The organism is Neorhizobium sp. PAMB6630, from assembly GCF_058242775.1.
Map to the genome: position 1 here is coordinate 57,672 of NZ_JBZAYV010000003.1, position 42,329 is coordinate 100,000.

Consider the following 42,329-nt stretch of genomic DNA (forward strand, 5'->3'; position numbering starts at 1 on the left):
TGCCTTCATCGAATTTGCCGTTGGCGATAACGAAGGACAGCAGCTGGAGGCGCTTCTGGCAACGCTTGGTTTTCGCCAGGTCGCGCAGCATCGCAGCAAAGCCGTGAGCCTCTTTCGCCAGGGCGGCGTCAATCTGATCCTGAACCGGGAAGAGCGCGGCTTTGCCAGCGCCTCCTATCTGGTGCACGGTGCCAATGCCTATGCGATGGCGTTGATGGTGGATGATGCAAGGCAAGCGCGCGCGCGTGCCGTGGCACTGGGTGCAGAACCCTTCGATCAAGCGGTCGAAACGGGCGAAGTAGCTATTCCCGCAATCCGCGGGGTCGGCGGCGGGCTTGTCTATTTCCTCGATCGAAAGACGGACCTTGGCCGTATCTTCGAGATCGATTTCAGTTCCGTCGGCGATCCGACAGCTGGTGATGCCGGCATTGGTCTCACCCGGATCGACCACATCGCCCAGACGGTTCGCTACGATGAAATGCCGACCTGGCTGCTGTTCTACACGTCGCTGCTCAACGTCCACAAGACGCCGATGGTCGACATCGTCGACCCCGCAGGCCTGGTGCGCAGCCAGGTGGTGGAGAATGACACGGGCCACCTTCGCATCACGCTGAACGGGGCGGAAAACCGCAACACCCTCGCCGGCCATTTCCTGTCGGAAAATTTCGGCTCCGGTATCCAGCATCTGGCCTTCAAGACACAGGATATCCTCAAGACCGCACAGATGCTGTCCGACCGCGGTTTCGTCTCTTTATCCATCTCGCCGAACTATTACGACGATCTGGAAGCGCGTTTCGGGCTGGACCCTGAACTTGTCGACAGACTTCGCGCGTTCAACATTCTCTATGATCGCGACGAAACGGGCGAATATTTCCAGCTCTACAGCCCGACCTATGGCGAAGGCTTTTTCTTCGAGATTGTCGAGCGGCGCGGCTATCGAGGTTATGGCGCGGCCAATGCCATCTTCCGCATTGCAGCCCTTCGCAAGTTCCTGCGTCCGGCAGGCATGCCGACGGGGATCTAGAGCGTTTCCGCGCGTTACAGAATCGGTTTGATTCACAAAATCCGCCCGACGCTTTAACGAGCGACCGACTGGCGCGCAACGCTGTGAATGTCAGCACGATCGATACCCAGGTCCTGCAGTTCGCGCGAGTTCATGCGGCCGAGTTCGGTAACGGTCTGACGGTACTTGCGCCAGTTGTTGAAAGAGCGTGTTACGTTCATGATGATCCCCTTGCGTGAGGTCCTTTGGCGCCAGCAACCTTTGCCTTGGTTCCAACGTCGTTTCGATGATTGGAACATAGGCTCTCAGTGGAAATCAACACCCGCACCTCTGCGGGTCGTGGCGGTCAATGTTGCGGCGCCTAACGGTTGCGCAGGGCCGCCGTGCGAAAACCGACGGGAGAGTTGCCGGAAAAAGTCCTGAAGGCGCGTGAAAAGTGGCTGGCGCTGGAAAAGCCGGTAGCGAAGGCGATCTCTGCGATCGACAGAGGACTCTGTTCCAGCAGACGGCGGGCATGGTCGAGGCGGATCTTGCGGTAGGTTTCGAGGAAACCCGTGCGGAGATTTTCCGTAAACAGCCGGTCGAGATGGCGGCTGCTGATGCCGGCAAGCTTTGCCATCTCGCCGCGGCTGAGCGGCTGCTCGATGGTCGTCTCCATTTTTTCGAGAACGGTGAGCAGCGCCGGATGGTGGGTGCCGAAGCGTTCGGCCGCAGAACCACGCTGCGGCGCGCCGGGCTCGGCCACCGCCGCATGCAGATACCAGTCACTGACGCGGCGGGCGAAATGCGACCCCATGCGCTCCGATATCATCGCGTGCATCAGGTCGAGCGGAGCGACGCCCCCGGCGCAAGTCACCCGGTCGCCGTCGATCACGTAACGCGCCTGACGCGGCGAAAGATGCGCAAACGCCTCCTGCAGCACCGCCGCATGTTCCCAGTGGATGGTGAAATCCCTGTTGTCGAGCAGGCCGGCAGCCGCAAGAACATAGGCCCCGCTTGATATGCCGCCGATGCGCACGCCCTGGCGCGCAAGCCGTCGCAACGTGCCATGAACCTCCCCCATCGCAGCCCAATCCTTCGGGCCGCCACCGGCGCAGACGAAGATTGTGTGGCAATCGCCACCCGCCACGGACAGTTCTGCGCAATCGACAGCAACGCCCGACGAACTGCGAACCGCCTCGCCTCGACCGGAGAGCGCGACGATATCGTATAGATCGACGCCGGCAATCAGGTTTGCAGCGCGCAGCGGCTCCACGGCCGAGGCGTAAGACATCAGCGCGAAATTCGGAGCCAGCAGAAAACCGATCCTTCGCGTATTTTTCGTATCAAAAGACTTCATGTCCTCTTTCTATCGTAAAAGGTCCTATTTGTGCAATTTTCTGCTTTGCAAAAGCGGTAGCATCCGGCCAGATATTTTCGAGGCTTTGCGATGCGCTATTCTGCTCTTTCGATCTTCCTGAAAGGCCTGACGGGCAACAAGAGCTGGGCGCCCGCATGGCGCGATCCTCAGCCGAAGCAGCACTATGACGTGATCATCGTGGGTGGCGGCGGGCATGGGCTGGCGACGGCCTATTATCTTGCCAAGGAATTCGGCATCACCAATGTCGCGGTTCTCGAAAAGAACTATATCGGCTCCGGCAATGTCGGGCGCAACACGACAATCATCCGCTCCAACTATCTGCTGGAAGGCAATAATCCGTTCTACGAGCTTTCGATGAAGCTCTGGGAAGGGCTGGAACAGGACTTCAACTTCAATGCCATGGTTTCCCAGCGTGGCGTGCTCAATCTCTACCACTCCGACGCCCAGCGTGACGCCTACACCCGGCGCGGCAATGCGATGCGGCTGCACGGCGTTGATGCCGAGCTTCTGGATCGCGGGGCGGTGATGGCCAGGCTGCCCTTCCTCGATTACGACAATGCCCGCTTTCCGATCCAAGGCGGGCTTCTCCAGCAGCGCGGCGGCACCGTGCGCCATGACGGCGTGGCCTGGGGCTATGCCCGCGGCGCAGACAGCCGCGGCGTCGATATCATCCAGAATTGCGAAGTCACTGGCATTCGCCGCCAAAATGGTCGCGTGGTCGGCGTGGAGACATCGAGAGGTTTCATCGGCTGCGGCAAGCTCGGCCTTGCAGCCGCAGGCAACTCCTCGCGCGTTGCCGAGATGGCCGGCATGAAGCTGCCGATCGAAAGCCACGTGCTGCAGGCCTTCGTCTCGGAAGGTCTCAAACCCTTTATCGATTGCGTCGTCACCTTTGGCGCCGGGCATTTTTACGTGTCCCAATCCGACAAGGGCGGCCTTGTGTTCGGTGGCGATATCGACGGCTACAATTCCTATGCCCAGCGCGGCAATCTCGCGACCGTCGAGCATGTCGCGGAGGCCGGCAAGGCGATGATCCCGGCGCTGTCGCGCGTGCGCGTGCTGCGCTCTTGGGGCGGCATCATGGATATGTCGATGGACGGCTCGCCGATCATCGACAAGACCGCCGTGGAAAACCTCTATCTCAATGCTGGCTGGTGTTACGGCGGCTTCAAGGCGACACCAGCCTCGGGCTTCTGTTTTGCGCACCTGATCGCCAGGGACATGCCGCACGACACGACGCGGCAGATGCGGCTCGATCGCTTCGAGCGCGGTTATCTGCTCGACGAAAAGGGCCAGGGCGCCCAACCCAACCTGCACTGATCCGCCGGACCAAGGAACAAGACATGGCCAGCCTCGTCACCTGCCCGCATTGCGGCGCAAGACCCAAGGAAGAATTCACCGTCAAGGGTGCCGCCCTGCCCCGCCCGGCGACAGAAGCACTGCAGGCGACATGGTTCGACTACGTGTATCTGCGAGACAACCCGCGCGGCGCGTACCAGGAATACTGGCATCACACCTCCGGCTGCCGGCGCTGGCTGGTTGTGAGCCGCGATACGGCAACACATGAAATTTTCGATAGCAGAGACGCCGCCGACCGGCGCGAGGTAACTGCATGACCCCCTATCGCCTTTCCTCCGGCGGCCTTGTCGATCGCAGCAAGTCCCTCTCCTTCTCCTTCGATGGCAAGGCCATGCAGGGTCTGGAGGGTGACAGCCTTGCCTCCGCGCTTTTGGCCAATGGCCGGCTGCTTGTCGGCCGCAGCTTCAAATACCATCGCCCGCGCGGCGTACTGACATCCGGCGCTGCCGAGCCCAACGCACTCGTGACCATCGGAGACGGCGGCCGCACCGAGCCGAACACCCGCGCCACCATGCAGGAACTTTATCAGGGCCTGACGGCGACAAGCCAGAACCGCTGGCCGTCGCTCGAACTCGACATCGGCGCGTTGAACAGCCTCCTCTCGCCCTTCCTTGGAGCGGGCTTCTACTACAAGACCTTCATGTGGCCGGCAGCGCTCTGGGAAAAGCTTTACGAACCCTTCATTCGCCGCGCCGCGGGCCTCGGCCGCGCCACCTACGAGACAGATCCGGACACTTACGAAAAGAGCTGGGCGCATTGCGACCTGCTGGTCGTCGGGGCCGGCGCTGCCGGCCTTGCTGCGGCCCTTGCCGCGGCTCGCGCCGGGGCGCGTGTCATTCTGGCCGACGAACAATCCCGGGGCGGCGGCGGTCTCCTGTCCGAGACGGCGACAATCGGCGCAACGGCGGCGCAGACCTTCGCAGCCGAAACGCTGGCGGAACTGGCCTCCCTGCCGAATGTCACGGTAATGCCGCGCACCACCGTCTTCGGCTGGTATGACGGCAATGTCTTCGGCGCTGTCGAGCGCGTGCAAAAGCACGTCTGCGTGCCGGCGGCCAATCTCCCTGTCGAACGCCTGTGGCGCATCGTCGCCAGACACGCGCTGCTGGCCACCGGCGCCGAGGAGCGTCCGCTGGTCTTCGGCGGCAACGACATTCCGGGCATCATGATGGCGGGCGCGATGCGCACCTATCTCAACCGCTACAGCGTGGCGCCCGGCAGGCAGGTGGCGATCTTCACCACAAATGACAGCGGCTATGCGCTGGCCGCCGATCTCGAGGCTGCCGGCATTCCCGCGGCTGTGATCGTCGACAGCCGTCCGGGGCCTGCACACTCTTACACGGGTAAAACCCGGATCATCTGCGAGGCCGTCGTCAGCGACGCTACCGGCGGCAAGACGCTGTCCGGCATCACCGTGCGCACGCGAAACGGCAGTGAAACGATCAGGGTTGACGCGCTTGCCATGTCGGGCGGCTTCAACCCGGTGATCAACCTCGCCTGCCATCGCGGCGGCAGGCCGCAATGGTCGGATGCGAAGGCGACGTTCCTTGCACCCTCGGGCCTGAAGGGATTGTCGCTTGCCGGTGCTGCCGATGCGATAGACGGTCTCGGTGCCTGCCTCGAAGACGGTGCTGCAAAGGGTGCGGCCATTGCCGAATCCCTCGGTTATGGCAGTTCCAGATCATCTTTCGGCGCAATCGAAGGAGAAATCGTTCCGGTCCCGGCAAAGCCGCTCTGGACCATCAAGGGCGTGCGTGGAAAGGCTTTCGTCGATTACCAGAACGACGTGCATCGCAAGGACCTGGGGCTTGCCGTTCAGGAAGGCTACGGCCATGTGGAGCTTGCAAAGCGCTACACCACCAATGGCATGGCGACCGACCAGGGCAAGCTTTCCAACGTCAACGCCATCGCGTTACTGGCAGAAGCCCGCGGCGTCTCGCCGGCCGACGTGGGCACGACGACCTTCCGGCCGTTCTACACGCCCGTTTCGTTCGGCGCGCTGGCAGGCACCTCCCATGGCCACGATTTCCAGCCGGTGCGCAAATCGCCGCTCCATGCCTGGGCCAAGAAGAACGGTGCGGTCTTTGTCGAAACGGGCCTCTGGTACCGCTCGTCATGGTTTCCGCGCACCGGCGAAACCGGCTGGCGCGAGAGCGTCGATCGCGAGGTCTTGAACGCCCGCAATAATGCCGGGCTCTGCGATGTCTCCATGCTCGGCAAGATCGAGATCACCGGCGCGGATGCCGCCGAGTTCCTGAACCGCGTCTATTGCAACGCCTTTCTCAAGCTGCCGGTCGGCAAGGCTCGCTACGGCCTGATGCTGCGCGAAGACGGCCATATCTACGACGACGGCACCACCAGCCGCCTTGCCGACGACCGCTATTTCATGACGACGACCACCGCCTATGCCGCGGGCGTCATGAACCATCTGGAATTTTGCTCGCAGGCGCTTTGGCCGGACCTTGATGTCCGCCTGGCATCCGTCACCGACCAATGGGCGCAGATGGCGATCGTTGGCCCTAAATCACGCGCCATCCTCGAACGCGTCGTCGATGCGGACCTGTCGAACGAATCCTTCCCATTCCTTGGCGCGGCCGAGGTCTCGCTGTTCGAAGGCGCTGTTCACGGCCGCCTGTTCCGCATCTCGTTTTCAGGCGAACTTGCCTATGAACTGGCGGTACCCGCCGGCTACGGCGAGGCTGTCGCCGATGCGATCATGGAGGCAGGCAAAGAAGACGGCATTCAGCCCTACGGCGTCGAGGCGCTCGCCGTGCTGCGCATCGAGAAGGGCCACGTGACCCACAACGAGATCAACGGAACGGTGGTGCCTGGCGATCTCGGCTTCGGCCGTATGGTTTCCGCCACCAAGCCGGATTTCATCGGTAAGCATATGCTGGCCCGCGAGGGCCTGAACGCGCCAGAGCGGCCGCAGCTGGTCGGCGTCGTACCGCTCGATCCGGCGACGAGCTTCAGGACCGGCGCGCATATTCTCGAAAAGGGCGCGGCGGCTACGTTGGAGAACGATCAGGGCTATGTGTCGTCGAGCTGCTACTCACCGCATATCGGCTCGACCATCGGTCTGGCTCTGGTGCGCCGTGGCTCCAGCCGTCATGGTGAGGAAGTGATGATCTGGAACGGCCTGCGCGGCGAATATACCCCGGGACGGCTTTGCGCGCCCGTCTTCTTCGATCCTGCCAATGAAAAGCTGCATGTCTGATCAAGGGAGATCCATGATGTCGAAATACCGCGTCACCCTTCGCCCCGCGCTTGAGGATAAGCAGCCGGTCCAGCGCAACGGCATCAGGCTGGAGCCACGCCCGGAAGGCACACTTCTGCATCTGCTCGCCCGCGCATCTGCAAGCGAACTGCCCGGGTTTTCCGGCCACGCCACCGGACTGTCGCTGCGCCCGGTTTCGCCCGGCCAATGGTTTGCCGTGGGCGACACGGCCTTGACCCATGCCAGTCTTCAGGCGCTTGCATCTTTGTTGAAGCCGGAGGTCGATGTCGTCGACCAGAGCCATGGACGCATTCGCATTCTGGTGCAGGGCGCCATGGCGATGCGTGTGCTCGCCAAGGGCACGGCCGTCGATCTGACAGCCCTTCCCGTCGGCCGGTCAGTGACGACGCTGATCGGGCACATCACGGCCCATGTGACGCGGGTCGATTATGACGCATTTGAACTCATCGTCTTGCGCGGCTTTGCCGAAAGCCTGTGGGACGAACTGGTGCAGATGAGCCTGGAATTCAGCTGAGACTGACCGGGGAGATCCCGATGCCTGCCGCAACTTATCGCCCTCCCGACCGATTTCTCGACTGATCTCATTCTTGGCGCAACCGGGTGAAACCTCTGCACTCCGGGCATACGAAAAAGGCGCGGGCCGAAACCCGCGCCTTTTCTGTCCGTCAAGCCCTCAAGCAGGGAGCTGGAACACGTAATTGGCAATCAGGACGATGGCCAATCCGACAAGAAGTGCCACATAAGGCAACACGCCAGCCTTCTTCACGCCGAGATCCTGGCCGGTGAGACCAAGATCCTCCATGGCGCCCGCCGGAAACTTGCCGCCGTCACGCACATAATGGCGATAGGCAAAGACGGGCAAGATGAGCGCGGCAAAGATGAAGCCGACCCAGAGTGCGTTGGAAAAACCCCAGACCTTGGCGCCGGCGCCGAGGAACAGGGCATTGACGAAGGCAAGCACGGTGTTGACGCCGATCAGCCAGGTCGGGGCCTTCCAGGGCCGCGGGATGTGGCCGGAATCCATCCGGTGGATCCAGCCGGAGTTGAGGTTCAGGAAGTTGAAGATGATGTAGCCGACGTTGGACACGGCGAGAACGAAGAAGTATCCGCTCGCATCGGAGGCGATCGCCAGAAGGATCAGGTTGAAGGCGAAATCGGTCCACATGGCGCGGGTCGGTGCGCCGTTCTCGTTGACGTGATCGAGGTACTTCGGCAGCCAACCATCCTTGGAGCCCTGATAGAGCGTGCGGGAAGAGCCGGCCATCGCGGTCATGATCGCCAGCATCAGTGCCAGGATCATCAGGATGACCAGCAGCTGCGTGACAATGCGCCCCGCCCCGATCAGCCCGCCGAGCGCTTCGCCAACGCCGGTGCCATCGACGATGCCCGGTGCCAGCATGCCGGCATGACCGAGAACGCCCTGGAACGCGAAAGGCACGAGGAAGAAGAACAGGCAGCAGACAAGGCCCGAATAGAAGATTGCCTTGAAGGTGTCCGTCTTCGGGTTCTTCAGTTCGCGGGTGTAGCAGACGGCCGTCTCGAAACCGTAGGTCGACCACGCCGCGATGTAGAGCCCCCCGAGGAAGAGCGTCCATCCGCCGATGCTCCAGGTGCCGTCGACACCGGAATAGGCAGCCACCGGCGGCACGAGACCGGTGACGTTCGACCAGACGATCTGGCCGCTGAGGATCGGGTAGACACCGATCAGCAACAACGGCACCAGCACGATGATCGCCAGCCACTTCTGGACGCTGGCGGTCTCGGAGATGCCGCGATGCTGGATCGAAAAGATGATCAGCATCAGCGCGGCGCCGATGAAGAAGGTCGCGTTGATGTTGGCCGTCGCCAGGAAGGGGATTTTGAAGCTGACAAGCGACCAGCTGCGGATGGCAGGGGTCAGGGCAGCGACACCATCGGAGGTAAGCAGAGCCGTGATGGCATCAGCAGGAGCCGTGCCGGCATGGGCGGCGATGTATTCGGCCACGCGCGGGCTCTCGGCTGTCAGCGATGCGGCGTTGGCGGCGATCCAGTCGAGTACGGGTTGCGCATCGCCCGCGGGTATAGGGAATAAGGCGTTGAGAATGTAACCGGCGGCGATGGCGCAGCCCAGCGACAGAACCGGCGACCATGCGAACCAGTTGCACCACACCGAAAGCGGCGCGATGAATTTTGAATAACGCAGCCACGCCGTCGCGCCATAGATCGACGCGCCGCCGGATTTGTTGCCGAACATGCCGGCGATCTCGGCATAGGTGAAGGACTGCAGGAAGCCCATCACCATGGAGATGATCCACACCAGGAAGGCCAGCTTGCCGGTCACGCCGGAAATGCCGCCGATCGAGAAAAGAACGAGTGGCGGCACGCCCGCAGCCACCCAAAAAGCGCCCTTCCAGTCGAGCGCGCGTATCAGTTTGCTTTCTACACCGGGCGTTGTCAGCCCGGTCTCCAATGCATCGGTCATGCTGGTTCCCCATTTATTGTGTTCGGATGTGTCTTCCGTCCAATCCAAAGCGCGACGCGATTTTCCCTTTCGCTCCGCCCTTCAGGGTTTTGTTCCCCGGATGCCCTTGCCGCCAAACGTCTCGAATGCTCTTGCGCGACATGCCGTTTTAAACGCGCCTCCCAATCTGTTCCGCCCGCATTTTTCTATTTTTTACGCGGTTCTCGGAAAGACAGATTGTTTATGGATAGTGAAGATATTTTCTTTTTAGTCAACGGACCTTTACTTTTTTTTGGTATTTCGTAGGTTGTTCCCGCACGCTGATCGCGTGTCGGCCCTTGCGAGAATTGTGATGCACGAACTTCATTCGACGGCAGGCGCGGTTCGGAACGCGTCACCCAGCCTCATCCGCTATCCCGGCCTTTCCGGCATGCCCCCCGGCACCGAAAGATACCGCGTCAAAGGCAGCGGCTCGGTCGTGCTCAGGGTCGCGCCGGGCGACCATCTCACCGTGACGGATATGGAAGGCGGGCAGGCTTGCGAGCTTTCCTTCGTCGATGAGACCGGCCATTTCGTCTCTGCCGGACTGGGCGCAACCTTTACGAATGGGGCGGAAGGCCTGAAGGCCATTCTGGCTTGCGACGACGAAAGCGTTCGCCGCACGCGGGCGGCTTTTGCACGCCGAAACGTCGATCTTGCGAAGGCGGGCGCTGTGCGTTTTTTCGGTGAGGCATCGATGCCTGGAAGCCGGGCGGAATTCACCATCGCGGCGAAGGGTCTGCTGATTGCCGCCGCCCCCGCATCCGCCATGTCGCCGGAGGCGCAGGATACGGCAACGCCGATCGAACTCCTCGTCCGCCGCAGCACGCTGATCCGCGATTATTCCTCGGCTCTTCCCGAGCCGATGGCAGATCCGATCGAGGATATCCGGATCAAGGCGGCAACGGCGTCCGCCTATTTCGTGCGCGCCGGCGAGTTCATCCAGATCATCGACGTCTACGGGCGGCAATGCACGGATTTCCAGGCGTTTTCCGCCCGCAAGGTCGACAAGGGCCTCGATCTCGCTCTCGACGCGACCGTAACCCGCACCCTGCTTGGCCGCAGCTATCCGGCACCCGGCCTACCATCAAAAGCCTTCGACCGCGATTTCGAACCGCTGGTCGAGATCGTGCAGGATACGGTCGGCCGGCACGATGCCTTCGCCACAGCCTGCAACGCCCGCTACTATGACGACATGGGTTATCCCGGCCACGTCAACTGTACGGACAATTTCAACGCGGCGCTATCGCCCTATGGCATTGCCCCGCGCAAGGGCTGGGAAGCGCTCAACTATTTCTACAACACCAATGTCGATCACAATAATCAGCTCTATCTCGACGAACCATGGTCACGGCCGGGCGATTACGTGCTGATGCGGGCGCTGACCGATCTGGTCTGCGTCTCGTCGTCCTGCCCCGACGACATTGATGCGGCGAACGGCTGGGATCCGACGGATATCCACGTTCGCACCTTTTCCGGAAAAGAGAAATTCTCACGAGCGGTTGCCTATCGTATGACCCCTGATGCCGACGTAGAACTGACGCGGGAAACCGCCTTCCACCCTCGCCTTTCGCAGATGACGCGGGATTTCACAGAATATCGTGGCTATTGGCTGCCAAACCGCTTCGCGTCAGCAGGTCCGGTCGAGGAATACTGGGCCTGCCGCGAAAACGCTGCCGTGATCGACCTGTCACCGCTCAGAAAATTCGAGGTGACAGGCCCGGACGCCGAAGCGCTCCTGCAGTATTGCCTGACCCGGGACGTGCGCAAATTGTCGAATGGCCAGGTGGTCTATTCGGCCATGTGCTACGAAAACGGCGGCATGATCGACGACGGCACGCTTTTTCGCCTCGGCGACATGAATTTCCGCTGGATCGGCGGCGACGACTACAGCGGCATCTGGCTGCGCGAGCAGGCGCAGAAGAAGGGCTTCAAGGCCTGGGTACGATCCTCCACGGACCAGATGCACAACATCGCCGTTCAGGGGCCGAAGAGCCGCGACATCCTCAAGGACATCGTCTGGACCGGCCCGCGCCAGCAGACCGTCGCCGAGCTTGAATGGTTCCGGTTCACCGTCGGCCGGATCGGCGGCTTCGAGGGCGCGCCGGTCGTCGTCTCGCGCACGGGGTATACCGGCGAACTTGGCTACGAGATCTTCTGTCACCCCAAGGATGCGCTCACCGTCTTCGACGCCGTCTGGGAGGCAGGCCAGCCCCAGGGCATGAAGCCGATGGGGCTCGAAGCGCTGGACATGGTGCGCATCGAGGCGGGGCTTATCTTCGCCCACCACGAGTTCACCGACCAGACCGATCCCTTTGAGGCCGGCATCGGCTTTACCGTGCCGCTGAAATCCAAGCCGGACGACTTCATCGGCCGCGACGCGCTGATCCGCCGCAAGGAACATCCGCGCCATCTGCTCGTGGGCCTCGATATCCAGGCAAACGATACGATCGGCCACGGCGATGGCATCCATGTCGGTCGCGCCCAAGTCGGCCTCATCACCAGCGCCACCCGCTCGCCGATCCTCGGCAAGACCATCGCACTCGCGCGCATTGATGTGGCCCATGCGGCGGTTGGCACAGAGGTGGAAATCGGCAAGCTCGACGGCCACCAGAAGCGCGTTCCGGCCGTGATCGTGCCGCTGTCGCACTACGATCCGCAGAAGACACGGCCGCGGTCTTAAGCGCGCCGTCTGATCTCTTAAGTAGTGTTGCCGTCTTCCTCGATGCCGGGAAAATCTATCGTCCCATCACACCGCCTGCGGGGGGAAAGGGTGAGGGTGATGGGCAAATCTTCATCCTCAACGTGTGGACGCTTTTGCCCCATCCGCCTTTCGGGCCCCTTCTTGCCGCCTATGGGGAAGGACGAGGCCCCAGCCTCTCCTTCGTTTCGCCCGATGAAAAGGCCGCTCGGCGCGACCCTTTCCCTTTCATGACGACCGCACCAGCCATCAGTTCCGCAGATACGTCTCCATCGTATCGTCCAGAGCCTCCAGCCACGGTGTGTGGTGCTTGGGCGCCATCGTGCCTGTCATCAGCGAGCGGTAGCCGTTGTCGCGAAAGCCCATGATGCTTTCGGCCTTGTGGTGTTCCCACTCCATAAAGGTCTTGTTGGTTCCCTCGATGTCGAACTTCGGATAATCCGTCTCTGCCAGCAGCTCCAGCACGTAATCGCCCTGAAACCAGATCATCTGCTCGGCATTCACAAGGTTTTCCTCGCGGGTGCGCCATCTGTCGAAATGCGCCTTGCGCTCCACCGCATCCGGTATCGAGATCCGGCCGAGCATGATATCGCGGGCGTACCATGCCTGCGCATCGAACATGTTGAACGTATAGAACTGGTCCTGCATGCCGATGTAGAACAGCTGCGGATTGTCCTCGTAGACGATCCCCTTGTAGAGATTATCGGTCCAGAGGCGGTTTGCCGTCTTCAGGCGAAGATCGTCGGGCAGGAACGGAAAGTGGTGCTGATAGCCGGTGCAGAGGATCAGCGCATCGACGTCCTTCGTTGAACCATCGGCAAAATGAGCCGTCTTGTTAACGAGCTTCTGCAGCAGCGGCCGCTCCTCGAAACGCTCCGGCCATCTAAAGCCCATTGGCTTAGAGCGGTAGCTGGTGGTGACCGAGCGCGCACCGTATTTCCAGCACTGCGAGCCAATATCCTCAGCTGAATAGCTGCGGCCGACGATCAGCACGTCCTTGTCCTTGAACTCCAGCGCATCGCGGAAATCATGAGCGTGGAGAACGCGGCCGCCGAAGGTCGGAACGCCTTCGAAGAACGGCACGTTCGGCGTGGAGAAATGCCCGGAGGCGACAACGACGTAATCGAAGATTTCGTCATACATGCGGTCCTCGACGCGATCATGCGCCGTCACCGTGAATTTTTTCGTCGCCTCATCGAAGGTCACCATGCGGACTGGCGTGTTGAACCGCACCCAGCTGCGCACATCGGCCTTCTCGACACGACCCTTGATGTAATCCCAAAGCACGGCGCGTGGCGGATAGGAGGCGATCGGCTTGCCGAAGTGCTCCTCGAAGGAGTAATCGGCGAATTCTAGGCATTCCTTCGGCCCGTTCGACCAGAGATAACGATACATGCTGCCGTGAACGGGCTCACCATGTTCGTCAAGCCCCGTGCGCCAGGTGTAGTTCCACAGGCCGCCCCAGTCGGCCTGTTTTTCAAAGCAGACGACTTCCGGGATTTCGGCACCGTTTTTCGCAGCGGACTGGAAGGCTCTCAATTGTGCAAGACCGGATGGCCCCGCGCCGATGACGGCTACTCTGGTCATGTCTGTTCCCTTTTATATCGTTGTCAGTTTTTTCGGTCGTTGCCGATTCTTGTTTCAAAGGTTGCTCATCACCTAACCTTCTTCCCCGCACGCGGTGAGAAGGTGGCCGACAGGCCGGACGAGGAGCCGCTACTCAATCTCAATCCGGAAAAATCCCGGCACTCGTCGGCGCCCCGTCGTCGTATTTCGCCAACCAGTCGATCATGATCGGACGGTTGCGTGTCAGGCCCTTGTAATCGACGATCTCCGGCGGCAGGCTGTTGAGCACACGCGGCAGGCGGCGGGCCCATTTGGGCACGGTCACCAGTTCGTTGAGGCTGATCAGGTAGCAGCGGATGACGAAGAGGATGGCGTTGGAGCGCGGCAGGCGCCAGAGGCTCTGCAACTCGACGCGCAGATGCATCTTTTCGCCGACATTCTCCGGTGTCACCGTCATACGGTCAGGTCCCCATTTAGGGTAGTTTTCGGGTGAGGTGTCGAGCCGCGGATTGACGGTCATCGTCCAGTTCAGGCGGCGGGTCGGCTTGCCCTGCTGCAGGTTGAGCAGGAATTTAAGCGCCCGCTCGAACACACCGATCTGGTGGGCGAGCGGCACGGGACCGTGCCATTCCATGAAGTTCATGCCGATGTCGAAATCGAGCGACCAGTCGGCCTGGGTGGTGACCATGCCGGCATCCATCCAGAGACTGTTGTCGCGCTGGTCGACGATGCAGAAATCGCCCTGCGCCTGCCGGGTGATGTATTCCATCGGCGGGTAGGGAAGCGTGGATGGATCGCCGAAGGTGAAAGTGTCGTCGATACCCATCGGCCGGTTGATCCAGCGCCAGCGGTCGCCCTTCTTTTCCAGGGTGAAGTGTTCGGGATAGTCCTGCGCCTGATGCTCCATCAGGAGTTCGAGCACATCCCATTGCGCTGCCATCATATGCGGCAGGGCCTGGCAGCGCAGCGGGTCTTCCTTGAGCACCATCGCCCGGTCCTGCATCTCCGCGACATAGTGCTCGTCGACATCGATCAGGTTTTCGAAAACGCTGTCCGCCTTGCCGCGCACATGCGGCTCCATGTTGACCGAATACATGTACTCGTCGCGATCGAACGGGAACGGGAAGCGCCGGATGTTATAGAGGCTGTTGCGGAAGCTGAAGTCGTCACGGAACGTTTCGGTCCTGAACGTGATGGTCATCTGTCCGGCTCCCTTGAGCTACAGTTGAAGAACGAGTTGCTGGCCCTTGAACCGCGAGACGCAGATCATGACCTTCTTGCCCGACGCCTTTTCCTCGTCCGACAGGTAGATATCGTTGTGTTCCAGCGTGCCGTCGCAGGAAGAGACCGCGGTTTCGCACTGGCCGCAGGCGCCGCCGCGACACATGTAGGGCGCTTCGCAGCCATGGGCCTCGGCGGCCTCCAGAATGCTCTGGTGCTCGCCGACGGTCATGTGGATGTTGGATTTTTCGAGGAAAACCTGGAACGGCAGGCCGGCAGGCGGCGCAAGGAAACGTTCCGAATGAAGGCTTTCCCTAGGCCACCCGGACTTCAGCGCCGTCATCAGCACGCCGTCGATCATCCCGGCCGGACCGCAGACATAGAGATGCGTGCCGAGCGGTTGATTGTCAGCGATCTCGGCGACGGGAATATAGGTCTTTTCCTCGTCTATATAGATCTTGATCCGGCGCGGGCCGTAACAGTCGAGCAACTCCTGCCAATAGGCCCCGTGCGAGCGGGAGCGGATGGCATAGTGCAGTTCGAAGGCGATGTTGTCGCGGCTGAACTGTTCCATCATGGCGATGAACGGGGTGATGCCGATGCCGCCGGCAAACAGGATGTGCTTGCGGCCGCGATGATCAGGCGCAAACAGATTGACCGGCTGGCTGACGGTCAGCTGATCGCCGGGCTTCACCTGTTCGTGCATGAAGATCGAACCGCCTCGGGAATTGGGAACCCGCAGCACGCTGATTTCATAGGCGCTGTTGTCGTCGGGGTTGGACATTAGCGAATAGGGGTTGCGGCGCAGGAGGCCGTTGTCGTTCATCGAGACGACGACATGGGCTCCGCCTGAGAAGAACGGCATGGGATGGCCGTCCAGCCGTTCGAAACGGAAACGCTTGATCAGGTCGGTCACCTGCGTTACCGCCGCGACCCGGACAGGCATATCGGTATTGAGGCTCACGGGAACATCTCCTCAGGCGCTGGGGCAGTCCCCGGTTCTTCCGCGTCGATGTTGACGCCCTGGAATGCACCGAGACGACGGGAATAGTGATCGCGCACTAGCAAGGGCAGTCCACAATGGGTGCAGGCAAAGGGGCTGGTGGTCACGTTGTCGGTGATGCCCTTGCAGTGAACGCATTGCACCCGGCGCGCTGTCGAGCCGCGATGTTCGGTATGGATCGAGTTGAAATCGATACCGAACTCCAGCGCCATCTGCATGATCTGGCCAATGAAGCCTTCGGTGCCGGCGATATAGAGCCGCGTTCCCATCCGGGCCTGTTCAAGACAGGCCCGCAGGCGAAACAGCAGTGGCTGAAGCGTTGGCGCCTGCCAGAAGATATCGGGCGACAAAGCCGAGAGCGTGACGTCGTATGCCTTTGGCGCGGCACCCGCGGCCAGATAGAGAAGTTCCGATTTTGCGAGGAAATCTCTGCCCTTCTTCTCCACCTGATCGGTGAGGGCTGCCGCCCCTTCGCCCTCGAGGACGAAGAGGTGGCGCTTGGCGTGGGGATCGATGCTGAGCCCCTTGTATTCCGGCCTGCTTTTGATCCCTTGTACGAGCATGTTGTCAGCCCTGCGCCGTCCGTTTCGTCTTCTTCGGATCGTCGAAGGTGATCGTATGGGCGATGGCCTTGGCGGTCAGCGACTTGCCACGCACCTCCAGCGGTGTGCCCTGCACGGCCTTGTCCACGTCCAGACGGGCAATCGCCATCGAACGATTGGTAAGCTTCGAATAGCTCGGGCAGGTGATGACGCCAACCTTCTTGCCATCGGCAAAAACCTCGTCCCCGAGATCGGCGGGGCCGTCGGCCTCAATCAGCAGACCGAAGATCTTGAAGCGTTCCTTGCCCTTGAGGCGCGCATGTTCCTCGGCACCGCGAAAACCGGCCTTGCCGGGGCTGACGGTGAAATCGAGGCCGAGTTCCCACAGGCTGTCGCCGGGCTGCTCGTTGGCGAACGGGTACATCTGCGAATTGTCGTAGGGGTAGAACAAGAGGTAGCTTTCGACGCGCAACATGTCGAGAACGCTGAAGCAGACGGGAATGATGCCCATCTCCTTGCCCTCATCGACGATCCGGTCCCAGACCATGCCGGCATCCTGACCGCGCACGAAGATTTCGTAACCACGCTCCCCGGTATAGCCGGTGCGCGAGATCATCACCGGCGCACCGAACAGCGTCGTCTGCATGTGATGGAAATACTTGAGGTCGCGGATGCCCGGCACGTGCTTGTCGAGATAATCGACCGCCAGCGGCCCCTGCAGCGAGAGATCGTGCAGGTCGTCGTCGAAGAGCACGGCACAGTTTCGGCCGGCGGCCTGCTTGACGATTTCCTCATGGCCCGAACCGGAGCCATGGACCAGCATCCAGCTGTTCGGGCCGGTGCGGTAGATGATGCAGTCATCGGTGAAATGGCCGCGGTCGTTGAGCATGCAGGCATAAACGGACTTGCCGGGATAGATCTTGGTCACGTCGCGCGTGGTAATGTAGTCGAGCACCGCAATCGCATGCGGTCCGACGAGGTGGACCTTCTTCAGGCCCGATACATCCATGATGCCGGCCCTGGTGCGCACGGCGATATGTTCTTCGTAGATATCCTTGTCGTAAGTCCAGGCGGTTCCCATTCCGCTCCAGTCTTCCAGTTTCGATCCCAGCGCCCTGTGGCGGTCCGCGAGGGATGAAAAACGCCATGAAGAAGTCATAATATCCCGTCCCTGTTTTTACTGTATGGAATATTTGTTTCCTGACTATAATGCCGTTTTTGCGGCTGACAAGCGAGGCGAACAAATTTTATAGGCTGTCTATAAGCCTCCGATTTCAGAATTCCGGTGGCACCTCTCCGCATGCACGACAGGCGGCAATCGCGGTATTTGCCATCAGCATGGCAATGGTCATCGGCCCTACGCCGCCGGGCACCGGCGGAATGACGGCCGCAACATCAGCGCATTCCGCAAAGGCGACATCGCCCACCAGCCGGGACTTTCCCTCACCCCGTTCGGGTGCGGCAACCCGGTTGATGCCGACATCGATTACGGTCGCGCCAGGCTTCACCCAACTGGCCCTGACCATCTCCGGGCGGCCGACGGCGGCGACAAGGATATCCGCCGTCCGGCAGATGCCGGGCAGATCCCCGGTGCGCGAATGAGCGATAGTCACGGTCGCATTGGCATGGAGCAGAAGCTGCGCCATCGGCTTGCCGAACAGGTTCGAGCGGCCGATTACCACGGCGTTGAGGCCGGAAAGATCATCGCCGTGGATGCGCCGCACGAAGAGCATCGCACCGGCTGGTGTGCAGGAGACCAGCCCGGTCGAAAGATCGCCAGTAGCGAGCTTGCCAGCATTGACGACATGCAGCCCGTCCACATCCTTTTCCGGCAGGATGGACTGGATGATCGCCTCGGAATTCAGATGTTTTGGCAACGGCAGCTGCACGAGAATCCCATGGATCGCGGCATCTGCATTGAGCCTGCCGATCAGCGCCGCAAGCTCGTCCTGCGTTGTCTCTGCGGGAAGCGTGTGCTGAACGGAATTGAAGCCGCATTCCTTGGCCGTGCGGCTTTTCGCGCCGACATAGGTGTGGCTTGCCGGATCGTCCCCGACGATCACCACCGCCAGCCCCGTCTTCGTGCCGGTCTTCGCCGCCAGATTTGCAACCACTGCCGTCACGGCCGCAATCACTGAGGCAGCGACCGCCTTGCCATCGATCACCTCAGCCATTGTGGTTCACCCCATCCGCTCGGAGGCGTAGCTGCCCGGGCTTGCCGGGAAGACGACGGTGCGGTTGCCGTTGATGAAGGTACGGTGATGGATATGGGCGTGGATGGCGCGAGCCAACACCTGGCTTTCGACATCGCGGCCCATCGACACGTAATCTTCCGCCGATTGCGCATGGGTGACGCGCGCCGTGTCCTGCTCGATGATCGGCCCTTCGTCGAGATCGGCCGTGACATAATGCGCCGTCGCGCCGATCAGTTTCACCCCACGCTCGTAGGCCTGCTTGTAGGGATTGGCGCCCTTGAAGCTTGGCAGGAAGGAATGGTGGATGTTGATGATCCGACCTGACATCTTCTTGCACATGGCATCGGACAGGACCTGCATGTAGCGGGCGAGTACGATCAGCTCCGCGCCCGACTGTTCCGCCAGATCGAGCAGCCGCGCTTCCGCCTGCGGCTTGTTTTCCTTGGTCACCTTGATGTGGTGGAAGGGAATGTCGTGGTTGACCACAACCTTCTGATAGTCGAAATGGTTGGAAACGACACCGACGATATCGATGGGCAAAGCGCCGATCTTCCAGCGGTAGAGCAGGTCGTTGAGGCAATGTCCGAAACGGGAGACCATCAGCAGCACCTTCATGCGGTGCTCGCTGTCATGGAAGCTGTAGTCCATGCCGAAGGGTGCAGCCACAGCCGCAAAGTTGGTAGCGATATCCTCCCCCGAGGCCCCCTCTTCCGAGACAAAACTGACGCGCATGAAGAACTTGCCGGTATCCAGATCGTCGAACTGCGAACTATCGACGATGTTGCAGTCTTTGGCAGCCAGATAGCCGGAAATGGCAGCAACAATCCCGCGCGTGGATGTGCAGGAAACGGTCAGGATGTGTTTCGTCATAGAGCGGCCCTCCTCGAAGGCGAGACTGTCAGCATAAGACGTGCAAGAGCACATCCCTGCGCAACAGCGCAGGGATCAATGGTGCATTTCAATGGAAATAGGACGTCAGACGTCGAGCGTCGTCTGGTGTTCCCAGGCGATAAACTGCGAGCAATAGCTGTTCCACTCGCCGTGCTTGAGCTTGAGATAGGCGGACGAGAACTCCGTTCCGAGCGCCTGCTGCAGGACCGTATCCTTCTCGTATTCCCTGAGCGCATCGAGCAGGTTGAGCGGCAGCTTCGGCGCATCGGTAACGGTGTGGCCTTCACGATACATGTCGATATCGTAATGACGGCCCGGATCGGCCTTCGTGCGGATACCCGAAAGGCCGGCCGCGACGATGATCGCCTGCAGCAGATAGGGATTGACCGCGCCATCCGGCAGACGAAGCTCGAAGCGGCCGGGGCCGGGCACGCGCACCATGTGCGTGCGGTTGTTGCCGGTCCAGGTCACCGTATTCGGCGCCCAGGTGGCACCGGACACGGTGCGCGGGGCGTTGATCCGCTTGTAGGAATTGACGGTGGGGTTGGTAATTGCAGCCAATGCCGAGGCATGTTTCATGATGCCGCCGAGGAAGGTGCGCCCCTGAGCAGAGAGGCCGAAATCCATCGACTTGTCGGCAAAGGCATTGACCCTGCCGTCCACATCCCACACCGAGATATGGGCGTGGCAGCCATTGCCGGTCAGCCCCTTAAAGGGCTTTGGCATGAAAGTGGCGCGAAGGCCGTGCTTTTCGGCGACCGACTTCACCATGAACTTGAAGAAGGAATGCTTGTCTGCGGTCTGCAGCACGTCGTCATATTCCCAGTTCATCTCGAACTGGCCGTTCGCGTCCTCATGGTCATTCTGGTAGGGCTTCCAGCCCAGTTCCAGCATGTAGTCGCAGATCTCCGCGATCACATCATAACGACGCATCAGGGCTTGCTGGTCATAGCAGGGCTTTTCAGCCGTATCGAATTCGTCCGAGATCTTTCCGCCATCCGCCGAGATGAGAAAGAATTCCGGCTCGACGCCGGTCTTGACGCGAAGCCCGAGGCTCGCCGCTTCCTCGACCAGCTTCTTCAGCACCACGCGCGGTGCCTGCTCCACCGGCCTGTCGTCCATGACGCAATCGGCAGCAACCCAAGCCACATCCTTTTTCCAGGGCAACTGGATGACGGATGAGGCATCCGGCAGGGCAAAGAGATCGGGATGGGCGGGCGTAAGGTCCAGCCATGTGGCAAAACCCGCAAAGCCCGCACCATCCTTCTGCATATCGGCAATGGCCTCAGCCGGCACCAGCTTGGCGCGCTGGGCACCGAACAGGTCCGTGTAGCTGATCATGAAATATTTTATACCGCGTTCTCTGGCAAATTGGGCAAGATCCTGTGTCACGTCGTTCCCCTGTTTTTATGGATTGAGACACATATTGGACAAAATGAGACCATCGCCGGCGGGAGGACCGGCGACGATCATAGGCGTCAGAAGCCGGCTTTACCGGGATACCAACTCGTGCCGGCCAGTGGCACCTGCGCCATAGCCGCGGCTTCCATGGTGAGCGCGCAGAGGTCTTCCGGCTCCAGATTTTGCAGGCGGTTATGGCCGCAGGCACGCGCAATGGTCTGGGCTTCGAGCGTCATGACCTTGAGGTAATTGGCAAGGCGGCGCCCGGCGAGAGCCGGATCAAGTCGCGCGGCCAGTACCGGATCCTGGGTGGTGATGCCGGCCGGGTCCTTGCCTTCGTGCCAGTCGTCATAGGCGCCAGCGGTGGAGCCAAGTTGTCTGTATTCCTCTTCCCAATGCGGGTCATTGTCACCAATCGCAACCAGCGCAGCCGTGCCAATGGACACCGCATCCGCACCCAGCGCCAAGGCCTTGGCCACATCTGCACCGGAGCGAATGCCGCCGGAGACAATCAGTTGAACCTTTCGGTGCATGCCGAGATCCTGAAGCGCCTGAACCGCGGGGCGTATGCAGGCAAGCGTCGGCATTCCGACATTCTCGATGAAGACGTCCTGCGTGGCAGCGGTTCCGCCCTGCATACCATCCAGCACCACCACATCGGCGCCGGCTTTGACCGCAAGCGCGGTATCATAATAGGGACGCGCGCCGCCAATCTTCACATAGATCGGCTTCTCCCAGTCGGTAATTTCGCGCAGTTCAAGGATCTTGATTTCCAGGTCGTCCGGGCCGGTCCAGTCCGGGTGCCGGCAGGCCGACCGCTGGTCGATACCCTTGGGCAGGTTGCGCATCGTGGCGACGCGATCGGATATCTTCTGGCCGAGCAGCATGCCGCCGCCGCCGGGCTTGGCACCCTGCCCAACAACGACCTCAATCGCATCCGCCCGGCGCAGGTCCTTGGGGTTCATGCCGTAGCGGGATGGCAGATACTGGTACACCAGCATCTGGCTATGGCCGCGTTCCTCATCAGTCATGCCGCCATCCCCCGTTGTCGTGGAGGTGCCGGCGAGCGTCGCCCCACGGCCAAGGGCTTCCTTGGCATTGCCGGAGAGCGCGCCAAAGCTCATGCCGGCAATGGTGATCGGGATTTTCAGCTCGATCGGTTTTTTGGCAAAGCGAGTGCCGAGTACAACGGAAGTGTCGCACTTTTCGCGGTAGCCTTCGAGCGGATAGCGGGAAATGGACGCGCCGAGAAACAGCAGGTCATCGAAATGCGGCACCTTGCGCTTGGTACCGCCACCGCGAATATCATAAATGCCGGTAGCAGCAGCGCGACGGATTTCCGCCATCGTATAGTCATCGAAGGTCGCGGATTTGCGCGGTGGCGTGTTGGGGTTGTGATAGCTCATCGGTCTCTCCACTCAATACGCTTCGGCATTGTCGATGTTGAAGTTGTAGAGCTTGCGGGCAGAGCCATAGCGCTTGAACTCTTCCGGCCCGACACCCGTTACGCCCGCCTTCTCCAGCAGTTCGGCAACCTTTGCCAGATGCTTGGGCTTCATCTGCTTTTCGATGCAGTCGGCACCGAGGCTTTTCACCGAACCGCGCACGAAGAGCTTGGCCTCGTAAAGGCTGTCCCCCAGAGCGTCACCGGCATCACCCAGCACCACCAGATGACCGGACTGACCCATGAAGGCCGACATGTGGCCGATGGAGCCGTGCACGACGATATCGATACCCTTCATGGAAATGCCACAGCGCGAGGCTGCATTACCCTTGATGACCAGCAGGCCGCCGCGGCCGGTGGCGCCGGCATACTGGCTTGCGTCACCTTCAATAATGACAGTGCCCGACATCATGTTTTCGGCAACGCCCGGACCGGCCGAACCATGGACCGTAACAGTACCGCCATCGTTCATGCCGGCGCAGTAATAGCCCACGGAGCCATGGACATCGACCGTGACAGGCCCATCGATGCCGACAGCGACCGAATGGCTACCGCGGGGATTGATAACCTCGAAATTCATATCGTTGGTGCCAGCGGCAATATTGTGCAAGGCGCTGTTCAATTCACGCAACGGCGTGATCGACAGGTCGAAAACGGACATGGTTCTTGAGCTTTCTTTCTGGGCGGCTGCATCCATGGATCAGGCCGCCTTCTCGTGGTCCCAGAAATAGACGGTCGCCGGTTCCGGCTCCCAGACGCGGGCAGTTTCGATACCTGGCAGATTGACCAGGGCGCGATACTCCGAGCCGAAAGCCACATATTGATCGGTCTCGGCCATCACGGCAGGCTTGCAGGCAATCGGGTCGCGCAAGACGCCGAAGCCGGACTTGGTACCCACGACAAAGGTGAAGAAACCGTCGAGATCGTCAAGCGCGCCGGTCAGTGCTTCACCGAGATCCTTACCCTTGGCCATCTGCGCGGTGAGATAGGCGGCGGCGACTTCCGAGTCGTTCTGGGTCTCGAAGGTCATGCCTGCGCGAACAAGTTCGCGGCGGATATTATTGTGGTTCGAAAGCGAGCCGTTGTGGACGAGGCACTGGTCGTCGCCGGTCGAGAAAGGATGCGCGCCGAGCGTGGTGACGGCCGATTCCGTGGCCATGCGGGTATGGCCGATGCCATGGGTCCCGGCCATCGAACGCACGTCGAAGAACGACACGACATCTTTCGGCAGGCCGGTTTCCTTATAGATCTCGACGCTGTCGCCGGAGCCCATGACACGCACGTCGGGGCGAACCGAGGACAACAGCGCCCGGATTTCCCCGGTCTTGTCAGCCGGAATATCAAGCACCGCGTGGGTGGACTTCACAACGACGGAGGCATTGAGCCCCTTTGCTTTCAGCGCATCCGAAAGGCCAGCGAAATCGGTGTCCGGGTTCGCGGACTGGATGGTGACCTTTGCCCGGCCATCGGCTGCGCGGCCATAAATGGCGATTCCGGCGCTATCCGGCCCGCGGTCGGTCATGGTGATCAACATATCGGAGAGCAGCGTACCCAGCTGCGGCTCCAGACTCCGGTCTTTCAGGAATAATCCAACAATACCGCACATGACTTGCACCTCCATTCGTTACCGACTGAAGAGCTAACATGCGTCCAAATCGAAATCAATTGGCAAGAATAGTTTTTTCTTTAGGAGAAAAATCAATCCGTCTGTGCGTGCCGCTGCGGGTAGCTGATGATCGACAGGTAGCGGGCTGGCAGATGCACTAGCTCCTGGGGGCCATGTGGGGCATCGGCATCGAAGAACAGACTGTCTCCGGCCTGCATGGTGTAGAGTTGTTCGCCGTGGCGGTACACGACTTCGCCCTCGAGCATGTAGAGGAACTCCATGCCTTCATGCTGAAACGTCGGGAAGACGTCGGAATCGGTCGTCAGCGTGATGAGGTAAGGCTCGACGGTGACACCGCTGGTGTTGTTGTCGATATGGCCGAGCAGGCTGTACTGGTGACCGGCACGCGTGCCGCGCCGCTCGATGTTGACGCCCTGCCCCGCCTTGACGAAGGTGGCGTTGCGCGTTTCTTCGAAACGGCGGAAGAAGGCGGTCAGCGGAACGCCGAGCGCCCGCGACAGGGATTGCAGAGTGGTGAGGGATGGCGAGATATTGCCGTTCTCGATCTTCGACAGCATGCCGACCGACATGCCGGTGGCAGTGGCGAGATCGGTAACAGTTATGCCAAGCGTCTTGCGGTAGGTGCGAACTTCGTGACCGATCGCCATTTCGAGATTGTTTTCGCGCGGCTCGCGAACCGCATGCGGATCCTGCGAAAGGACTGCGGGTACGATCTTCTCACTTTTCGCTGGCATCAATGACCTCGTGTTGGAGCCAAGATTATTCCTCTACAGGAAAATTCGTCAGTTTGCGGTTTAATTGTTCACCTTGCCCTCAATACGGGAAAAAACCGGGGCCACAAACAAAAACCCTTCAACGCAGATCTATGGCGCCCGGACTAAGAAGAATGGCACCGAAATTCGCAAATTACTTGTTTTCCGAGCAAGTCTGAAGTCGACTGTCAAAACTTACTTCATGGACGGTTCTCCCCATTGGGGCTCCTAATAGCCGCATCATGGCACGTCACGCGCGGCGCAGGCGGCCGTCCACCTCATCAAGCCCCAAACACAAGGCTTGATGATGCGTTGCCGCACAGAGCGATCTCACGTGCGATAGCCGCATCAGCATTAATTTTGAGCATCATTGACACGTGCAGATTCATTGGGCAGCCCGCTTGCGCACCTCCTATCTTCGTGCTTGTATAGACAACCAAGGGGGCATCGGGATGCTGGCCAAATTCGATGCCTTACAAAAGGGAACTGCGCCATGATAACATTCGATCACGTCAGCAAGCACTATCGAGGCGCGACTACCGCTGTCGACAACCTGTCGCTGACAGCACCCAGTGGCAAGCTGACGATCTTCGTCGGACCCTCGGGTTGCGGCAAGACGACGTCGCTACGCATGGTCAACCGGCTGATTGCCCCCTCGTCGGGCAGAATTCTTCTCGATGGAGAGCCGACAGATGCGATGGATGTCGCCCTGCTGCGCCGCAAGATCGGTTACGTCATTCAAAATGCCGGGCTCTTTCCCCATCGTACAGTCGTGCAAAACATCGCGACGACGGCTCGCCTGAACGGCGCACCCAAAGAACAGGCACTTCGAGTGGCGCATGATCTCCTGGAGCGCGTCGGGCTCTCATCAGCCTTTGCCGATCGCTATCCATGGCAGCTATCCGGTGGCCAGCAGCAGCGTGTAGGTGTTGCCCGCGCACTGGCATCCGATCCGAAGTTCATGCTGATGGATGAACCTTTCAGCGCGGTGGATCCTGTTGTCCGCGGCCAGTTGCAGGACGAGTTCCTTCGGCTGCAGCGTGAAATCGGCAAGACCATCATCATGGTCACGCATGACATTGACGAGGCCCTCAAGCTTGGAGACCAGGTTGTTGTTTTGCGCACCGGCGGCACTCTGGCGCAGATCGCCACCCCGCAGGAACTGCTGGCGAGACCAGCAGACGACTTTGTCGCCGACTTCATCGGGCGTGACCGCGGTTATCGAATCCTCGGCTTTGCCGAATTCAACAAAAGCGGCGTGCCGATGGGCAAGGAACCGACAGCCGCACTTGGCGACGTCCCCGACGCCCTTCGTCAGATTGCCACCGACAGATGGGTCCTCGTCGCGGATGCACAGAACCGGCCTCTCGGCTGGGTAGATGTCGAAAGTGTCAAAAGCCCTTTGCGGGATGGTGACCTCAACCTCAGCGGGACACTCGCCGTCGAAGGCAGCAGCTTGCGTCATGTTCTGGATGCGGCACTAAGCTCTCCGTCGGGCCGCGGCGTGATTGTCGGACAGTCCGGCGAATTGATGGGGACCGTGACATTGTCTAATGTCGCAGCAGCCATCGAAGCAGCGCGTAACGGCCGCTTGGGGGCGCATCCATGAGGTTCGACTGGCTGTACCGCGAGTCCGGCCGCATAGCCGAACTCTTTATCTGGCACCTCGGACTTTCAGTAATACCCGTGGCGATAGGGTTGGTCCTCGCATTGCCGCTCGGCTGGCTTGCGCAACGTGCCGGGTTTTTCCGCTCAGCAATACTAGGCGCAGCCGGTTTGCTCTATACCATCCCGTCTCTGGCGCTCTTCGTGCTTCTTCCGCTTGTTCTGGGAACGCGAATTCTCGACCCTATGAATGTCGTCGTTGCGCTGACAATCTACGCTCTTGCGCTTCTGGTGCGCACCGTCAATGACGGCCTGGAGTCTGTGCCGCCAGATGTCATTCAAGCGGCGAATGCCATGGGCTACCGTACGCTGCCGCGTCTCCTTCTCATCGAACTTCCCCTTGCTATTCCGGTGATTGCTGCGGGACTGCGCGTCGCGGTGGTTTCCAATGTCAGCATCGTCTCCGTCGCAGCACTTGTCGGCACACCGCAGCTCGGACTTCTTTTCACTCAAGGGCTCCAACTCCGGTTTTTGACGCCAATCGTCGCCGGCATCGTCCTTTGCGTGCTCCTCGCCGCACTGCTTGACGGGATCGTGCTCTTTGCCGCGCAGCGCATGACACCCTGGCAGCCTGGAGGTACCGAGCGATGATTGCATGGTTTTCAGATCCGACACATTGGACAGGTCCGGATGGGGTCTTCGCCCTCGTCTTCCAACATCTCATCTATAGCGGGGTCGCGCTCTTCTTTGCCTGCCTTATCGGCTTGCCGATCGGTCTCTATGTCGGGCACACGGGCCGCGGCGTTGTTCTCATTGCCGGACTGGCCAATGCGTTGCGCGCCCTGCCCAGCCTCGGCCTCATCGTTCTTCTGGTCATCCTGTTCGGGCCGGTGTTTGCGTCCGACATGGCATTCATCGTTCCGAGCATAATCGTTCTCGTATTGCTTGCTGTGCCGCCCATCATGAGCGGAGCCTATGCCGGCGTTGCGGCGGTGGACCCTGCCGCAGTGGATGCGGCGCGCGGAATGGGCAAACGTCCGCTCAACATTCTCTTCGATGTCGAACTTCCCTGCGCCTTGCCTCTCATTTTCTCTGGTCTCCGCAGCGCGACGCTGCAGATCATCTCCACGGCAACCATCGCCGCTTACGTCTCGCTTGGCGGGCTCGGACGGCTCATCATCGATGGCCGCGCACAGAACGATTATTACCAGATGGCGGCGGGCGCCGTCCTGGTTGGCACTCTGGCCCTGATGGTCGACCTGGCGATCGGTATCGCATCTAGGCTGACGGTCTCGCCGGGCCTGACCCGCCGTCTATAGGCGGGACACCCATCAACAAAACCGTAATTCATTCTAACGACGTTGAACCTAAAGGAGTAGATTGCATGGCATTCAGAATCTTAAAAGCCGCCGGCGCGTTTGCGCTGATCGCGCTTTCAGCCACCACGACGCTTGCCCAGACCGATCCCCTCGGGGCTGCCCCGGCGGCGCGCACGGACAAGACCACTCTCATCATCGGTTCGGCCGACTTCCCCGAGAGCCAGCTTCTGGCGACCATCTACGCCAAGGCGCTTGCTGCGAAGGGCATTAAGACTGACACAAAACTCAGCATCGGCAGCCGTGAGGTTTACATGCCGGCGCTTCTCGACGGATCGATCGACCTCCTGCCGGAATATGCCGGTGCAACGCTAAGCTACCTCGATAAGAACGCAACAGCTCACTCGCCGGAAGACGTCGCCAAGGCTCTGACAAAGGCTTTACCGCAGGGCGTTTTGATGCTGAAACCGTCGCAAGCTCAGGATTCCGATGGCGTTGCCGTCACGCGCGCGACTGCCAAGAAATACAAGCTCAAAACGATTTCCGATCTTGCGCCGATTGCGTCCGAACTGGTGCTGGGCGGCCCTCCTGAGTGGAAGACCCGCAAGGAAGGCATCATCGGGTTGAAGGATCTTTACGGCCTTCAGTTCAAGTCCTTCAAGTCCCTTGATGTCGGCGGTCCACTGACGCTATCGGCACTGATAAACGATCAGGTCCAGGCAGCAAACCTGTTCTCGACCGACCCCGCAATTGCTGACAACGATCTTGTCATTCTCGAAGACGTCAAGAACCTTTTTCCGGCCCAGAACATCGTGCCCGTCATTGCGAAGGCCAAGGTCAGCGACGTCGTGACGAAAACGCTCGATGCCGTATCGACCGCTTTGACGACCCAGGACCTGATCCTCATGAACGGTCGTCTGGCCAATCATGACAGCTTCGATGTGGTTGCCGAGGAGTGGCTGACGCAACACAAGTTGAACTGACCACTGTTCGCGGGTATGGCACTGACCATACCCGCACCCGCGGTTAAGAAGTGTCAGATGCCGAACCGTTGACGTTCGCTTTTTGGAGCCTCATGCAAACGGTACACAAACAGGTCGAAAAGGCGCAGGACGAGCCGTCATCCGAAAAGCCGCTTTACGTCACGCTCAAGGATTATGTCCGAAGCCGTGTAGAAACCGGCGAATGGTCAGTCGGGCAAAGGGTGCCATCGGAAAATGAACTGGTCGAATTGCTTGGCGTCAGCCGCATGACCGCCAATCGTGCATTGCGCGAACTGGCAGATGAAGGGTTCGTCGTTCGTGTGCAAGGCAAGGGTTCCTTTGTTGCCAGCAAAAAGCGGACATCCCAGTTTCAGAGCGTCCCGAACATTGCCGACGAGATCGCACGCAACGGCGGCGTCCATACGGCAAACGTAATCGCGCTGCGCATGGAAGCCTCCGATGCGGAGCTGGCAGAGGCGCTATCTATTGAGATCGGCAGCCCGGTTTCCCATTCGATCATGGTGCATGCAGAAAATTCCATTCCGATGCAGGTCGAGGACCGTTTCGTCAACCATGCGATTGTCCCGCAATATATAAGCCAGGACTTCACAAAGACGACGCCAAACGGATATCTCACATCCGTCGCGCCAATCGTCAGGGCTGAGCAGCATATCGAGGCAGTGACGGCGCAGCCATGGGAATGCAAGCTGCTTGCAATCTCCAGAACGGAACCCTGCCTTCTGGTTCGTCGCCGAACCTGGGCGGAGGCCGGCGTCATTTCCTCAGTTCGTCTGCTCTACCCCGGAAGTCGCTATCGCCTTTACAGCACCTGATCATGCGTTCGGATGGCAACCGCCTGACCATGAACGAACGCTGTCTTACCGCCCCCCGAATGGAAATCAGGAAATTCCCGTGACCGTGTTACTCGATGACAGGCTGACTTGGCAGGATGTGGCACGGGTCAGCAAGGAGGATGGGCTTGCCCTTTCGGAAGCCGCCCATCGCCGAATTGAAAAAGCCCATCAGATCGTGGAAAGTATCGTCGAGCGCGGTATCCGTGCATATGGCATCAACACCGGTGTTGGCGCATTGTCGGACACGGTGGTCGATCGCAGCGCGCACGGCAAGCTGTCGCGCAGCATCATTCTGAGCCACGCCTGCGGAGTGGGTCCACTTCTCCCACGCCGTGAGGTACGCGCGATCATAGCGTCACAGATTGCCAATTTCGCCCATGGATATTCCGGCGTTCGCAGGCAGATTGTCGCCCATCTGACAACCTTTCTCGAACGCGACTGCATTCCTGATGTACCCTCCCGTGGATCGGCCGGTTATCTGACCCATAATGCCCACACAGCACTCGTCCTGATTGGGGAAGGCTCTGCCCATGTCCGCGGCCGTCCCTTCAACGGGCGGGATGTCCTGGCTGAGATCGGCCTTGAACCGCTGGTCCTGGGCGCTAAGGAAGGCTTGAGCCTCGTTAACGGAACGGCCTGTGCGACGGGTCTTTCCTGCGTGGCCATGGACCGGGCCGCCCAGTTGCTTGAATGGGCGGATGCCATTGCCGCACTAACGCTCGAAGCCGCTGGCTGTCAGATGCCTGCCTTCAGCAACGCCGTGCTTTCGCTGCGCGTTTCTGACGGCATCGCCACCGTGGGAGCGGCCTTGCGTGCGCGCCTTGAAGGCAGCGGCCTGATCGAAGCAGCGCAAGGCAAGCGCACACAGGACGCGCTGAGCCTGCGCTCTATTCCGCATGTCCATGGTGCTGCACGCGATCTGTTCGAAAACTGTTCCGCGGTCGTCAACCGTGAACTGGCCTCAGTAACGGACAATCCGGCGATCTCCGGCACGCCCGAGGAACCAATCGTCTGGTCGGAGGCTCACGCTGTCGCTCCGGCATTGGGTCAGGCAGCCGATAGTCTTGCTGTTGCAATTGCGCAGATCGCGGCCATGAGCGAGCGACGGATCGACAGGCTCGTCAACCCCTTGGTGAGCGGGCTGCCCCCCTTCCTCGCCTCAGATCCCGGAAGCCATGCCGGTTTCATGATTGCGCAATACACGGCAGCCGCTCTTTCGAACGAAAACCGGCGGCTGGCGGCCCCAGCCTCTATGGATGGCGGCCTCACCTCGGGCCTTCAGGAGGATTTTCTCGCACATCCGACCGCGGCCGCGAACAAGCTTCTCGCCGTGCTCGACAATGCCGAATATATTCTGGCGATTGAATGGATGGCAGCCACACAGGCCCATGATTTTCTCGACACCGTCGCTCAACGTGCGCCAGGCACAGATGCGCTTTACCGCCTTCTTCGCTCGCAGGTTAGCCATTATTCGGATGACCGGCCGATTTCGTCCGATATGGAAAAGGTCCGGTTGCTTCTGTCGCAGACCACCCCACCCCACTGATCTGGTCGAGGTGACGCAATGGCTACATCAGAAAGCCGAGATCGATCCCCCTCGCGCGAATGAAGGGCAGGCCCCTTCGCCGCGACGTCCAGCCCACAACGTGCAGATCCTTTGCCGCAGGTTCATGTCGTTCCGCCAGCATCCATGATTTGCAGTCGATCGCAGCAACGTCCGCCTCACCCTCTGCCACGGCAATGACCGAAGCGCGATGCGCACCCGTTTCGGTCAACTCGGCAAACAGGCCAAGGCTTTGGCCAATGGCCTCCAGATCGTGCTTCAGGGCGAGGTAACCTGACATCGACCGGTGTTCATTAAAGGCCAGCTTCTTCTCGCGGAACACGCTGAGTGGCAATATCGCTTCGCCAGCCTCCGGCACAGCGGCGCTTGCACCTTCGCCCTTGCGGGCCAAGATGGCGCTGGAATAAAGCGAGCCCGCGCCACCAGCGACGCCATCGTAGTTGCTGTGCCCGATAACCTGAACATGATGTTGCAAGCCGAGTTCCATCGGCCCCCAGCAGGTTCCGGCGATCAGCAGTGCCGGATGGCGCCACAAGACATCCAGATCGAGGGCGTCAGGGGAAAGCGTCGCTGGATCCGGCGCGATGATCGATCCATCTTCGTCACGAATACCGCCGAGAACCGGTGGCATGTCGCCATTACGTCGAACGAGATGGTGAGGAGCATCGATGCCCTGTTCGATAAAACGTGCGCGCATCCTGGCCCAGGCGGCATCGGTTTCGTCGCGCAGCTCCGGCCAGTCATACATCGGTAGAGCTGCTATCCACCTCACGTCGGCAGGTCCGACATGACTACGTTTCCGGGCATCAGATACTCCACGAGATCGACCTGCTCATTGGCAACGGGATTGGTTGTGACAACGTGTTCGTCACGTCGCCAGACAGGATGCAACACGGGCTCCTTTGCCCTGAATGCGAAGGCCCGGAAAACCTCAAAATAGTTGGCGAAGACATAGCCCTCATTCATCCTTTGCCATTCGGCGCGGCTGGCACGATAGATCGACGGCAGCTTGTACCACGCCGCGGTCGGCAGCTTATGATGCACGAAGTGCAGATTGTTGTAGAGAAAGAGTGGCGCAAGCAGTGAACCCTCGACAATGATCGTTCGTCCGTCCGGCTGCTCCGACCATTGGTGCTCGCAGTAGGAGCGGATGGCGATGATGGAAACCCCAAGATAGGCGGAAACGCCGATGTAAAGCCAGACTGGGATAGCAAACAATTGGGAGACCACCAGCAGTGTCGGGATGAGCCCGGCAAGATGGAGAATCCAGGCAACCATGACCTTCCGATTACCCGTCATCATCCTGCGCCATTCCGACGCCGTAACCCCACCACCATCAACGGCGGGCCGATCAGCAAGCGCCCGATCAGTGTGTTGTTCCAGACGAGCAGGCATTTCAGGATGGCTGGCATCCTCTCCCAGTCCTTCCCGGCGCGATAGTAGCTTTCAGGATCATCAAAGGGGTCTGTCAGGCGCTCATCCGCGTGGTGCTGGAGGTGGGTTCGCTTGTAGCTGCGATAGGGATAGAAGACGCCCAGAGGCGCGAATACCAATGCCTCATTCAGCCGTGCGCTTCTTGTGGGATGTCCATGCAAAATCTCATGCTGGAGTGATGAGTGCAACGCAATGGCCACCCCCATCAGCACCAGCGCCACGATCGGATATGCGGAATAAAGGTGATATCCGGCCAGACCCCAGAGGCAGTAGCAAGCGAGAAGAAGTGCGATTGTCGGCCATTCGATTCTGAGAGCGCGTAATCGGCGATGTATGAAATGATGGCTGGTTCTTTGGGAAGAAACGTCGCTCATGGTGTCCCCTGGTGTTCGTCGCGCTCAGCGTTTCACCAAGGGACGAGGCGGACAATGAGACTATGGTGACCGACTGTTGATTCTGATAATCAAAAGCTCATTTCGTTTACAATTGTTAACAATGAGGTACTTTATGGACAAACGCGCGCTATCGGGCCTGTTTCGCATTCGATTGATGGAGCTTGTGACGCGTGCTGGCGCCAGCCATTCCGCCTTCGCAGAAGGAATCGGCATCGACAGGTCTGCCCTTTCGCAGCTTTTGTCAGGCGATTCGGCGCGCCTCCCGCGTGTGGAAACCCTGCTTAGGATCGCCGAGCATCATTCGGTGTCGCTGGACTGGCTTCTCGGTATCTCACACGATCCGGGCCTGACGGGCGAGTTGAGGCCAAGCTTCGAAATCGAGGAAGGCGGGGAAGATTATACCGACACGCTGTTAATGAAATGGCATGCCGAGGCGACCGGCACCAAGATACGATATGTCCCGGCACGTATTCCGGATTTGCTTCGTACGCCGGAAATCATCGCTTTTGAGGCGGATGCGGCGCATCAAAGTGTGAAGGCGCAAGCGAGCGAAACAGCGTTCCGTCTTGATTATAATCGTCAGCCCGGCACGGATATGGAAGTGTGCATGCCTCAAGAGACACTGGAAGCGTTCGCGCAGGGGCGTGGCATGTGGAGTGGTTTGAAACGAGAGGTCCGCGCCGCGCAGTTGCAATACATGGCCAGACTGATCAGCGAGCTTTACCCCTCATTTCGCCTCTTCCTGTTTGACGAAAAGGAACGATTTTCGGTACCCTATACGATTTTCGGATCTCAGCGGGCAGCTATCTTCGTGGGCGGAATGTATCTTGTGCTCAATAACGCCGAATCTATCCGTAAGATGCAGCGACACTTCGATGAATTGATTAGGTTTACACGCATTCACGCCCATCAAAGCGGCGAGTTTGTGAAAGGCCTGAAAGCGGCATAGACCGCACGAAGATTGAAGCCGCCTTGAAGGGGCCTGAACCATCGGTCCGTCAGACAGGTGTGTTTAAGGGATATCTCCGACGCTGCTGGACAGCATTACAGAGCTGGCTCGGTTTGTCTGAACAGTTTCGGGCGTTTCGTTAAGTGGATTTCCGCCTCGATTATGCCGCCACCATCATTGGTGTCAGCGCGTTGAAGTAGGCCCGATCCGGTGTTTGCCGGTCAAGGGATGAATGTGGCGTCGGCTATTGTAAAAGGTAAGATATCGGCCAATGCCGAGGCGGGCTTCGGACACGGTCTTGTAGGCGTGAAGGTAAACCTCCTCGTATTTGATCGACTGCCAGAGCCGCTCGACGAAGACATTGTCCCGCCAAGCGCCCTTGCCGTTTATCGAGATGGCAATCTCTGCTTTCTTCAGCACCGCCGTGAAGTGGATGGAGGTGAACTGCGATCCCTGGTCCGTATTGAAGATTTCCGGCTTGCCATAGCGGGCAAGCGCTTCCTCCACCGCTTCGATGCAGAAGGCTGCTTCCATCGTGATCGACAGCCGCCATGACAGGACCTTCCGGCTGAACCAGTCGACGACGGCGCAGAGCCTTACGGCAATTGCAAGCAATTGCCTGACGGCCAGGGGATAGACGAAGCCGCGAGCCATCGGAATATATGTCAGGTCCATCGCCCAGACCTGGTTGGGCCGGGTGACCGCCAGCTTGCGCAGGAGGTAGGGATAGATTTTGTGCCCAGGTGCCGGTTTCGACGTGTTCGGGCGGCGGTAGATCGCCTCGATGCCCATCTTCTTCATCAGCGTGGCGACGTGCAACCGCCCAGCTTCCAGCCCTTCTCCCCTCAATAGTCCTTGCAACATCCGACTTCCGGCAAAGGGGTAGTCTAGATGCAACTCGTCAATCCGCCGCATCAGGGCAAGATCGACGTCTGGGACTGGACGAGGCAGATAATAGACACTGCCACGGCTGAAGCCGAGAAGCCTGGCCTGGCGCGACACGGAGAGTTTGTGCTCGCGATTGATCATTTCTTTCCGCCCAGCAATCCCGCCTTGCCGAGCGCACCGGATAAAAAATCGTTCTCCAATGTCAACTCGCCAATCTTGGCATGAAGCGTTTTGACATCGATGGCCGGACCCGTCGGTTCCGCCTTCGCTTCATCGCCGAAAACGCCTGTCGCCCCCTCAAGGAGTTGGTCTTTCCACTGTTTGATCTGGTTGGCGCGCACGTCGAACTGTTGGGACAATTCCACCAGCGTCTGCTCGCCGCGGATGGCGGCGAGCGCCACCTTTGCCTTGAAAGCCGGGCTATGGTTCCGGCGCGGTCGTCTAGTCATGATATCTCCTGTTCCCGGCATCTAAGCCGAAGTCAGGCAGAAATTCCACTTATCCCCGCTGTGCAGATTTCCCGAGCCAGCTCTCTACCGTGACGTCGAGCTTTGGACCGTCCACGCCGGCACGCCTGTTACCGACCTGGAACTGGCAATGCGCGCCGCCCTCAGCCACGAGATGGTCGAACAGATCCGTTACCGGACGCGTGAAGGCATGAAGACTGCTGTGCGCAAGGGCAAGGCGTCGACTTGCCTCGCCTATGGCTACAAGCTCTCGCAGCAGCGCGATGAGATGGGCGACCGCATCCGCGGCCAGCGCGATATCGATCCTGACAAGGCAGAGATCGTCCGGCGGATTTTCAGGCTCTACGCCGACGGCATGTCGCCGCGCGACATCGCGCAACTGCTGAACAACGAAAGCGTTATCGGTCCACGTGGCAAAAAATGGCGCGACACTGCCATCCGCGGACATGTCCGCCGTGGCACCGGCATCCTCAACAATGAGAGCTATGTCGGCCGCATGGTCTGGAACAAACGAAACTACCGCAAGGACCCGACGACGGAGAAACGGACCGCGCGACCCAACGATGCCACCGAATGGGTGCTCAGCGACGTGCCGCAGATGCGAATCGTCTCCGACGAACTGTGGAGCCGTGTCAAAGACCGGCAAAAAGAAGTCGGCGAACTGTTCGATTTCGGGCAGAGCAACCGGCTCAATGCAACACACCGGCCGGAATACCTCCTCAGCGGCAAGCTCGAATGTGAAGAGTGCGGCGGACCCTACGCCATCTCCGGCAAGGATCGCTATAGCTGCACGAACCGCAAGAAGCGCTTGCCGATCGATGAACTTGGCGGCGCCTGCTGCGGCAACACCAAGACGATCACCCGGCACGAACTCGAGGAGCGCGTGCTCAACTGCCTACCCGTCGCCTTCTTTTCGACCGGCATCTTCGACAAGCTCTCGGCTCAGATGATCGCGTTCGAAACGACCAAGCTCAAACGTCCGCGAGCAGAGCAGGACCGGATGAAGCGGGATCTGAACGAACTCGAGCGCAAGCAGCAGAACATCATCCAACAGATCACAGACCGGCCCGTCGAGGGTCGGCCTCGACTTCTGGCATTGGATGACACGCTCGACACGCTTGAGAACGACCGGCTTTCGCTGACGAAGATGATTGCAGGGTTCGACACATCCGAGCCCGACATGCTCGCGAAGATCGAAGACCTCCGCCGACGCCATATTCCGGAGCAGACCGCAGTCTGGATGCGCAACCTCTTGACGATGGCACGTGGGAACGGAAACGAAGATGCCAAGCGTCGCTTGATGCCTATCGTGCGCCAGCTCGTGCAGACCGTGGTGATCGGCAAGACGCCTGCACATCAGCCGGCATCCTTGCAAGTCCACGGCTTGATCGCTGCCATCTTCGCGCAGATGGATGTCATGGACCTGATGGAACAGCAGTTCATCGGTAAGCGCGCATTTCCCTGCGCGTTGACGCGGCCGCTATGAGCGGTGATCGGCTTTTGCCGATGGGCCTTGATCAGGCAGGTTCGATTTTTGCGAAGTTGAATGGCAGAAGGTCGTTGATGTCGGCGCCGTCGGGACGCTGTGGCAATTCGGTGAAGACGTGTCGCAACCAGGCGAATGGCTCGACGCCACAGGCGCGACAGGTCAGCATAAGGCTGTAAATCACGGCGCTTGCCTTGGCCCCGTCGACAGTGTCGCAAAATAACCAGCTCTTCCTTCCAGTGGCAAAAACTCTGATATCGCGTTCCAATAAATTGTTGTCGACCGGCATCCTGCCGTCTTCGGTGTAGCGGGTCAGATATTGCCACTGGTTTCGCGTATAGGATATCGCATCGCCGAGCTTGGTGTCGGGCACGACCTTGGGGGCCATCCTGTCGAGCCACTCCTTCAGGGCTTCAAGGACTGGAACGCTATGCTTCTGGCGCAAGCGCCGGATGCAGTCGGCCTGCGTTTCGCCGTCATCCGGCTTTTCGTCCCGCATCTGCCTCTCAATCCGGTAGAGCTGGTCGAAGAATTTCAATGCCTGCGCGGGTGGGCCGCTTTGTTTCTTCCCGGCCTTGAAGGCGTTGACGAAGCGTCGCCTGGCGTGAGCCATACACCCGACATGGGTCGCGCCCTTCAGGGTGCGCCAGGCCTGATAGCCGTCGCTCATCAGGATGCCGCGATAGTCACCCAGGAAAGTCTGCGGATGCACCTGTCCACGACCGGGCTGATATTCGAGCAGGACAACCGGCTCGACGCTGTCCTGGGCGCTACGATAGGCCCAGATATAGGACTCGTCGGTTGCTTTCCTGTCCTTTTCCTTCAGCACCTGCACCGTGGTCTCGTCACCATGGATGACGCTCTGCAACAAGAGCCGCTGCTTCAATGCATCGTAGATGCGAACGAGGTGCTTTTCGCTGGAGCCGATCACCCAATGGCCAAGGGCGCCACGGCTGACAGGGACGCCGGCGCGCTCGAAGGCCTGTGCCAGGCGATAGAGCGGCGTGCCATCGACATATTTATGAACAAGAGCAAAGGCCAGCGTCGAGGCCGTGGCGATACTGCCCGGCAAGGGCTGTGCGGGCATCGGCGCGATGATAACGGGAGTGCTGATATCGGTGCGCTCGCAGTTGCGGCAAGCATATTTGGCCCGGGCATTCTGCAGCACCGTGGCCTTCACCTCGATATGCAGCTGCTCGGTGACGAGTTCGCCCATGCGATGCAGCGGATGGCGGCAGCACGGACAGGTCTTCTGATCGTCGGCAAGGTCATATTCAACGCGTTGGCGGGGCAAATTTGCCGGAAGAGGTTTACGCCCGCGCTTGCGGCCTTCGGGCTTTTCCACCTCTGGCAATCCCGTGTCGGGAAGCTCACTGGCGTCGGTCTCGTCACAGTCGGCCAAGCCCTCATCAGCATCGGCCTCAAGAGCAGCCTTCTCGGCTTCATTGAAGACGCGATCCATATGCTTTTCGCTGCGCGGCGCAAAACGATGCAGTTGTGCAAGCGCCAGTTCTTCCTCGAGCTTGAAGACACGCTGTGCAAGGGCGTCTCTCTCAGCCCGCAGCGCGGCGTTCTCGGCAGCATTCGCCGCCAGAAGCGCCATCAGTTCCGCAACATCAGGGGTGCCAGCTCGTGTCATTGTAGCTTTGAATCTGAGCCGCCCCGCTGCGTCAACAGCTTTCAGCCGACCAACTCATATTGCCGAACAGGATGGCGCTCCATCGCGTCGAGATCGATACCGTCAAGCAGCCAGCGCAATTGCTCGGTGTCGAGCGTCACGACCGGCGCCTCGCGGCGGGGCCAGCGAAACCGGTCTTCGGACAAGGCTTTCAAGACAAGCACGAACCCTGACCGCTCGAAGAACAAAAGCTTCATCCGGGTGCGCCGGCGGTTGCAAAAGACAAAGACAGCACGCTCGAACGGGCTCAGGCCCATCGACTGCTCGACCAGAATCGCCAAGCTGTTGATCCCCGCACGAAAGTCGATCGGGTCCCGGTGAAGATAGACGCGAAGATCGTCAGCCAGCCGGAACATTGCAACGCCTCAGAACTTCGATCATCACGGACAAGGCCTTCTCATCCGCATCTTCAAGCTCAAGCCGCACACCATTCGGCAGAGACGCCGTCAGTCGCATTCCTGCCGATGATGGCCGAGCCGGCATGTCGGGCTGCCGCGCAATCGGTGGCGCAGCAACCACCGGAACAAAGGCCGACATTTCCCGCTCCGCAACAACCGGCAAAGCACCCTGGGCCTGCTGATCTCGGCGAAGCTTCACCCAGTTGCGCAACAGATTGGCGTTGACACCGTGCGCCAGTGCCAGGCGGGCTACCGATATCCCAGGCTTCATTGCAGCGTCGATCAGCCGGTCTTTCTCGATGGGATCGAACCGGCGCTTCCCGTTGGAAAGAATCTTCACAGCCCGAAGGGGTTCCGATCCAGTCAGGATATCCAATGTCATTGTGTCCACAGTCTCCATTGTGGACACAGAATCCCTCATTCGACTTTCAGTGAACAGGTGCGGGGAATTGCGCGCTTACGTTCATCGCAGCAGCGCAGAACGATTTCGTTGCCAGGATCGCGTCCGGCGAGATCGATACGGAGCACAAACGCAAAAAGCTCCTCGAGCGTTATGGCGAGGAGCTTAAAAGCAAAAATCTGGAATGGTCTAATTTACAATTTTCGTTGGTTGCGGGGGCAGGATTTGAACCTGCGGCCTTCAGGTTATGAGCCTGACGAGCTACCGGGCTGCTCCACCCCGCGTTGTCAGAGTTTTGCCGTCAGGCAAAATCTCGTTACCGGGTTTTTGCCGTTAGGCAAAAGACCCACAGAGTTTTGCCGTCAGGCAAAATCTCGTATGATGTGTGCGTTTTAGACGCAAAAAGGCCGCTTTGAGCGACCCTTTTGTTATCGGCTGGGCCGTTAGTGTTTGTGACGAGAAGATTGGCGGATTTGCAAGGGCAAAACCTGACGGATTTGCAAGTGCAAACCGTGACAACATTGCCTTTAGCAGACCTGGCAGCGACCTACTCTCCCGCGTCTTGAGACGAAGTACCATTGGCGCAGGGGCGTTTCACGGCCGTGTTCGGAATGGGAACGGGTGCAGCCGCCCCGCCATGACCACCAGGTCAGCTAAGGGCAATGTGTTGAGAAGCTGGATTTTTTGTGAGCGAATAGGGAGTAGCCAATAGCGAATAGTTTGTTCGCTGTGGCCTCAGTTTTCGCTGGTTTTGAACACGTCGAATGGGACCTCTTAAGCGCATTGCGGTGCTTTGGGCACCGATACAGGCCAGAGGCCGTCGCGCCTTGTGGCGCGGGCCGTCCGCAGCACATTTTCGTGCGTCAGGACAAAACAAAACTCTTATTGTTTTGCTCATCTTCGATGAGCACAAACAATGAGAACGATCAAGCCAATCGAGCTATTAGTAACGGTAAGCTTCATGCATTACTGCACGTCCACACCCGTCCTATCAACGTGGTCGTCTTCCACGGCTCTGATAGGGAATACTCGTTTTCAGGTGGGTTTCCCGCTTAGATGCCTTCAGCGGTTATCCCTTCCATATATAGCTACCCTGCTATGCCCTTGGCAGGACAACAGGTCCACCAGAGATATGTCCATCCCGGTCCTCTCGTACTAGGGACAGATCCTGTCAATATTCCTACACCCACGGCAGATAGGGACCGAACTGTCTCACGACGTTCTGAACCCAGCTCACGTACCGCTTTAATTGGCGAACAGCCAAACCCTTGGGACCTGCTCCAGCCCCAGGATGCGATGAGCCGACATCGAGGTGCCAAACAACCCCGTCGATATGGACTCTTGGGGGTCATCAGCCTGTTATCCCCGGCGTACCTTTTATCCGTTGAGCGATGGCCCTTCCACACGGGACCACCGGATCACTATGACCGACTTTCGTCTCTGCTCGACTTGTCAGTCTCGCAGTCAGGCGGGCTTATGCCATTGCACTCGACGACCGATTTCCGACCGGTCTGAGCCCACCATCGCGCGCCTCCGTTACTCTTTCGGAGGCGACCGCCCCAGTCAAACTACCCACCATACACTGTCCCGGATCCGGATGACGGACCGCGGTTAGACATCCATGACGATAAGGGTGGTATTTCAAGGATGGCTCCACGAGAACTGGCGTCCCCGCTTCAAAGCCTACCACCTATCCTACACATGCCGACACGAATGCCAGTGTAAAGCTATAGTAAAGGTGCACGGGGTCTTTCCGTCTGACCGCAGGAACCCCGCATCTTCACGGGGAATTCAATTTCACTGAGTCTATGTTGGAGACAGCGGGGAAGTCGTTACGCCATTCGTGCAGGTCGGAACTTACCCGACAAGGAATTTCGCTACCTTAGGACCGTTATAGTTACGGCCGCCGTTTACTGGGGCTTCGATTCAAAGCTTGCACCTCTCCTCTTAACCTTCCAGCACCGGGCAGGCGTCAGACCCTATACGTCGTCTTGCGACTTCGCAGAGCCCTGTGTTTTTGATAAACAGTCGCTACCCCCTGGTCTGTGCCACCCTGACATACTTGCGTACATCAGGGTCACGCTTCTTCCGAAGTTACGCGTGCAATTTGCCGAGTTCCTTCAACATAGTTCTCTCAAGCGCCTTGGTATACTCTACCTGACCACCTGTGTCGGTTTCGGGTACGGTCTATAATGATGGAGCTATTTCCTGGAACCGCTTCCTCGCCCATCCAATCCAATAAGAATGAACAAGTTACGCAATCCGTCACTACCACCAGGCCCACGAATATTAACGTGGTTCCCATCGACTACGCATTTCTGCCTCGCCTTAGGGGCCGGCTAACCCTGCTCAGATTAACTTTAAGCAGGAACCCTTGGTCTTTCGGCGAGGGGGTCTCTCACCCCCTTTATCGTTACTCATGTCAACATTCGCACTTCCGATACCTCCAGAGGCCCTCACGGGTCCTCCTTCGCAGGCTTACGGAACGCTCCGCTACCACGTGCAGTAAACTGCACATCCTCAGCTTCGGTGCATGGCTTTAGCCCCGTTACATTTTCGGCGCAAAGACCCTTATTTAGACCAGTGAGCTGTTACGCTTTCTTTAAATGATGGCTGCTTCTAAGCCAACATCCTGGTTGTTTTGGGATCCTCACATCCTTTCCCACTTAGCCATGACTTGGGGACCTTAGCTGGAGGTCAGGGTTGTTGCCCTCTTCACGACGGACGTTAGCACCCGCCGTGTGTCTGCCGATTAGTACTCCCGGGTATTCGGAGTTTGGTTAGGATCAGTAAGACGGTGAGTCCCCATAGCCCATCCAGTGCTCTACCCCCCGGGGTATTCGATCGACGCACTACCTAAATAGTTTTCGCGGAGAACCAGCTATTTCCGAGTTTGATTGGCCTTTCACCCCTAGCCACAAGTCATCCCAATCTATTGCAACAGATGCGGGTTCGGCCCTCCAGTTGGTGTTACCCAACCTTCAGCCTGCTCATGGCTAGATCACTCGGTTTCGGGTCTAATGCATCTAACTGAACGCGCTATTAACACTCGCTTTCGCTGCGCCTACACCTACCGGCTTAAGCTTGCTAGATACACTAAGTCGTTGACCCATTATACAAAAGGTACGCA

The 42,329-nt window shown here is 59.5% G+C and carries 35 protein-coding genes, 1 tRNA gene, 2 rRNA genes and 1 pseudogene (2 of these 39 cut by a window edge); 14 read left to right on the plus strand and 25 right to left on the minus strand.

The annotated features are described in order from the left end of the window. On the plus strand, positions 1-1,024 hold the 3' portion of the coding sequence (locus tag AC4CWF_RS25780; RefSeq protein ID WP_491288117.1) for a bifunctional sugar phosphate isomerase/epimerase/4-hydroxyphenylpyruvate dioxygenase family protein. The gene continues 872 nt to the left of window position 1, outside the view; only the last 1,024 of its 1,896 coding nucleotides appear in the window; its start codon lies off the left edge, out of view; it ends in the stop codon at positions 1,022-1,024. A gap of 53 nt (positions 1,025-1,077) precedes the next feature. Here the strand turns inward: AC4CWF_RS25780 and AC4CWF_RS25785 are convergent, their stop codons facing one another. Continuing rightward, positions 1,078-1,224 (minus strand): DUF1127 domain-containing protein, encoded by a 147-nt coding sequence (locus AC4CWF_RS25785; RefSeq protein ID WP_491288120.1) that lies wholly within the window; start codon positions 1,222-1,224, stop codon positions 1,078-1,080. Between the two features lie 140 nt (positions 1,225-1,364). After that, positions 1,365-2,342: a GlxA family transcriptional regulator gene (locus AC4CWF_RS25790; protein WP_491288122.1), complete on the minus strand. Its 978-nt coding sequence runs from the start codon at positions 2,340-2,342 to the stop codon at positions 1,365-1,367. Between the two features lie 90 nt (positions 2,343-2,432). On the opposite strand from AC4CWF_RS25790, the gene AC4CWF_RS25795 reads away from it, so the two are divergent. From AC4CWF_RS25795 to AC4CWF_RS25810, 4 genes are read left to right on the plus strand one after another with little or no spacing between them, the layout of a single operon-like run. Continuing rightward, a complete protein-coding gene (locus AC4CWF_RS25795) occupies positions 2,433-3,683 on the plus strand; it encodes a sarcosine oxidase subunit beta family protein (protein WP_491288124.1) in 1,251 nt (416 codons plus the stop codon). A gap of 23 nt (positions 3,684-3,706) precedes the next feature. Continuing rightward, a complete protein-coding gene (locus AC4CWF_RS25800) occupies positions 3,707-3,979 on the plus strand; it encodes a sarcosine oxidase subunit delta (RefSeq protein WP_491288126.1) in 273 nt (90 codons plus the stop codon). Beyond that, complete coding sequence (locus AC4CWF_RS25805; RefSeq protein WP_491288128.1) at positions 3,976-6,939, plus strand: sarcosine oxidase subunit alpha family protein; 2,964 nt, start codon at positions 3,976-3,978, stop codon at positions 6,937-6,939. Before AC4CWF_RS25800 ends, AC4CWF_RS25805 begins: the two co-directional genes overlap by 4 nt. A gap of 16 nt (positions 6,940-6,955) precedes the next feature. After that, positions 6,956-7,474 (plus strand): sarcosine oxidase subunit gamma family protein, encoded by a 519-nt coding sequence (locus AC4CWF_RS25810; RefSeq protein ID WP_491288255.1) that lies wholly within the window; start codon positions 6,956-6,958, stop codon positions 7,472-7,474. A gap of 159 nt (positions 7,475-7,633) precedes the next feature. Here the strand turns inward: AC4CWF_RS25810 and AC4CWF_RS25815 are convergent, their stop codons facing one another. Further along, positions 7,634-9,421 carry a trimethylamine N-oxide permease gene (locus AC4CWF_RS25815; RefSeq protein WP_491288130.1) on the minus strand — a complete coding sequence of 596 codons (1,788 nt, stop codon included), beginning with the start codon at positions 9,419-9,421 and terminating at the stop codon, positions 7,634-7,636. 331 nt (positions 9,422-9,752) lie between these two features. Here AC4CWF_RS25815 and AC4CWF_RS25820 point away from each other — a divergent pair, with 331 nt between their 5' ends. Next, positions 9,753-12,122 carry a trimethylamine N-oxide demethylase gene (locus AC4CWF_RS25820; RefSeq protein WP_491288132.1) on the plus strand — a complete coding sequence of 790 codons (2,370 nt, stop codon included), beginning with the start codon at positions 9,753-9,755 and terminating at the stop codon, positions 12,120-12,122. Between the two features lie 267 nt (positions 12,123-12,389). Here the strand turns inward: AC4CWF_RS25820 and AC4CWF_RS25825 are convergent, their stop codons facing one another. The 12 genes from AC4CWF_RS25825 to AC4CWF_RS25880 form a co-directional block, all read right to left on the minus strand. Then, positions 12,390-13,727: a trimethylamine monooxygenase gene (locus AC4CWF_RS25825; RefSeq protein WP_491288133.1), complete on the minus strand. Its 1,338-nt coding sequence runs from the start codon at positions 13,725-13,727 to the stop codon at positions 12,390-12,392. Positions 13,728-13,866: 139 nt separating this feature from the next. After that, the gene (locus tag AC4CWF_RS25830) at positions 13,867-14,907 is read right to left on the minus strand and encodes a heme-dependent oxidative N-demethylase family protein (RefSeq protein WP_491288135.1); all 1,041 of its coding nucleotides are present in this window, start codon (positions 14,905-14,907) and stop codon (positions 13,867-13,869) included. An 18-nt stretch (positions 14,908-14,925) separates the two neighbouring features. After that, positions 14,926-15,891 carry a PDR/VanB family oxidoreductase gene (locus AC4CWF_RS25835; RefSeq protein WP_491288138.1) on the minus strand — a complete coding sequence of 322 codons (966 nt, stop codon included), beginning with the start codon at positions 15,889-15,891 and terminating at the stop codon, positions 14,926-14,928. Next, positions 15,888-16,493 carry a dimethylamine monooxygenase subunit DmmA family protein gene (locus tag AC4CWF_RS25840; protein WP_491288139.1) on the minus strand — a complete coding sequence of 202 codons (606 nt, stop codon included), beginning with the start codon at positions 16,491-16,493 and terminating at the stop codon, positions 15,888-15,890. The genes AC4CWF_RS25835 and AC4CWF_RS25840 overlap by 4 nt, the downstream gene beginning before the upstream one ends. A 4-nt stretch (positions 16,494-16,497) precedes the next feature. Then, the gene (locus AC4CWF_RS25845; protein WP_491288141.1) at positions 16,498-17,631 is read right to left on the minus strand and encodes an aminomethyl transferase family protein; all 1,134 of its coding nucleotides are present in this window, start codon (positions 17,629-17,631) and stop codon (positions 16,498-16,500) included. Between the two features lie 115 nt (positions 17,632-17,746). Then, positions 17,747-18,646 carry a bifunctional methylenetetrahydrofolate dehydrogenase/methenyltetrahydrofolate cyclohydrolase FolD gene (folD, locus tag AC4CWF_RS25850; RefSeq protein WP_491288143.1) on the minus strand — a complete coding sequence of 300 codons (900 nt, stop codon included), beginning with the start codon at positions 18,644-18,646 and terminating at the stop codon, positions 17,747-17,749. A 6-nt stretch (positions 18,647-18,652) separates the two neighbouring features. Continuing rightward, positions 18,653-19,537 (minus strand): formyltetrahydrofolate deformylase, encoded by an 885-nt coding sequence (gene purU, locus AC4CWF_RS25855; RefSeq protein ID WP_491288145.1) that lies wholly within the window; start codon positions 19,535-19,537, stop codon positions 18,653-18,655. Between the two features lie 105 nt (positions 19,538-19,642). After that, a complete protein-coding gene (gene glnT, locus AC4CWF_RS25860) occupies positions 19,643-20,950 on the minus strand; it encodes a type III glutamate--ammonia ligase (protein ID WP_491288147.1) in 1,308 nt (435 codons plus the stop codon). An 86-nt stretch (positions 20,951-21,036) separates the two neighbouring features. Next, positions 21,037-22,365, minus strand: a complete 1,329-nt coding sequence (locus AC4CWF_RS25865; RefSeq protein ID WP_491288148.1) for an FMN-binding glutamate synthase family protein — start codon at positions 22,363-22,365, stop codon at positions 21,037-21,039. Positions 22,366-22,377: 12 nt separating this feature from the next. Beyond that, entirely contained in the window at positions 22,378-23,064 is a 687-nt protein-coding gene (locus AC4CWF_RS25870) for a protein GlxC (RefSeq protein WP_491288149.1), read from the minus strand. A gap of 39 nt (positions 23,065-23,103) precedes the next feature. Beyond that, a complete protein-coding gene (locus tag AC4CWF_RS25875) occupies positions 23,104-24,009 on the minus strand; it encodes a class II glutamine amidotransferase (protein ID WP_491288151.1) in 906 nt (301 codons plus the stop codon). A gap of 92 nt (positions 24,010-24,101) precedes the next feature. Then, on the minus strand, positions 24,102-24,764 hold the full coding sequence (locus AC4CWF_RS25880) for a helix-turn-helix domain-containing protein (RefSeq protein ID WP_491288152.1): 663 nt from the start codon (positions 24,762-24,764) through the stop codon (positions 24,102-24,104). 511 nt (positions 24,765-25,275) lie between these two features. Between AC4CWF_RS25880 and AC4CWF_RS25885 the strand changes: the two genes are divergently transcribed. The 6 genes from AC4CWF_RS25885 (at position 25,276) to AC4CWF_RS25910 (ending at position 31,086) form a co-directional block, all read left to right on the plus strand. Next, on the plus strand, positions 25,276-26,391 hold the full coding sequence (locus AC4CWF_RS25885; RefSeq protein WP_491288153.1) for an ABC transporter ATP-binding protein: 1,116 nt from the start codon (positions 25,276-25,278) through the stop codon (positions 26,389-26,391). Beyond that, entirely contained in the window at positions 26,388-27,038 is a 651-nt protein-coding gene (locus tag AC4CWF_RS25890; protein ID WP_491288156.1) for an ABC transporter permease, read from the plus strand. The genes AC4CWF_RS25885 and AC4CWF_RS25890 overlap by 4 nt, the downstream gene beginning before the upstream one ends. Then, positions 27,035-27,706 carry an ABC transporter permease gene (locus AC4CWF_RS25895; RefSeq protein ID WP_491288158.1) on the plus strand — a complete coding sequence of 224 codons (672 nt, stop codon included), beginning with the start codon at positions 27,035-27,037 and terminating at the stop codon, positions 27,704-27,706. Before AC4CWF_RS25890 ends, AC4CWF_RS25895 begins: the two co-directional genes overlap by 4 nt. A 65-nt stretch (positions 27,707-27,771) precedes the next feature. After that, positions 27,772-28,686 (plus strand): ABC transporter substrate-binding protein, encoded by a 915-nt coding sequence (locus AC4CWF_RS25900; protein ID WP_491288160.1) that lies wholly within the window; start codon positions 27,772-27,774, stop codon positions 28,684-28,686. Positions 28,687-28,778: 92 nt separating this feature from the next. Further along, the gene (hutC, locus tag AC4CWF_RS25905) at positions 28,779-29,519 is read left to right on the plus strand and encodes a histidine utilization transcriptional repressor HutC (RefSeq protein ID WP_491288257.1); all 741 of its coding nucleotides are present in this window, start codon (positions 28,779-28,781) and stop codon (positions 29,517-29,519) included. A 79-nt stretch (positions 29,520-29,598) separates the two neighbouring features. Continuing rightward, positions 29,599-31,086 carry an HAL/PAL/TAL family ammonia-lyase gene (locus AC4CWF_RS25910; RefSeq protein ID WP_491288162.1) on the plus strand — a complete coding sequence of 496 codons (1,488 nt, stop codon included), beginning with the start codon at positions 29,599-29,601 and terminating at the stop codon, positions 31,084-31,086. Positions 31,087-31,108: 22 nt separating this feature from the next. Here AC4CWF_RS25910 and AC4CWF_RS25915 read toward each other — a convergent pair whose 3' ends face one another. Genes AC4CWF_RS25915 through AC4CWF_RS25925 form a run of 3 tightly spaced genes read right to left on the minus strand, consistent with a single transcriptional unit; the run spans position 31,109 to position 32,912 of the window. Further along, positions 31,109-31,852 (minus strand): phosphate/phosphite/phosphonate ABC transporter substrate-binding protein, encoded by a 744-nt coding sequence (locus AC4CWF_RS25915; protein ID WP_491288164.1) that lies wholly within the window; start codon positions 31,850-31,852, stop codon positions 31,109-31,111. Positions 31,853-31,872: 20 nt separating this feature from the next. Next, on the minus strand, positions 31,873-32,406 hold the full coding sequence (locus tag AC4CWF_RS25920; RefSeq protein WP_491288166.1) for a fatty acid desaturase: 534 nt from the start codon (positions 32,404-32,406) through the stop codon (positions 31,873-31,875). Then, complete coding sequence (locus AC4CWF_RS25925) at positions 32,403-32,912, minus strand: fatty acid desaturase (RefSeq protein ID WP_491288168.1); 510 nt, start codon at positions 32,910-32,912, stop codon at positions 32,403-32,405. Before AC4CWF_RS25925 ends, AC4CWF_RS25920 begins: the two co-directional genes overlap by 4 nt. 133 nt (positions 32,913-33,045) lie before the next feature. Here AC4CWF_RS25925 and AC4CWF_RS25930 point away from each other — a divergent pair, with 133 nt between their 5' ends. Next, entirely contained in the window at positions 33,046-33,882 is an 837-nt protein-coding gene (locus AC4CWF_RS25930) for a helix-turn-helix domain-containing protein (protein WP_491288171.1), read from the plus strand. Between the two features lie 160 nt (positions 33,883-34,042). On the opposite strand, the pseudogene AC4CWF_RS25935 reads toward AC4CWF_RS25930, so the two are convergent. Next, positions 34,043-35,219: pseudogene (locus tag AC4CWF_RS25935) on the minus strand (IS3 family transposase). Between the two features lie 148 nt (positions 35,220-35,367). Between AC4CWF_RS25935 and AC4CWF_RS25940 the strand changes: the two are divergent. After that, the gene (locus tag AC4CWF_RS25940) at positions 35,368-36,723 is read left to right on the plus strand and encodes a recombinase family protein (RefSeq protein WP_491288173.1); all 1,356 of its coding nucleotides are present in this window, start codon (positions 35,368-35,370) and stop codon (positions 36,721-36,723) included. A gap of 31 nt (positions 36,724-36,754) precedes the next feature. On the opposite strand, the gene tnpC is transcribed toward AC4CWF_RS25940, so the two are convergent. The 6 genes from tnpC to AC4CWF_RS25970 form a co-directional block, all read right to left on the minus strand. Next, the gene (gene tnpC / locus AC4CWF_RS25945) at positions 36,755-38,362 is read right to left on the minus strand and encodes an IS66 family transposase (protein WP_491283218.1); all 1,608 of its coding nucleotides are present in this window, start codon (positions 38,360-38,362) and stop codon (positions 36,755-36,757) included. Positions 38,363-38,403: 41 nt separating this feature from the next. Beyond that, positions 38,404-38,757, minus strand: a complete 354-nt coding sequence (gene tnpB, locus AC4CWF_RS25950) for an IS66 family insertion sequence element accessory protein TnpB (RefSeq protein WP_491283217.1) — start codon at positions 38,755-38,757, stop codon at positions 38,404-38,406. Beyond that, positions 38,741-39,181, minus strand: coding sequence for an IS66-like element accessory protein TnpA (tnpA, locus tag AC4CWF_RS25955; protein ID WP_491283216.1), 441 nt, complete (start codon positions 39,179-39,181; stop codon positions 38,741-38,743). Before tnpA ends, tnpB begins: the two co-directional genes overlap by 17 nt. 225 nt (positions 39,182-39,406) lie before the next feature. After that, positions 39,407-39,483: transfer RNA gene (locus tag AC4CWF_RS25960), tRNA-Met, on the minus strand. A gap of 250 nt (positions 39,484-39,733) precedes the next feature. After that, a 5S ribosomal RNA gene (gene rrf, locus AC4CWF_RS25965) occupies positions 39,734-39,848 on the minus strand. Positions 39,849-40,121: 273 nt separating this feature from the next. Then, positions 40,122-42,329: ribosomal RNA gene (locus tag AC4CWF_RS25970) — 23S ribosomal RNA — on the minus strand (it continues 676 nt past the right edge of the window).

Coding starts and splice junctions, on each gene's coding strand:
- AC4CWF_RS25785 (WP_491288120.1), bottom strand. CDS start 1,224: ATGAACGTAACACGCTCTTTCAACAACTGGCGCAAGTACCGTCAGACC.
- AC4CWF_RS25790 (WP_491288122.1), bottom strand. CDS start 2,342: ATGAAGTCTTTTGATACGAAAAATACGCGAAGGATCGGTTTTCTGCTG.
- AC4CWF_RS25795 (WP_491288124.1), top strand. CDS start 2,433: ATGCGCTATTCTGCTCTTTCGATCTTCCTGAAAGGCCTGACGGGCAAC.
- AC4CWF_RS25800 (WP_491288126.1), top strand. CDS start 3,707: ATGGCCAGCCTCGTCACCTGCCCGCATTGCGGCGCAAGACCCAAGGAA.
- AC4CWF_RS25805 (WP_491288128.1), top strand. CDS start 3,976: ATGACCCCCTATCGCCTTTCCTCCGGCGGCCTTGTCGATCGCAGCAAG.
- AC4CWF_RS25810 (WP_491288255.1), top strand. CDS start 6,956: ATGTCGAAATACCGCGTCACCCTTCGCCCCGCGCTTGAGGATAAGCAG.
- AC4CWF_RS25815 (WP_491288130.1), bottom strand. CDS start 9,421: ATGACCGATGCATTGGAGACCGGGCTGACAACGCCCGGTGTAGAAAGC.
- AC4CWF_RS25820 (WP_491288132.1), top strand. CDS start 9,753: ATGCACGAACTTCATTCGACGGCAGGCGCGGTTCGGAACGCGTCACCC.
- AC4CWF_RS25825 (WP_491288133.1), bottom strand. CDS start 13,727: ATGACCAGAGTAGCCGTCATCGGCGCGGGGCCATCCGGTCTTGCACAA.
- AC4CWF_RS25830 (WP_491288135.1), bottom strand. CDS start 14,907: ATGACCATCACGTTCAGGACCGAAACGTTCCGTGACGACTTCAGCTTC.
- AC4CWF_RS25840 (WP_491288139.1), bottom strand. CDS start 16,493: ATGCTCGTACAAGGGATCAAAAGCAGGCCGGAATACAAGGGGCTCAGC.
- AC4CWF_RS25845 (WP_491288141.1), bottom strand. CDS start 17,631: ATGACTTCTTCATGGCGTTTTTCATCCCTCGCGGACCGCCACAGGGCG.
- folD (WP_491288143.1), bottom strand. CDS start 18,646: ATGGCTGAGGTGATCGATGGCAAGGCGGTCGCTGCCTCAGTGATTGCG.
- purU (WP_491288145.1), bottom strand. CDS start 19,537: ATGACGAAACACATCCTGACCGTTTCCTGCACATCCACGCGCGGGATT.
- AC4CWF_RS25865 (WP_491288148.1), bottom strand. CDS start 22,365: ATGAGCTATCACAACCCCAACACGCCACCGCGCAAATCCGCGACCTTC.
- AC4CWF_RS25870 (WP_491288149.1), bottom strand. CDS start 23,064: ATGTCCGTTTTCGACCTGTCGATCACGCCGTTGCGTGAATTGAACAGC.
- AC4CWF_RS25875 (WP_491288151.1), bottom strand. CDS start 24,009: ATGTGCGGTATTGTTGGATTATTCCTGAAAGACCGGAGTCTGGAGCCG.
- AC4CWF_RS25880 (WP_491288152.1), bottom strand. CDS start 24,764: ATGCCAGCGAAAAGTGAGAAGATCGTACCCGCAGTCCTTTCGCAGGAT.
- AC4CWF_RS25885 (WP_491288153.1), top strand. CDS start 25,276: ATGATAACATTCGATCACGTCAGCAAGCACTATCGAGGCGCGACTACC.
- AC4CWF_RS25890 (WP_491288156.1), top strand. CDS start 26,388: ATGAGGTTCGACTGGCTGTACCGCGAGTCCGGCCGCATAGCCGAACTC.
- AC4CWF_RS25895 (WP_491288158.1), top strand. CDS start 27,035: ATGATTGCATGGTTTTCAGATCCGACACATTGGACAGGTCCGGATGGG.
- AC4CWF_RS25900 (WP_491288160.1), top strand. CDS start 27,772: ATGGCATTCAGAATCTTAAAAGCCGCCGGCGCGTTTGCGCTGATCGCG.
- hutC (WP_491288257.1), top strand. CDS start 28,779: ATGCAAACGGTACACAAACAGGTCGAAAAGGCGCAGGACGAGCCGTCA.
- AC4CWF_RS25915 (WP_491288164.1), bottom strand. CDS start 31,852: ATGTATGACTGGCCGGAGCTGCGCGACGAAACCGATGCCGCCTGGGCC.
- AC4CWF_RS25920 (WP_491288166.1), bottom strand. CDS start 32,406: ATGATGACGGGTAATCGGAAGGTCATGGTTGCCTGGATTCTCCATCTT.
- AC4CWF_RS25925 (WP_491288168.1), bottom strand. CDS start 32,912: ATGAGCGACGTTTCTTCCCAAAGAACCAGCCATCATTTCATACATCGC.
- AC4CWF_RS25930 (WP_491288171.1), top strand. CDS start 33,046: ATGGACAAACGCGCGCTATCGGGCCTGTTTCGCATTCGATTGATGGAG.
- AC4CWF_RS25940 (WP_491288173.1), top strand. CDS start 35,368: ATGCGCGCCGCCCTCAGCCACGAGATGGTCGAACAGATCCGTTACCGG.
- tnpC (WP_491283218.1), bottom strand. CDS start 38,362: ATGACACGAGCTGGCACCCCTGATGTTGCGGAACTGATGGCGCTTCTG.
- tnpB (WP_491283217.1), bottom strand. CDS start 38,757: ATGTTCCGGCTGGCTGACGATCTTCGCGTCTATCTTCACCGGGACCCG.
- tnpA (WP_491283216.1), bottom strand. CDS start 39,181: ATGACATTGGATATCCTGACTGGATCGGAACCCCTTCGGGCTGTGAAG.